The following is a 57671-nucleotide window of genomic DNA, read 5'->3' on the forward strand; positions in this document are numbered from 1 at the left end:
TCTGCGCTATAAAAATCCGGCGCTCAGCCCGGCGGATCAGGATCGCTATTATGCGCAGGCGGCGCGGGTGGCGGAGGCGCTGGGGGCGGAGCGGGTGCCGAAAAGCCGCGCGGAGACGGAGGCGTGGATCGCCGCGATGCGTCCGCAGCTCTGTTACGACGCGCGCGCTCAGGAGGTGATGTCGCTGTTGATGCACGCGCCTGCGCCCAGCTGGCAGGCGAAACTGGCGATGGGAACCATTATGGAAGCGGGCATCGGGCTGCTGCCCGACTGGGCGCAGCAGATGACCGGCCACAGTCTCGACGCCCGTCGGCAGGCGGCGGTCGACAGGCGCGTGAGGATTATCGCAACGCTGCTGCGCTGGGCGGTGCGTAACGGCGCCTGGCCGCGCGCCATGCGCCGTATGGGGCGTCACTTTTGAGATTATTACCCTTGCCGCAGCGTGGCGAGAAGGGCGATCCTGCTCTATTCTCGGGGAAAATGGATTCCTCTACGTTGCGTTGAGGCACTATGACATATTCGCAGTTGATTGCTGAGGTGACTAATCAGCAACAGACGTTAACCGCCATCATCGAACAGACCGAGCGGGCCGCCTATTTCTATATCTGGCCGACCGAACCTTTCCGCTCACGCTTTGCGGTGCGCGGCTGCTGGCTGCGTAATCTGCTGCCCGCGCCGTTTCAGGAGGATCGCGAAGCGATAGAACAGGGCATTGCGCCTCTGCTCAGCGCCGACTGCTGCCGTACGCTGGAGGCGGAGCCGCCGCTCGATCCCGCCGGTCTGCAAATCATTTGGGAGCCGACCGACGACGGCGCGGCGGTATGGTATCAGGGACAGCTGCTGGCGGTGATCCCCGGCTGGAGCCTCTACCAGAATAAGCAGGTCAGCTTCTCTGCCGGCTGCATCCGCGAAAATCGCCTGACGGCGCCGCTGGGATCGGCCTCCACCAATCACTACTACGCGCAGGCGCTGGCGCATCGCCAGTTCTGGCGCGACTGGCATGATGGGCATCTCTGGCAGCCGGTACAGCACGATTTGCTGCGCGTTTATGAAGCGCACTACGGCCCGTCGCTGAAATATTATGCTATCGACCAGGGCCAGTGGCCGCCGATGGCGCTGTCGCAGCACTATCATCAGGGCGTCTGGTACTTCTTTACCGTCGGCATGTGCATTCGTCCGATGCCCTGGGTCGATTTCCTTTATGAAGATTTAGCGCCGCAGTACCGCCGCACCGAACTGGCAATGGCTATCGACGCCGAGGTGATGACCGAAGACAACGCCATTCAGATGGCGAGCGCGCTGGCAAACTATGCGCACTATCCCTGGAGCAGCCTCAACTGGCTGGGGGAAGGGCATACGCTCCCTTCGTCAGTGGCGCCGGTCGGTTTTGAAGGCTTTCTGCTTTCCGCCGAATTAGGCGGAGAGACGGGCCAGCTTCCTCTGCCGCGTCGTGAAGGCGAGCGGGTCAATCTGCTGTGGACCACGCCGGTGACTGCGGCGGAACAGGCGTTCGCCATGGCGGAAGAAGGGGGCGGAATGCAGCTGGTGACGCTTTTGCAACAGGAAGGCGCCAGCCACATTTTCCGGCCGCGTCAGCAGGTCGTGGAGCAGGAGGCGTAGCCCGCGTCTATATTTGTAAATTGTGATGGCGATCATCTCAAGTAAGATCGTTACATGCCGTTAACAGGAAAAGGGCAATTGGGCCCTTTCCGTTAAGTGGTGTGGACATGTTAAAAACAACGCAGGCCCGCTTTACGGTAACCCTGGTGGCATTCTTTCTGCTGCTGATGGCGGTTACCATCGTGGTTATCAATCTCTTTGTGGCCCCGCAGCTAAAAAATAATGAAGAACGTCTGGTGCGCTATGAAGTGAATGCGCTGGCGGCGCGAATTGTCGAGCAGATGAATCGCGTACAGGCGCAACAGCGCACCATTACCGAAGCGGTAAGCGTGATGGATAGCCCGGCGATCGATACGCTGCTGCCTGCGCTGGTGAACCAGTATCAGGACAGTAATGTGTTCGGCGGCGGCATCTGGCCTTTGCCCAATATGCGCGAAGCCGGACGGGAAAAGTTCAGTACCTTTTTTGCCCGCGACGCCAGCAATCAGCTACAGGTAAACACTTTCTGGAACTCGCCGGAAGCGGATAAATATTATGAGCAGTCATGGTATAAAGCGGGCCTTGCCGCGCCGAAAGGCGTCTGCGCCTGGGCCAACGCCTACCAGGACGCCGCCAGCCCGCAGCCGCGCACCAACTGCGCCATGGCGATCTACCGCAACGGCGCTGAGTGGGGCGTCGCCACCATCGATGTCACCCTCGGCTTCTTTAACCATCTGGCGAAAGAGATGGGCGAGGCCATTCATGGCCGCGTGCTGATCGTCGAAGCGAATGGCAAGGTGGTGGGTAACGCGGCGCTGGTCAACGGCACGCCGAAGCTGCAAAATCTGAGCGATCTGACGCTGCCGATGGCCGCGCCGCTGAAGGCATTGCTGGCCAGCGCTGGCAGCCAGCCGGTGCAGAGCCAGTACCAGGACGAGGAAGGCGATCGCACGCTGTTTGTGCAGCAGATCGCCGGCAGCCCCTGGTTCCTGGCGAGCGATGTGCCGACCAGCCTGCTGACGCAGCAGACGCACTCGATGCTTTCTCGTCTCGGCGTGGTGCAGATTCCGTTAGCCATCGCCTTGCTGCTGGTGTTGCTCGGCTTTATCCGCAGCATGATGAAGCGTCTGGGCCAGCTGAATGACAACATTCTGGCGCTTTCGACCGGCGGTGCCGATCTGACGCAGCGCCTGCCCGCCAGCAACAGCCCGGAATTTAACGCCGTGGCGCAAAGCTTTAACCAGTTTATTTCCTATCTGCAGGGGCTGATGCGTCAGGTGGGCGACAGCGCGTTGGCGATCACGTCCGCCTCGCGCGAAATCGCCAGCGGCAACCTCGATCTCTCCTCCCGTACCGAGGAGCAGTCCAGCTCGATAGTGGAAACGGCGGCGTCGATGGAGCAGCTCACCGGCACGGTGCGTCAGAATGCCGACAACGCTACCCACGCCAACCAGCTGGCGGATAACGCTTCGCAGGTGGCGGCGCGCGGCACCGAGGTGGTGCGTCAGGTGGTAGCGACGATGGGCGAAATCGACGCCTCCTCGCGTAAGGTGGTGGATATTATCAGCGTTATCGACAGTATCGCTTTCCAGACCAATATTCTCGCCCTGAACGCGGCGGTCGAAGCGGCGCGCGCCGGCGAACAGGGGCGCGGTTTCGCCGTGGTCGCCAGCGAAGTGCGCAACCTGGCGCAGCGTTCCGCCAACTCGGCGCGTGAAATCAAAAAGCTGATCGAAACCTCAGTGGCGAATATCGACGCTGGCAGCCAGCTGGTAGGCGAAGCGGGCCGCACCATGGATGAACTGATGCAGGGCGTATCAAGCGTCACGACGCTGATGGGCGAAATCATGTCCGCCAGCCGTGAACAGAGTATGGGGATTGAACAGGTGAACGTTGCCATCAACCAACTCGATAGCACCACGCAGCAGAACGCCGCGCTGGTGGAGCAGGTTTCCGCCGCCGCACAGGCGATGGAGGAGCAGAGCGTTCAGCTGGAAGAAGTGGTTAAGGCGTTTAAACTCTAGTCCCTCTTATCAGGCGCCCCCGCAGACGGCGGGGCGCCTTTCTCCCGACATCTTTTCGCACATAATGTGATAAATGCAGACGCTTTTTTCCGCCAGGCGGCCCGACGGTTATGCCACAATAGTTGGGATTATTCTGAAGGAGCCTGCATGTCCGCTATTGACGTTATCCTTGTCGATCGTTTCGATCGTCCTACCGGTAAAATGGAAAAGCTGGAAGCCCATCAAAAAGGATTACTGCATCGCGCGGTAACGGTTTACGTCTTCAACAGCCGTAATGAGCTGCTGTTGCAGCGTCGCGCCAGCGACAAATATCACTGCGGCGGCCTGTGGAGCAATACCTGCTGCGGGCATCCTTTACCCGATGAAACGTCGCAGACGGCGGCGGAGCGGCGGCTGGAAGAAGAGATGGGGCTGCGCCTGACGCTGACGCCGATGTTTGAGCTGAGCTATAACCTGCCGCTGAGCAACGGGCTGATCGAACATGAGTATGGGCACGTGTTTTTCGCCATCAGCGATCAGACGCCGCACCTCAACCCGCAGGAGGCCGACGACAGCCGCTGGCTCTCGCTGACGGCGATTCAACAGGAGATAGCGCGCGATCCGGCGCGCTTCACGCCCTGGTTTTTACATACCTTCGCCCGTATTCCCGATCAGCTGGCGCGCTTTATTCAGCGCGGCGCCGCGCTGAAATCCTCCGCATCCACATCGTAGCCTGACGGCTCCCAGCGCACCAGCATCAGCGCCAGCAGGCCCGCCAGCGGCGCGATGGCGATCGCCCAGAAGACGTTGGTGTCCAGCATCGCGCTCAGCAGTGGAAAGAGAAACAGCGACACCGTAGAGCTGGCGCGCATCAGCGTCTGGTTAAGGCCGACGCCGACGCCGCGCAGCGAAACCGGATAGCTGAGCGAAGCGTAGGTCATGGTGTGCGAACCGGGACCGAAACCCTGGCCGAAAAGGAACAGCGCCAGCATAGCGATCGCCAGCATCGCCTCCGACATGCCCTGCGGCCGTCCGATCAGCGCCAGCCCTAGCAGCGCCGCCAGCTGGCAGGCGTAGCCCGCTACCGTCATCCGCCATGCGCCCAGGCGCGGCACCAGCCGCACCGCCAGCAGGCCGCCGACAAAGGCAAACAGCAGGTTGAGCGCCAGCGATACCAATATCGTGGTCAGCATCGTCTGCGCCAGGAAGCTGGAGATAATCACCGGCAGGCCGAACGCCACCGCATTATAGGCAAAGGAGGAGGCGATGGAGATGACCGTCGCCAGCAACGTGCGTCGCAAATAGACGCCGCGCAGTAGCGCGCCGTAGTTACGCCAGCCGGGGCGACGAGTGCGCGTCGCGGCGCTGAGATCGGCGTCGCTCGCCACCTGCGCGTTAATGCCCCAGGCGCGGCGCAGGATCGCGGCCGCGCCGTGCAGATCGCCCTGATTGGCCGCCCAGACCGGGGATTCGCTCATATAGCGGCTGCGAATGGCGATGATCGCCAGCGCCGGCACCGCGCCGAAGCCCAGAATCAGGCGCCACAGCCAGTCGGCGTGGCTCGACGGCAGTATGCTGTAAAGCACCAGCACCAGCAGATAAGAGACGCTGATGGCGGCATACCAGGTAGGGCACCACATGGCGATGCTCGCCGCCTTGTTGCCCCGTCCTTTCAGCCGCGAAAACTCGGCGAGGAAGGCCATCGCCACCGGCAGATCGATGCCGACGCCCAGCCCCATCACAAAGCGCGCGCCTGCCAGAACATATTCGTTGGGCGCCAGCGCGCAGGCCAATGCGGCGACCACAAAGAAAAACATATCCGCCATAAAGACGCGATAACGGCCGATTTTATCGGTCAGCCAGCCGCCGATCAGCGCGCCGACGATCGCCCCAAAGGTGATGGCGGAAGCGACCATGCCGCTGCCGGCGGGAGTAAGATTAAACTCCCGCGCCACATCTTTCATGCCGAACGCCAGCGCGCCAAGATCGTAGGCGTCCAGGAAAACGCCGCCGAGAGCGATAGCGACGACGATCCGCCCGTTGCCGAGCGCTTGTGTACCGGTGTTGACCAGCCGCGACACGTCGGCGGGTTGGCGTATCCAGACCGTTTCACCGGTCGTGATGTCCTTAAGCGACGCATCCGGCGTCGAAGAGGCGGTAATGTCAGTCATGATGTTATGTTGTCAGACGTGTTTGGGTCTTCTGAGCATAACGTCCTGATGCCGCTGGCTAAATTCCTTCTGGTTATATCTTACTTCCGAACGCGATGAGGCCTGCGCGCTGCTTCGCAGAAAAGAATCTGTTTTCCCGACAGGCACAGGGATTTGCGCTACGCTTTGACAGAACCTGACCTGGAAGGAAAACGCTATGACTTTCGCTGTTGCGCGTCGCGGATTATTCACCCTGGCCGCCCTGATGGCGCTGGCCGCCCACGCCCAGGCCGCCGATCCGGTGCGTGTGGGATCTAAAATCGATACCGAAGGCTCGCTGCTGGGCAATGTGATCCTGCAGGTGCTGAATAAGCACGGCGTGCCGACGGTGAATAAAATTCAGCTTGGCAATACGCAGGTGGTGCGTGGGGCGATTACCGCCGGCGAGTTGGATATTTACCCGGAATATACCGGCAACGGCGCGTTCTTCTTTAATCAGGCGGGCGACGCGGCGTGGAAGAACGCCAAAGCGGGCTATGAGAAGGTGAAAAAGCAGGACGCGGAGAAAAACCAGCTGGTCTGGCTGACGCCCGCGCCTGCCAATAACACCTGGACCATTGCGGTGCGCGGCGATGTGGCGCAGAAAAATAAGCTGGCTTCGCTGGCCGATCTCAGCCGCTATCTGAAGCAGGGCGGCGTCTTTAAGCTGGCCGCCTCGGCTGAATTTATCGAGCGCGCCGACGCGTTGCCGGCGTTTGAAAAAGCCTACGGCTTTAAGCTGGGCCAGGATCAGCTACTGTCGCTGGCGGGCGGCGATACGGCGGTAACCATCAAGGCGGCGGCGCAGCAAACCTCCGGGGTGAATGCGGCGATGGCCTACGGCACCGATGGGCCGGTAGCGGCGCTCGGCCTGCAAACCCTGAGCGATCCGCAGGGCGTGCAGCCGATTTACGCGCCCGCGCCGGTGATCCGCGCCGCGGTATTAAAGCAGTATCCCGATATCGCTACCTGGCTACAGCCGGTGTTCGCCGCGCTGGATGAAAAAACGTTGCAGTCGCTGAACGCCAAAATCGCCGTAGAGGGTCAGGATGCGAAAAAAGTGGCCGCCGACTGGTTGCAGCAGAAAAAGCTGCTGTAAGCGGACGGCGTAATCAGGCATCTTGTCGACGGAGTGATTTTGCGATTCACCCTCTATAACCGCGTACTGCTGCTGCTGACGGCGCTGCTGGCGACGGCGCTGTATGCGTTGCCTTTCGCCAGCTTCGCGCCTAATCGCCTGGTGTCGGGGCAGCCGGTGATGCTCTCCCAGTTACTTCAGGGCGCAGGCTGGCTGATCCTGCTGATCGTGCCGCTGCTGCTGTTACTGGCCTGGCAAAAGCCGCGCCAGCCTGTGTTGGTTCTGACGCTGTTGCTGAGCGAAACGCTGCTGACGCTGCTGGTGGCGTTAGGCGGGCACGCCGCGCAGACGCTGGCGGGACAGGGCAGCGCGCTGGCGCGCACCGGTTTCGGCAGCGGACTGTGGGCGGCAATCGCGCTCTGCCTGCTGATCGCCGCGGACAGCATAATGCGCCTGACGCGCAATCCGATCTGGCGTCTGCTGCTGAACGCGCAGCTTTGGCTGCCGCTGGCGCTGCTGCTGCTCGGCGGACAACTCGATCAGCTGGCGCTGCTGAAAGAGTACGCCAATCGTCAGGATGTGTTCGATCAGGCGCTGACGCGTCACCTGTTGCTGCTGGCGGCCACGCTGATCCCGGCGCTGGCGCTGGGCGTGCCGCTGGGGCTGATCTGTTATCGCCGCCCCCGCTGGCAGGCGTCGGTTTTTTCCGTGTTGAACATTATTCAGACCGTGCCGTCAGTGGCGCTGTTTGGCCTGCTGATCGCGCCGCTGGCCGGGCTGGCGGCCCATTTTCCCTGGCTGGCGCGGCTGGGCGTCAGCGGCATCGGCCTGGCGCCCGCGCTGATCGCGCTGGTGCTTTATGCGCTGCTGCCGCTGGTGCGCAGCATCGTGGCGGGTTTGCAGCAGGTGCCTGACGGCGTCAGGGAGACCGCCTGCGGCATGGGTATGTCGCCCACGCAGATTTTCTGGCACGTCGAGGCGCCGCTGGCGCTGCCGGTATTGCTCAGCGGCCTGCGGGTGGTGACGATCCAGACGGTGGGCATGGCGGTGATCGCCGCGCTCATCGGCGCCGGCGGCTTCGGCGCCATTATCTTTCAGGGATTGCTGAGCAGCGCGCTGGAGCTGGTGCTGCTGGGCGTAATCCCGGTGATCGCGCTGGCGGTGCTGATGGACGCCCTGTTTAACATCCTTATCTCCCTGCTGGAGAAGCGCAACCTATGATCCAGTTTAATCAGGTCAGTAAATATTTCGCCGGCAAGGCGGCGGTGGATGAGATTAACCTGCATATCGCCGCTGGCGAGTTTACTGTGCTGATCGGCACGTCCGGCTCCGGCAAATCGACCACGCTGAAGATGATTAACCGGCTGGTTGAGCATGATGCGGGCACCATTCAGTTTGCTGGCGAGGAGATCCGCAGCTTCAATCCGCAGGCGCTGCGGCGGCGGATGGGCTACGCCATTCAGTCGATCGGGCTGTTTCCGCACTGGACGGTGGAGAAGAACATCGCCACCGTGCCGGGGCTGCTGAAGTGGCCGCGAGCGCAGCGGCAGGAACGCGTCGCTGAGCTGCTGGCGCTGCTGGGTCTGGAGGAGGAGCTGCGCCATCGCTATCCGCATCAGCTCTCCGGCGGGCAGCAGCAACGCGTCGGGGTGGCGCGCGCGCTGGCCGCCGACCCGGAAGTGCTGCTGATGGATGAGCCGTTCGGCGCGCTCGATCCGGTGACGCGCGGCGCGTTGCAGCAGGAGATGGTGCGCATTCATCGGTTGCTGGGACGCACTATCGTACTGGTGACGCATGACATTGACGAGGCGCTGACGCTGGCGGATAAAATCGTGCTGATGGACAGCGGGCGCATTATACAGCAGGGCAAGCCGCTGGAGCTGCTAACCCGTCCGGCCAACGATTTCGTGCGTGATTTTTTTGGCCGCAGCGAGCTGGGCGTGCGCCTGCTGTCGCTGGGCTATGCGGGCGCGGCCGCGCGGCGCGGCGAATGGCTGGACGCGGCGCCGGTGCCGGAAGATATGTCGCTGCGCGAGGCGCTGTCGCTGTTTATCGCCCGTCAGACAGATAAGCTGCCGGTGGCCGATGCGCAGGGCGCGCCGCTGGGCGTGCTGCACTTCAGCGATCTGCTGCGGCAACGGGAGGGGACATGAACAAATGGCTGCGCGATCCGCTGCTGTGGCTGATCGCGCTGTTTCTGCTGCTGCTGCTGTTAATGCCCTACAGCGGTCCGCTGTTCGCCCGCTGGTTTCCTCAGCTCGATCGACCGGTTTATCAGCAGGAGAGCTTTTTTCAGCTGGCGCTGGCGCATATTCGGCTGGTGGCGTTCTCCAGCCTGGGCGCGGCGCTGATCGGCATCGGCGCAGGCGTCGCCGTGACGCGCCATGCCGGACGTGAGTTTCGGCCGCTGGTGGAGACGCTGGCCGCCGCCGGGCAAACTTTTCCGCCGGTAGCGGTGCTGGCGGTGGCGGTGCCGGTCATCGGCTTCGGCGAGCAGCCCGCGCTGATCGCGCTGCTGCTGTATGGCATCCTGCCGATTTTGCAGGGCACGCTGGCGGGGCTGGAATCGGTGCCGGAAAGCGCGCGCGAAGTGGCGCAGGGCGTTGGCATGAGCGGCTGGCAGCGGCTGACGCGCGTCGAACTGCCGTTAGCCGCGCCGGTGATTCTGGCGGGCGTGCGCACCTCGATCATCATCAATATCGGCACCGCGGCGATCGCCTCGACGGTAGGCGCGAAAAGCCTGGGATCGCCGGTGATTATCGGCCTGAGCGGGTTTAATACGGCGTATGTGATTCAGGGGGCGGTGCTGGTGGCGCTACTGGCGCTGGTGGTGGACCGGCTTTTCGAGCGCCTGCAACGCTGGGTTAGCGGGCATGTAAAATAATGGCGTAGCCTACCAGCATCAGGCCGCCGGTACCGCCAATCGCCATGATAAAGAAAAGGGTGCCGACCAGAAATTTTTGCCAGTTCATCGTATTGCCTGTGAAGATAAAACAAGAGGGCAGATCATAGCGCGAACCGCCCTTTGCGACCAGGCAAATTGCGTCATTTTTCGCGCGATCTTCGCCCGTTTAGCTCTGACCATGCAACGTGATGGAAAAACCCTGTTCATGCCAGTGGGCGAACTGTTCTGTCTGACGGCGCGTCAGCTTCTTGCCGGTCCAGACGAAAATCTGCTGGCCAGGAAACAGTTCGGGGCGCGGGTTATCGAGCGGCTCCGCCAGTACATCCATCCGCCAGCCCGCCTGGGAAAGGCGCCAGGCCTCCAGCCAGATGCGGGTGCGATCCTCGACGCCCCAGCCGATCATCAGCGCATCCTTGCCCGCCTTTTTACGCGTGCCGCACAGGCAGAAGGCGACATAGTCGATAAGCGCGCCGTCGAGCAGGCTGCACATCGCTTTCGCGGTGTTTTGATCGAGCCCCAGACGCTGACGCACCGGCACGAAGACGTGATCGATCAGCGCATCGACCGGATGCTCGCGGCCAATGGCGGCGATTTTACTGCGCAGTCGGGAAGGGCGAACCTGGCGCAGTACGCTCATCACCTCTTCCTGCAATGTCATCCAGCCGTCGTGTACGTTAACATTATCGCCTTCGAGCAGGGCTTTTACTTTGCCTACCGGGACGCCGCTCTCTATCCAGCGCTTAATCTCTTCGATACGCTGAATATCTTCATCATCAAACTGTCGGTGACCGCCTTCGGTACGCTGTGGCTTCAACAGCCCATAGCGACGCTGCCATGCGCGTAACGTTACCGGGTTGATACCACAGCGTTCGGCGACGTCGCCGATGCTGTATAGGGGCATGCACATCCTCTGCTTGTTCGTGAGACTCGGGTGTCTGCTTTAACCTTAGCGGAGGCGTTTCAACTTGTACATTATTTTTTATATTGTACAAGTTGATCGCCGCCACAAAAGCGCGCATTCTCATAATGGAGAAATTATCTCTCATATGGGAAAAGCGATGAACGAGACTGACCAACGCCTTGCTCAGCGGTTGATAACCCTACGCCAGGAGCGGGGCTGGACGCTGGAGCAGCTGGCTAAGTGTACCAGCATCAGCCGCGCGACGCTGTCGCGCATCGAGCGCGCAGAGATCAGCCCGACCGCCACGCTGCTGAATAAGCTTTGCGTCGCCTATGGGCTAACTATGTCGCGCCTGCTGAGCGAAGTGGAAGAGAACGTTGCGCAGCACCTGACGCCACCGCAGCAGCCGGTCTGGCAGGATCGCGAACAGGGATTTATCCGACGCGGGCTGTCGCCGCCTGCCAGCGGCTACCGTGCGGAGATGATAGAAGGCGTGCTGCGGCCCGGAGCGCTCATTGCGTACGACGCGCCGCCGGTGCCGGGCATCGAGCAGCATATCTGGCTGCTGGCGGGCGTGTTGATAATTGAAGCGAGCGGAGCGCGCTGGCGGCTGGAGGCGGGCGATACGCTGCGTTTCCATCTGTACGGCGCCTCGGCATTTCATGCGCCGGAAGCGGAGGGCGCGCGTTACTTACTGGTGGTGTGTCGATGATTGAATATCAGGTAATGGATGGTGGTCAGGCGCGTAGCGAGCTGGAAGCCCTGACTGACGTATTGCAGGGCTGCGTATCAGAGGGCGCCAGCGTGGGATTTATCGATCCTGAAGATCGGCAGATCATGCGAAATTTCTGGCAGGACACATTCGTCGGCCTCGATCGCGGCGATCGGCTGCTGCTGGTGGCGCGCGACGGCGGGAGGCTGGTGGCGACGGTAATGATCTTCTGGAATAACATGCCTAATGGCCGCCATCGTGCGGAAATCGGCAAGCTGCTGGTGCATCCGCGCGCGCGGCGTCAGGGCATCGCGCGCCAGCTGATGCAGCTGGCAGAGCAGCGGGTGAAGGAGGCGGGGCGCAGCCTGATGGTGCTGGATACCCGCAGCGGCGACGTCGCCAGTCTGCTTTATTTGTCGTTGGGCTGGGAGATAGCCGGAGCCATTCCTTTCTATGCGCAGTCGACAGAAGGCGCGATGGACGCCACGACCGTAATGTATAAGCGGCTGACCGTGTAACGGGTTGTCGCACCTTTCGCCGGTTGCGGAAGCCATCTTCCAGATTCGCCGATAAGCGGCTGACGTCAGCGCCATACTGTGTAAAAATACAGGTCATTAAGGCAGGAAGAGAGCAAGATGGCACTAACCGCAGCGTTAAAAGCGCAGATCGGCGAATGGTATAAAGCGCTGCAGCAGCAGGTTCCCGATTTCATTCCGCGCGCGCCGCAACGGCAGATGATCGCCGAAGTAGCGAAAACTTTAGCTGGCGACGACGGCCGTCACCTGGCGATTGAAGCGCCCACCGGCGTGGGCAAAACCCTTTCCTATCTGATCCCCGGCATCGCCGTCGGGCGCGCCGAAGAGAAGCCGCTGGTGATCAGCACCGCGAACGTGGCGTTGCAGGATCAGATCTTCAGCAAGGATCTGCCGCTGCTGCAGAAAATCATTCCCGAACTGAAATTTACCGCCGCCTTTGGGCGGGGGCGCTATGTCTGTCCGCGTAACCTCAATGCGTTGGCGACCGATAGCGAAAAGCAGGGCGACCTGCTGCTGTTTCTCGATGACGAGATGGTGGCAAGCAAAGAAGAACGCAAAATCTGCGAAAAGCTCGAAAAATCGCTGAATCGCCATCAGTGGGACGGCCTGCGCGACCACAGCGAAGAGAATATCGGCGACGCGCTCTGGCAGCGACTCAGCACCGATAAGGCCAACTGCCTGGCGCGCAACTGTCACTGGTATCGCGAATGCCCCTTTTTCGTCGCCCGCCGTGAGATCGAGCAGGCGGACGTGGTGGTGGCGAACCATGCGCTGGTGATGGCGGCGCTGGAAAGCGAATCGGTGCTGCCGCCGGCGAAAAACCTGCTGCTGGTTTTGGATGAAGGACATCATCTGCCGGAGGTGGCGCGCGATGCGCTGGAGACCAGCGCCGATATTTCGCCCGGCTTCACCAGCCTGCAGCTCGATCTCTTTGTCCGTCTGGTGGAAACCTGCATGGCGCAGTTTCGGCCCAAAACGCCGCCGCCGTTGGCGAACCCGGAGCGGCTGAAAACCCATTGTGACGAATGGCGCGAGCATCTCGCCAGACTGACGCGCATGCTGGCGCTCTTTCTGCCGCCGGAGCCGCAGGAGGGCGAACATCGCTTCGAGATGGGGCAGTTGCCGGAGGAGATGCAGACGCTGTGCGCCCGACTCTTTAAGCTGAGCGACGGGCTGCGTGGCCTGGCGGAAGGGCTGCTGAACGATCTCAGCGAGAAAACCGGCCAGTATGACGTGGTACGCCTGCAGCGCACGCTGCTGCAAATGAACCGCGCCTTTGGCTGGTTTGAAGGCATCAACAAACTGTGGCGGCTCGCGTCGATGGAGCAGGCGTCCGGCGCGCCGGTCTCTAAGTGGGTAAGCCGCGAACTGCGCGAAGGCCAGCCGCACCTCTTTTTTCACTGCGCCGGCATCCGCGTCAGCGAACAGCTGGAGAAGCTGCTGTGGCGCAAGGTGCCGCATGTGGTGCTCACCTCCGCCACGCTACAGTCGCTGAACAGCTTTAACCGGCTGCAGGAGCTTTCCGGCCTGAATGAAAAGGTGGGCGACCGCTTTGTGGCGCTCGGCTCGCCGTTCAACCATGTCGAACAGGGCAAGCTGGTGATCCCGCAGATGCGCTACGAGCCGCTGATGGCTAACGAAGCGCAGCACATTGCTGAAATGGCGCATTTCTTTCGCCATCAGGTCAAAGCGGGACTGCATAAAGGGATGCTGGTGCTGTTCGCCAGCAACCGCGCCATGCAGCAGTTTCTTACCCATCTGACCGATCTGCGGCTGATGTTGCTGGTGCAGGGCGATCAGCCGCGCTACCGGCTGGTGGAGCTGCACCGCAAACGAGTGCAGCAGGGCGAGGCGAGCGTGCTGGTCGGGTTGCAATCCTTTGCCGAGGGGCTCGATCTCAAAGGCGAACTGCTGACGCAGGTGCATATTCATAAAATCGCTTTTCCGCCGGTGGACAGTCCGGTAATTTTGACCGAAGGTGAGTGGCTGAAAAGCCTGAAGCGCTACCCGTTTGAGGTGCAAAGCCTGCCCAGCGCCTCCTTTACTCTGATTCAGCAGGTGGGGCGGCTGATCCGCAGTCATCACTGCACCGGCGAAATTGTGATTTACGATCGCCGACTGCTCACCAAAGCGTACGGCGCGCGGCTGTTGAACGCGCTGCCGGTGTTTCCCATCGCGCAGCCGCCGATGCCTGAAGGGGCGAAAGCGCTGCCGCCCAGCGCTAAAACGGCCCCGGCGGGTCGGCGTCGAAAAAAGGAAAAGCGTTAAATGTTGCAGTACAGCAAACTGATTAAAGAAGTGGGACGCGGCAAAAACCACGCGCGCGATCTTGATGAGGAGAGCGCTTACCAGCTCTACCGCGCCATGCTGAATGACGACGTGCCGGAGCTGGAGCTGGGCGCGTTGCTGATCGCAATGCGCATCAAGGGCGAAGGCGAAACGGAGATGGCGGGCTTTTACCGCGCGCTACAGGAGCGTGTGCTTACCTTAACGCCGCCCGCTGACCAGCCGTTGCCGATTGTGATCCCCAGCTACAACGGCGCGCGTCGCCAGGGCAACCTGACGCCGCTGCTGGCGCTGCTGCTCTCTCGTCTTGGTTTTCCGGTGGTGGTGCATGGCGTCAGCGAAGATGAAACGCGCGTGACCAGCGAGGCGGTCTTTCAGGCGCTGGGCGTTGCGCCCGTCGCTGACGCGCAGAGCGCGCAGGCGAAGCTGGCGCAGGGCGAGCCGGTATTTATCACCGTCGATACGCTCTGCCCGCCGCTGGCGAAGCAGCTGGCGCTGCGCTGGCGGCTGGGCGTGCGTAACAGCGCGCATACGCTGGCCAAGTTGATGACGCCGTTCGGCGAGGCGGCGGCGCTGCGTCTCGCCAGCGTTTCACATCCTGAATATATTCCGCGCGTCGGCAAGTTTTTCAGCGCGCACGGCGGCCTGGCATTGCTGCTGAACGGTACCGAAGGCGAGGTTTACGCCAATCCGCTGCGCTGCCCGGCCATCAGTCTGATCGATGGCGCAGGCGCGGAGCCGCAGGAGCTGCTGGCGCGTCAGCCAGAGCAGAGCTGCGACCTGCCGCAGAGCAAAGAGGCCGCTGTCACCGCTGCCTGGATCCAGCAGGTGCTGGACAAAGCGCGCCCTGTGCCGCAGTCGCTGCGTTTGCAGATCGCCTGTTGTTACGTCGCCAGCGGTCGCAGCCCATCGCTGGAAGCGGGGCTGGCGCAGCTGGAGGCCGCCGGTTATCCGGCACCCTGAGCATCAGCCTGCGCGCGTTGACGCCTGCGTGAACGTTAATATCGGCGCGCGCCGATAGCCTGTGCGCGCTTTACTCCGAACGTACGACGACAGGCCAGTTATCTTACGCTGAGTTTGCGACAGCAGAAGCTGAGCCTGCCGCGCGCGGCAGGCGGGTTTCTACCAGCCGTTGCCAAAAGGCGACGCCATGCTCAATCAGCGCATCGTTGAAGTCGTAGCTGGCGTTGTGCAGCGGGCGAGAGGGCGTTTCGCCATCAGCGCCCAGCCAGAAGTAGGCGCCGGGACATACTTCCAGCATGCAGGCGAAATCTTCTGAGGCCATCGACGGATTCACCTGCCAGCGTACTTTCTCAGCGCCGCACTGCGCTGTCGCCACCTTGCGGATTAGCGCGGCAGCCTCGGCGTCGTTCTGCGTCACCGGGTAGCCGGGATACCAGCGGATCTGCCCCTCGACGCCCATGGGCTGCGGCAGCGTATGAACGAACGACGCCACCAGCGCCAGCACCTTTTCCCGCACTTCGCTTTGCAGACAGCGCACCGTGCCGCGCAGCGTGACTGTTTCGGGGATAACGTTAATCGCTTCGCCGCCCTGAATCTGAGTGACGCTGACCACCGACGAGGCGAGCGGCGACAACCGACGCGCCGGAATGGTTTGCAGCGCCAGGATCAGCTGCGCCGCCGCCACCAGCGGATCGGCGCCGCTTTCCGGCATCGCGGCGTGGCAGCTTTTCCCGGTGAGGGTAATGTCAAACGAATCCAGCGAGGCCATCATCGCGCCGCTGTTGACTGCAATCTCGCCTACCGGCAGCCCCGGCCAGTTATGCAGCGCATAGACCGCATCCATTGGAAAACGCTGAAATAATCCTTCCTCCACCATCTTGCGCGCGCCGCCGAGGTTCTCCTCCGCCGGCTGGAAAATAAAGTGGACGGTGCCGCTGAAGCGGCGCGTCTGCGCCAGCCATTTGGCGCTGGCCAGCAGCATGGCGGTGTGGCCGTCGTGACCGCAGGCGTGCATGACGCCGGGTTGCTGCGAGCGCCAGGCGGCCTCTCCCAGCTCGGTTACCGGCAGCGCGTCCATATCCGCCCGCAGGCCGATGGTTTCGCCCGGCCCGGTCTCCAGCGTGCCGATGACGCCGGTGCCCGCCAGTCCGGTCGCTACCTGTAACCCGAAACTGCGCAATTTTTCCGCCACGAAACGGGCGGTATTCTGTTCCTGATAGCCCAGCTCCGGCCGGGCGTGCAGCTGACGGCGCCACTGCACCGCCTCTTCAATCAACGCTGCGGGTAAGCTCATAGCGGTCCTCTCTTCTGGCCATGCCTCGTTGCATGGCGGCTTATCCTCACTCTAGAAGAGAGAATTGGGGGCGTCTATCGGTCCGTGCGGAAAACGCGGACGCGCGGGCTATTTGATCTTTAGATCGCGACGGTTTTCCAGCGTGTCGAAATATTCGCGCAGGAACACCTCTTCGGCCGGATCGAGACGATCCATCCCGGCGGTATAGCGATGCCAGTAAGGATAGCGCGGCGCCGGACGGGTCGCTTTTTCAATGCGCGTGCGCTGTTCGTCGCTCAGTTGCAGCTCGGCCGCCGCCAGGTTGTCGCGCAGGTGCGCTTCGGTGCGCGAGCCGACAATCAGCGAGGTAATACCCGGACGGGTCAGCAGCCAGGCGAGACAAACGCGCGCCGGCGAAACGCCCAGCTCTTCCCCCACCTGCGCCAGCGTCTCGATCACGTCGTAGGCGTGATCCATATTGTGCACATAAGGTTCGGTCCAGCCGTTGCCCTGACGGGAGTCGGCAGAGGTTTTCTCGCCGCGTCGCACCGTGCCGGTCAGCAGCCCTTCGCCCATCGGCCCCCAGATCAGCGTGCCGACATTCTGGTCAAGCGCCAGCGGCAGCAGTTCGAACTCCGCCTCGCGTGATTCCGGCGTGTAGTAGATCTGCTGGCTGGTGGGTTTGCTGAGCCCCAGCTGCTCCGCCTTACCCAGCGTTTTCATCATCTGCCAGCCGCTATAGTTGGAGGTGCCCCAGTAGCGGATTTTGCCGCTTTGCACCAGCGACTCCAGCGCGTAGAGCGTCTCTTCAACCGGCGTCACGCCGTCCCAGTTATGGATTTGCAGAATATCGATATGGTCGGTTTTCAGGCGGCGCAGGCTGTTTTCGCACGATTTGATCAGATGATGGCGGGTAGCGCCGCTGTCGTTGGGATCGTCGCTCATCGGGCTGCGCGCCTTGGTCATCAAAATCACCTTCTGACGCAGGTCGCCTAACGCTTCGCCCAGCACGCTTTCCGCTTCGCCTTTAGAGTAGAGATCGGCGGTATCGACGCAGTTGACGCCCGCCTCCAGCGCAATCTCCAGAAAGCGGCGCGCCGTGCGCGCATCCACGTTGCCGACCTTCTCGAAGCCGTTGCTGCCGCCAAAGGTAAGGGTGCCCATCGTCAGGGTTGAAAGATAAAGGCCGGACTGACCGAGCTGTCGATATTGCATCACTTCCTCCGCATCGTCGTTAAGTTAAGCCGTTAACGTTTTAGCGTAGTTAAGTGACGACGATCACGCAAAAGCCGGGCTACGCCCGGCTGCGGCGCTACGTTTTACGGGCATCGGGGCGCACCAGATCGAAGCGCTGATCCTCGCTGATGCCGTACCAGGCGCTGGGGCCGCCTGCGCGCAGCACCGGCTGCGCTTTGCTGGTCTGGTAGATCCCTTCTTCCAGCAGCGCGGGGTCGATATGCACCGCCACCACTTCGCCCAGGATCAGCCAGCCCTCCAGCGGCTCGCCGTCAGCGTTGTGCAGCTGCAAATGCTGCGTCAGGCGACACTCAAAGTTGACCGGGCTTTCCGCCACCATCGGCGCGTTGACATGGCTGCCCGTCAGCGGCGTCAGGCCGGTCAGGGCGAACTCATCCACCTCATGCGCCACCGACGCAGAGCTTTCATTGGCCGCCTCCGCCAGCGGACGCGTCACCAGATTCCAGACGAATTCGCCGGTTTCCAGAATATTGCGCACGCTGTCTTTTTTACCCTGGCTGGAGAAGCCGATAATCGGCGGATGGTAGTTAAAGCAGTTAAAGAAGCTGTAGGGCGCCAGGTTGCGCACGCCAGCTGCGCTCTGCGAGCTGATCCAGCCGATAGGGCGCGGCGCGATGATGGCGTTCAGCGGATCGTGCGGCAGGCCGTGGCCGACGCGCGGTTGGTAGGAGTAGCGTTGACGAGACATAGTTATCCTTATCGGGAATGAATCTTCACATCTTAGCCTGTTCAGCGCGAAAAAAAGCGCGGCAATTGTTTACGCTTTTTTCCGCAGCGGGTATCTTACGCGCCGTTACCAGAGAGAGAGCCTGATGAAACAGCCCGCCACTAAAAACCAACTGCATCCCCGTAACCGTCATCGCGAACGCTATGACATTCCCGCGCTGATCGCCGCGCATCCGCCGTTGCAGCCCTTTATTGTTATCACGCCGCGCGGCGACCAGTCGGTCGATTTCGCCGATCCGCAGGCGGTGAAAGCCCTGAACCAGGCGCTGCTGAAACATTTTTATCAGGTTGAACGCTGGGATATCCCGGAAGGTTTCCTCTGCCCGCCGGTGCCGGGACGGGCGGACTATCTGCACTATCTGGCCGACCTGCTGGCGACGGACAACGGCGGCCAGCCGCCGCGCGATATTAACGTGCTGGATATCGGTTGCGGCGCCAACTGCATCTATCCGCTGATTGGCTATCGTGAATATGGCTGGCGTTTTACCGGCTCCGAGGTGAACGCGCAGGCGATGAAGGCGGCGGGCGCAATCCTGGACGCCAATCCGACGCTGCGCCGCGGCATCCGCCTGCGTCGCCAGGCGCAGAGCAACAAGATTTTCCACGGCATCATCCATAAGAACGAGTTCTATCAGGCGACGCTGTGTAACCCGCCGTTCCACGCCTCAAGCGAGCAGGCGGCGGAAGGCAGCGCGCGTAAGGCGCGCAACCTGGGGCTGGCGAAAGGTGCGCCGCTGAACTTTGGCGGCCAGCAGGCGGAGCTGTGGTGCGAAGGGGGCGAGAAAGCCTTTATCGGCCAGATGATCGCCGAAAGTATCGATTACGCGCGGCAGGTAGTCTGGTTTACCTCACTGGTTTCACGCCGCGAACACCTTCCGACGCTGCGCCAGGCGCTGACCAACGTTGGCGCGCGCGAGGTGCGTATTATCGATATGGCGCAGGGGCAGAAGCAGAGCCGCTTTATCGCCTGGAGTTTTCAGGACGACGCCGCGCGGGCGCGGCTGATGAAACCGCGCCCCTGACGCTTATTCCGGCGCCGGCAGACTTTTCACCGCCGCCGCGCCGGTGGTCTCTTCGCTCTCCTGAATCACCTGCACCGTCTGACGCGGCGCCTTAATGCCCGCTGCGTCGAAATGTTTTTTCACCATCTCATCCAGCGCAAAGCGCACCGTCCACTGCTTCAGCGGCTGAGTGGTGATCGAAACGCGTACGGTAAAGGCGCGCTCGGTCAGCCCCACCAGGCCGGCGAAGTTCGGCTCGCCGATCACCAGCGGGCGAATATCTTCGCGCGCCATCAATGCCTCCACGGCGGAACGCAGCGCCGCATTCGCCAGATCGCTGTTCTCGCTGCGATCGACGTCGTAGTTGGCGACAAACGATCCGATGCCGCGCACAAAATTGGCGAAGGTGGTGATCGATGACCAGGGAATGATGTGATAGGCGCCGGTATCCTGGCGCACCCCGACGGAACGGATCGACATGCGCTCGACGGTGCCGGTCAGCGGGCCGATAGTCACCAGATCGCCGGTGTTCATGCCGTTTTCAAATTGGATAAAGATACCGGTGATAATATCCTTCACCAGCGTTTGCGAACCGAAAGAGACCGCCAGGCCGAGCGCGCCCGCGCCCGCCAGCAGCGGCGCGATGTTCACCCCAATCTCCGACAGTACGATCATGATGGTGATGGTGCTGATCACCACCGCCAGCGCGTTACGGAACAGCGTCAGCAGCGTGCGCGTGCGCGCGCTCGGCATCGGACGGCCATGAATATCGGAGGCGAGCCGGTTTTCGATCAGGCTCGCCAGCAGCGTCCAGCCCACCGCGGAGAAAAACAGGATCATAAAGACGCGGATCAGCACATCCACCAGCCGCTCCCCGGCGCCTGCGGTAAGCCAGTACCAGAGATCGAACAGGTTCCACGCGTTCAGCAACAGCAGCACCACGGCGAACACCGTCAGAATGCGCGCCGCCTTCAGCATAAAAGAGATCCAGCCGTTTACCCGCCTTTGCAGCTCAGGGTAGGTGCGGCGCAGCTCCGGCGACAGGGTGATGGTTTTGCTGATCCAGCGCGTCAGCATGCCGGAAATCAGCGCGCCGACGCCAATAATCGCCAGGCTGCGCACCGTCGCCGACATCATAAATTTCAGGCTGCCGCCGGGGTTAAAGATGGAGAAGAAAAAGAGCACGATAAAATAGGCGCTGGCGATCCAGTGCCAGATAAAGGCGAAGGCGCGGATAAACAGCGAGAAAAAAGAGAGCGAACGCTCGGAAAGGGCGATCAGCTCGCGCTGGATGCGGCGTCGGTTATGGAAAATCAGCCACAGCGCCCAGCCGGTCATCAGGCCCATAATTACCACGTTAACCAGCGCGCCAACCTGCACGTTAATTTGGTTCGAGACGATAGGCACCACCACCAGCAGACCGTAGCCGATGACGCCGCTCAGCCAGCTCAGACGGGTATGCCAGTAGCGCGCCCGTACGTCGCTGACAGGAAAGGGGCGCAGATCGGGATAACGCGGGCAGAAGATCAGCCGCAGCACCGCCTTAAAGAATTCGATTAGCGCAAAGGCGTTCAGGAACAATCCCTGCTGATAAGCGATAGTGCGGCTGCCGCCGTTCAGGTTATTGCTCAGGATCTGGCCCACAAACAGCGCCAGCGCCAGCAGCAGCAGATCGATGACGAACGCGCCGACAAGGGTCAGCGGCAGATGCAGCCAGCTGCCGGGCTGGTTGCTTTTCTTACGCCCCCAGCGTCCCATGCGCCGATAGAGCGGCGATATCATCATACGGATCGCCCAGTAGAAGGCGAACAGCGCCATCGCCAGCATCAGAAAGTGGTTAAGCGCGTTGAAAAAGGTTTTTTGGTTAAAGGATTTATGCGGCGCGGAGACGATATTGTGATAAAGACGGATAAAGCTGCCCGCGAACTGGCCGCCATACTCGCGCGTCACGTCGGTCACGCTTTGCAGGACGGTTTTTTCCTCTTCCTCTTCGACGCCGGGCGGCGTCAACTCCGGCGCAGCGGTATCCGAAGGGCTGGCGGCGGCGTTGCGCAGCTGTTCAATCAGCTCCTGCCGCGACTGCTCATTTTCCAGAATGGTGGCCAGCGCGCTGTAGGCCGCCTTTTTCTCCTCCACCGTGGGTTCATGCGGGGCCGCCTCGGCGGCTGGCTGCGTTTTCTGACTGGCGACGGCGGCGGCGGGCATGGAAACCGCGTGGGCCGCTGGCAGCAACATGAAAAACAGTAAACAGAGCATCCCTTTGCGCAGGCGTAACCACGCGGCGTTCATTCCCAACATCTTTCTCCCCAACGGCAACAAATACGGCGGCATTGCCTGCAAAGCATAGACTCGTCTTATGTCGGGCTGCATGGACGTCGGCGCTTATCGCGCAATCCGGCCGAGGTAAGCTTCTGAGATTCGGCCTTCATGCAGCCTGAATGGTGTAGAGTATAGACGCTGCTTTTTGCACGAATGTGCTGAATTCTAAAGTAAAGCGGAAAAGCGAGGCGGCAGGGCGACGCAGAGAGACGACGCGGGCGCTCAGCAGAGGGGAAACAGGGAAGCGGAATGAGCAGAGAGATAAAGCGGCGGCAGTAAAAACAGGCGGGGCGAACCCCGCCTGCGGCGCATCAGGAGACGTGCTGTAAAAATTCGCGCAGGCGCTCGCTGGGCGGGTTAGTGATCAGCGTATGCGGATCGCCATCTTCAGCGATGCGGCCTTTATCGATAAAGATCAGGCGCGACGCCACCTGCTGGGCGAAACCCACTTCATGAGTGACGATAACCATGGTCATTCCTTCTTCCGCCAGGTCCTGCATCACCTTCAGCACTTCATGGCGCAGCTCCGGGTCGAGCGCGGAGGTCGGCTCGTCAAACAGCATCATTTTCGGTTTTACCGCCAGCGCGCGCGCAATGGCGACGCGCTGCTGCTGGCCGCCCGACAGCTCTGACGGATAGTGATGGGCGCGATCGGCCAGCCCAACTTTGCCCAGCAGCTGTTTCGCCAGTTCATGCGCCGCCTCTTTTTTGGCGCCGCGCACGCGGATCGGACCGAACGCGACGTTGTCCAGCGCGCTCATCTGCGGAAACAGGTGGAACTGCTGGAAAACCATGCCCGCTTCCTGGCGGATCAGGCGCTCATCCACTTTCGGATCGTTGACCTTCAGTCCATCGACGATCAGGTCGCCGCTGGTGATCTCCTCCAGCTTATTGATGCAGCGCAGCAGGGTCGATTTGCCGGAGCCGGAGGGCCCGATAATCACCACCACTTCGCCCTGGTTGATCTTCAGATCGATATTGTGCAGCACCTGGGTTTGACCAAAATGCTTGGAGACGTTTTTAAATTCAATCACAGGATTTTCATCCTTTTTTCAAGGCGACGCAGCACGAAGCTTAACACCAGCGTAATAACCAAATAGATAACCGCAACCGCGCTCCAGATCTCCAGCGCGCGAAAGTTACCGGCGATAATTTCCTGGCCCTGACGGGTCAGTTCGGCCACGCCGATCACGATAAACAGGGAGGTATCTTTAATGCTGACGATCCACTGGTTGCCCAGAGGCGGCAACATACGGCGCAGCGCCAGCGGCATAATCACGTAACGCAGCGTTTCCCGACGCGACAGGCCCAGCGCCAGGCCCGCCTCACGGAAGCCTTTGTTGATTGACAGCACGGCGCCGCGGGTGATTTCCGCAATATAGGCGCCGGAGTTAATCACGATGGTGACGACGGCAGCGGTGAAAGGATCGATGCGCAGGTCGGGGAAGGCCATCGGCAGGGCGAAATAGATAAACATCACCTGCACCACGATCGGCGTGCCGCGGATCAGCTCAATAAAAACCAGCGCGATGTTGTTGGTCAGCCAGCCGCCGTAGGCGCGGGCGAAACCGGCGATCACGCCGATAATCACCCCGCCCAGCAGGCCGAGTACTGAGATCAGTAGGGTCATTTTGGCCCCTTCCAGCAGGAGGGGAAGGGCTGGCCAGATGACGCTCCAGTCGAATTCCATGGTGTTTTCTCCGGAAAATATCCGTCATTGTTGCAATAGATAAACGCAGGGATGCCGCAGCATCCCTGACGTGTTAAGCGCCTTCAGGCCTGAAATTATTTAGGTTCGCTGCCAAACCATTTTTTATAGATTGCGTTGTAGGTGCCGTTGTCGCGCAGGGTTTTCAGCGCGCCGTTGATCTTCTCGCGCAGGTCGTCGCTGCCTTTCGGCAGCGCAATGCCATACTGCTGCGCTTCAAGCGAGTCGCCGACCGCTTTGAACTGGCCACGGCCTGCGGTATTGATGAAGTAAAGGATATTCGGCGTATCGTGCACCACCGCATCCGCGCGATTGGTACCCAATTCCATATAGGCGTTGTCGATGTTCGGGAACTGACGCAGATCTTTGGTTTTAATATGTGTTTTCACATAATCGACCGAGCCGGTGCCGCTTTTCACCGCCACCACTTTGCCGTTCAGATCGTTGATGCCCTTCACGTCATTGTTGTTCGCTTTGACCATGACCAGCAGGCCGCTTTTGTAGTAGCCGTCAGAGAAGTCGATCGCTTTTTTACGTTCGTCGGTAATGGTAATGCCCGCCAGCGCCAGATCGACGTTACGGGTTTGCAGCGCCGGAATGATGCCGCTGAAATCCATCGGCTTCAGGCTGTATGAGAGGTTCAGCTGTTTTGCGATGGCATCCCATAAATCAATATCGAAACCGACATATTTGTCGCCCTTTTTGAATTCAAACGGGACAAACGCGGTGTCGGTGGCGACGACCAGTTGTTTCTCCGCCGCCGTGGAGGAGACGGCGAAGGCCAGCGCTAAAGCGGCAAGGGAAAGCTTAAAAACAGACTTCATCATTTTATCCTTATTACCGATGCGACGCGCGACGCGCCGCTATTGCCTGTGGTCATATGAAAAATCTATGCCAACTTTTCTTTATCAGCGAAAACAAGTGTCTAACAGGCTAAAACAGCCTGAGGTTTCAGATTATTCTGCTGTTGCACCAAATTGGTGATATTTTTTGGTGCAGTGCGACATAGTGGTGCGTATGCGTAAAAGATTGAGCCTGAAAATGGGGCAGAGGGGAATGGAAAAGTAGAGGAAGTGTTAAATAAATCATAAAACGATAACAAAAGCACAAAAAAGCGGATGGCATGCCATCCGCTTGTAAGCGCTAAATGAGGTTCAGCGTCAGTTATTCAATATTGGATTCGATAAACCACAGGAATTTGTCGAGGTCGCGCGAAGCGGCGGTAAGGATATCCGCAGTGTCTTCGTCTTTGACTTCGCTGATGGCTTTACGCACATCGTTAGCTACCAGGCCGTAGCGATCCGCCAGCGCTTTCAGATGATCCTGTACGCTGTGAATATTCAGCGGATAGCTTTGCAGCGGCGTTTTATCCGCGACAACCTGCGCCGTGCCCAGCGCAACGCCGCCCAGCTGTACAACGCGTTCTGCCATGGTGTCCTGATGATCGGTAATCGTGGTACGGAAGCCGTCCAGCATTTCATGTACACCGATAAAGTTAGCGCCACGCATATTCCAGTGCGCCTGTTTAGTGATCAGCGACAGGTCGATAAATTCGACAACCAGACGATTAAGTACCTCGATAGTGGCTTTTTTCTCACTCTCTGCCACGTCGTTACGGGTGTAGATCAGATCGGAAGATGTCGTTTTAACCAGTTTTGCGGTACTCATCATTAATATCCTCTAATGTCGTATGTCCTAATTAAGCACGGAATTAAGTATAGCACCGGTTTTTCGACCTGCAGGGAAGTTGCCGCCTATCGAACGAATAGTAGTTATCGAATTGCCTGTAAACAGGTTTTTTTATTGCTGACGCGCTTAAACAAAGAGGAGTAAATAGGCTGTGCGGCAGGAAAATTACTTAACTATTTGAGTTTTAATGGATTAGTTCGGGGTTCTGTTCTGTGTAATGTCATTAATAATTAATGCTATAAAGTTTAACAAAATATAATTGCGCCGTCGGCCGCACGCTTAGTCAAAATAAACGGGTATAAACGAATGCTTATTCAGTCTGTTAACCCAGACTGAATAAGAATAGTCGCAGCCAATTAATCGGCTGGCTTACCTGACGGGGCGACGGACGCGCCGCGTGGACGGCTGGTTAGCGTGGAACCGGCGGAGGCGGCGATAATCGCCAGCAGGCCCAGCCACTGCATCAGATTTAGCGACTCGCCTAAAAAGAGCATGCCGGAAAGAGCGGCCATGGCCGGTTCCAGACTCATCAGCGTGCCGAAGGTGCGCGCAGGTAAACGCGTCAGCGCCACCATCTCCAGCGAATAGGGCAGTGCGGTGGAGAGAATGGCGACCGCCAGCGCAATTGGCAGCAGAGAGAGCTGCCAGATGCCGTCTGCGGCAAAAGTGACCCCCAGCGGCACAAAAATCACCGCGGCGATAATCGATCCCATCGCCACGGTCGCCGGTCCGTGATCGGCCCCGGCGCGCTGTCCCGCCAGAATATAGATAGCCCAGCAGGCGCCTGCGCCGACCGCCAGCGCCGCGCCCAGCGGATCGACATGGCTGAGGCTGTGACCCAGCGGCAGCAGCCACCACAGCCCCAACACCGCCAGCAGCACCCAGATAAAATCGATGGCGCGACGCGATCCGAACAGCGCCAGCGACAGCGGGCCGGTGAATTCCAGCGCCACCGCTACGCCCAGCGGCACGGTGCGGATAGAGAGATAGAAGAGATAGTTCATCGCCCCTAACGCCAGACCGTACACTATCAGCGCCTTACGCTGCCGTGCGTTGAAGCGCAGTCGCCATGGCTTGAAAATCAGACAGAGGATCAGCGTGCCGAGACTGAGACGCAGCGCGGTGATGCCGGTAGCGCCTGCGCTGGGAAACAGCGACTTCGCCAGCGCCGCGCCGCCCTGAATAGAGATCATAGCTATCAGCAAGACAATAACCGGCAACAAGGTTTGCGATGATGTGAGCGTGGTCTGAAAAGAGCGGAAGGACATCCTGTAACCTGCCTCAATAATCCATAGAAAGATAATGAATCGACAGTGTACCGTTGAGCGTCAAAAAGGTCAGCGGCGCGAGAAAATTTTGCCGTTTGGGTAAAAAAATTTTCTGCTGAGAGCGGTGATTTTTTCGTCAGCAAGGCCGTTTTTGCGTAAAGAAATGTCAGATTTATTTAAGAACTATCTTAATGAACCTTTTTTTGATCGTCTGAATTCGGCGGAGTGAAACAGGAAAAACATAAGAAAAAAGAATGACCTGCGACACTTCATTAACTTTCTGTTACACCAAACACGTTGTTAGACAATGATTTCAAGGCAGAGTTTCCCGCTGAGTTTTGTTATATTTTCAGCGTTGTCAGGAGAGAAGTACTATCACATTTGAGGTGGTTATGAAAAAAATTGCATGTCTTTCAGCACTGGCTTGTGTACTGGCAGTTACTGCCGGTTCCGCAATGGCGCAAAGCACCGTTACTGGCGGTTACGCTCAGAGCGATATGCAGGGCGTTGCGAACAAAGCTAACGGCTTCAACCTGAAATATCGTTACGAAGACGGTTCTAACCCGCTGGGTTGGATCGGTTCTTTCACCTACACCGAGAAAGATCGTAGCGAAGACGGCTTTTACAACAAAGGCCAGTACTACAGCATCACCGGTGGTCCGGCTTACCGTTTCAACGACTGGGCGAGCATCTACGGCGTAGTAGGTATCGGCTACGGTAAATTCCAGCAGAACGAGCAGGCTGCCTATAACAAAACCGACTCCAGCGATGTTGGTTTCTCTTACGGCGCTGGTCTGCAGTTCAACCCGTATGAAAACTTCGCTATCGACGTAGGCTACGAGCAGAGCCGTATCCGCAGCGTTGACGTTGGCACCTGGATCGCAGGCGTCGGCTACAGCTTCTAATCTTGCCGCAGGCAGGATAACAAAAACGGCCCTTCAGGGGGCCGTTTTTTTATGGGCGCTATCCGCAACACTTGCGTTTTCAGATAATGCCGGTATCAGCAGCGTGGGCTGGCGTCTGCCGAACCGCGCCAAATCAGGCGCGGGCAGCGCTCGGTTTCGGCGCAGCCGCTGGTCAGCATGTCCAGCAGCGCTAAGCGCAGGCGAAAAGGCGAGCGCGTCAGCAGACAGAGCATTCCCTTCCAGCCCGCATCCGCCTGGCGTGTGCGTTGAACACATTTGCCACAGTCCAGGCAGCGTTTCATTGTGTTCATGGAGACCTCCGGTTTATCGTCTGACGATTAACATGCACAGCCCTGCGATAAAGAGCAGAAACATTAACAACAGCAGGTAAGGTTCGTTCATTTCAGACGCCTTAGCTGTTACGCAGGCTGATTACTTTATCAACAAATATAGCACTGGCTATATCCTTTAGCTAATGCTAATTAGCGAAAATTTGTGCTTCGTTGCTGATGGTTTACAATGAGCCACCTGTACGCCGGCAGTGTCTGATCATGACCGGTTGAAGAATAAGAGGAAGCTGAATGAGTCGTCGCGCAAAGCCGGCCCCCGCCAGGGTTAACGGGCCGTTAAAAGAAATAGAAGAGCATGTCGAAGGGTTCCGACAGGTCCGCGAAGCGCATCGCCGTGAGTTAATTGATGACTATGTTGAGCTGATATCAGATCTGATTCGCGAGTTTGGCGAGGCGCGCCAGGTCGATATGGCCGCGCGGCTTGGCGTCTCGCAGCCGACGGTGGCAAAAATGCTGAAGCGGCTCGGCAGCGCCGGGCTGGTAGAGCAGGTGCCTTACCGCGGCGTGTTTCTGACCCATGAGGGCGAGAAGCTGGCGGAGGAGAGCCGCGCGCGCCACCATGTAGTTGAGATGTTTTTGCTGGCGCTGGGCATCAGCCCGGATACCGCGCGCCGCGACGCGGAGGGGATCGAACATCACGTCAGCGATGAAACTCTGAGCGTTTTCCGTCAATTCTACGAAAGTCGTCAATAACTTTTCTTCTGGAACGTAAGCCATGATGGCAACCTTGATTAAGCCGTTCCTGCACGATCGTTTCCTGCATTTGCTGCTGCTGTTGGGGCTGCTGCTGGCCTGCATAGCGCCGTTCCACTGGCGCGATCTGCCCGCCGCCATCGACTGGCACACTATCGTGACGCTGTGCGGCCTGCTGATGCTAACGCGCGGCATCGAAGCCAGCGGCTATTTCGACGTGCTGGGACGCAAGCTGATCCGTCGTTTTCGCCATGAGCGCGCGCTGGCGCTGTTTATGGTGGCCGGCGCCGCGCTGCTTTCCACCTTCCTGACCAACGACGTGGCGCTGTTTATTCTGGTGCCGCTGACCCTGACGCTGCGCCAGGCGACCACGCTGCCGGTAACGCGCCTGATTATTTTCGAGGCGCTGGCGGTGAATGCCGGCTCGATGCTGACGCCCATCGGCAATCCGCAAAATATCCTGCTGTGGGGGAAGGGCGGCGCAAGCTTCGGCGCTTTTATGTGGCAGATGTTGCCGCCTGCGGCCTTTATTATGCTGAGCCTGCTGCTGCTGACCGCCTTTTCTTTTCGTCCGCGCGTGATTCAGCAGCAGACGCAGCAGCCGGTCAGCTGGCAGCGTTCGCTGCTGTGGCTTAGCGTGGCGCTTTATCTGCTGTTTATCGCGGCGCTGGAGCTGAAGCTGGCGGCGTGGGCGCTGCTGGCGATCGCCGTCGCGTATCTGCTGCTGGCGCGACGGGTGCTATTGCAGATTGACTGGAGCCTGCTGGTGGTGTTTATGGCGATGTTTGTCGATGTGCATCTGCTCACAAAGCTGCCTGCGCTGCAACAGGCGATGCAGTCGCTGACGCAAGCGGGCGAAGGGGTACATTACCTGCTGGCGCTGGGGCTGTCGCAGGCGATCAGCAACGTGCCGGCCACCATCCTGCTACTGCAGTTTTTGCCCGCCAACGCGCTGTTGGCCTGGGCGGTCAATATCGGCGGCTTTGGCCTGCTGCCCGGTTCGCTGGCCAATTTGATTGCGCTGCGCATGGCGCAGGACAGGCGCATCTGGTGGCAGTTCCATCTCTTCTCCGTGCCAATGCTGGCCTGGGCCGCGCTCTCCGGCTGGCTGCTCTGGCTGCTGCTGGGCTAAAGGCCGTTTTAGCTCCGCATGCGGTTGCCGCAGCGGAGCGTCGCTAATTGTCAATGAACCCTGGTATTTGTCATTTTTCTTTCTATGGTTAAGCTTGATTGTAATTTCAGGATTGACTGTTATTTCCCAGGAAGATAAATGCCTATGACGCAAGCAAACGATACGCCTTCAGATGATGAAAAATCGCAGCAGGACGCCAGTGCGCATCAGAATCAGGAGCGGCAGGATGAGGATAAACCGCGTAAGCGGCCCGGAAAAAAACCGCTAATCATCCTTGGCATTGTGGTGATAGTGATGCTGATCGTAGCGTTTTTCTTCTGGTTCACCACGCGTAATGAAGAGACCACCGACGACGCCTTTACCGAAGGCAACGCGGTCACGATTGCGGCGAAAATGTCCGGCTACGTGGTAAAGCTGCTGGTAAACGATAACCAGCGGGTGAAAAAAGGCGATCTGCTGCTGGTGATTGACCCGCGCGATACCGAAGCGCAGCGCGATCAGGCCAAAGCGCAGCTGGCGCTGGCCGAGGCGCAGCTGCATCAGGCGGAGGTGCAGCTGGCGCTGGCGCGCGTGCAGTATCCGGCGCAGCGCGATCAGGCGCTGGCGCAGCAGGCGCAGGCGGAAGCCAATCTGCTTAACGCCGAGTCGGACTACCGCCGTCTGCGCGGCGTCGATCCGCGTGCGACGTCACAACGCAATATCGATACCGCCAGCGCACAGCTGCGTTCCGCCCAGGCGCAGTTGCAGAGCGCTAAAGCGCAGGTGGAAGTGGCATCGCAGGTGTCGTTGCAGATCCGGCAGCAGGAAACCAACGTCGAAGCGCGCCGTCAGCAGGTCGAACAGGCGAAAGCGCAGCTGAATACCGCCGAGCTGAATCTCTCTTATACCGAGGTGCGCGCCCCTTACGACGGCTTCGTCACCAAACGCAACGTACAGACCGGCACCCTGGTTCAGGCAGGCAGCTCGCTCTTTTCGCTGGTGTCGCCCGATATCTGGGTAACCGCCAACTTTAAAGAGTCACAGCTGGAGCGTATGAACCCTGGTGACAGGGTCACTATTAGCGTCGACGCCTGGCCTGATATGGCGCTGGAAGGTCATGTCGACAGCATTCAGATGGGTTCCGGCTCGCGCTTCTCAACCTTCCCGGCGGAAAACGCCACCGGCAACTTTGTAAAAATCGTCCAGCGCGTACCGGTAAAAATCGTTATCGACAAAGGCCTGGACCCGAATAAACCTCTGCCGCTGGGACTCTCCGTGGTGCCTAAGGTTACGGTGGAATGAGTCCGAGCCAAAGCTGGCAGCCGGCCAGCAACCCCTGGCTGGTGGCGATAACGGTGACGCTGGCGGTATTCATGGAGATCCTGGATACCACCATCGTCAACGTGGCGCTGCCGCATATCGCCGGCACGCTCTCTTCCAGCTATGACGAATCCACCTGGGTATTGACCTCCTATCTGGTGGCGAACGGCATCGTGCTGCCGATATCCGCCTTTTTCAGCCGCCTGTTCGGGCGTAAGCAGTACTTTCTGATCTGTATTGTGATGTTTACCGCTTGCTCCTTCCTGTGTGGCATCGCCACCGAGCTGTGGCAGATTATTCTGTTCCGCATCCTGCAGGGCTTTTTCGGCGGCGGGCTGCAACCGGTGCAGCAGTCGGTGCTGCTCGATTACTTTAAGCCGGAAGATCGCGGCAAGGCGTTCGGCCTGTCGTCGATTGCGATTATCGTCGCGCCGGTCGTGGGGCCAACGCTCGGCGGCTGGATAACGGATAACTACAGCTGGCGCTGGATCTTCTTTATTAATGTGCCGGTGGGTATCCTTTCCGCGTTGGCGATCTATCAGCTGCTGGAAGATCCGCCGTGGGAACGGCGCTGGGCAAAAAGCAAAATCAACATCGACTATATCGGCATCAGCCTGATTACGCTCGGTCTCGGCTGTTTGCAGGTGATGCTCGATCGCGGCGAAGATGAAGACTGGTTCTCCTCGCACTTTATTCAGTTCTTCGGCGTCATGACCTTTATCGGTCTGGTCGGCGCGGTCTACTGGCTGCTCTACGCCCGTCGCCCGGTCGTGGAGATCGGCGTGATGCGCGATCGCAACTTCTGGGTCTCCGGGCTGCTGATGGCGGGCATGGCGATGATCCTCTATGGCAGCTCGGTCGTGCTGCCGCAGCTGGCGCAGCAGGATTTAGGCTATACCGCCACCTGGTCAGGGCTGGTGCTGTCGCCGGGGGCGATACTGATCGTGCTGACGATTCCGCTAGTGCTGAAGCTGATGCCGAAGGTGCAGACGCGCTGGATTATCGCCTTCGGCTTTACCTGCCTGATGCTGTCGATGTTCTACTCCGCAACGCTGACGCCGCAGGTAGATTTCACTACGCTGGTGCTGATGCGCAGCGCGCAGTCTGTCGGCCTCGGCTTCCTGTTCGTGCCGCTGACCACTATCGCGTTCGCCACCATTCCACAGCATCTGAACGCCGACGCCTCGGCGCTGTTCACTATGTTCCGCAACGTGGCGGGATCGATCGGCATTTCGCTCTCTACCGCCGCGATCACTGAGCGTGAGCAGGTACGTAGCGCGCATCTGGTGCATAACATGACGCCGCTGAACGAGCAGTTCAACATTACCCTTGAGCGCTGGGCGCAGGCGATCCGCGATTACACTTCGGCGGCGGGCGATCCGCTGACATTGGCCGCCGGTCAGCTCTATCAGCAGATGATCGTTCAGGCGCGTATTCTCGCCTATGTGGATGTGTTTATTGGACTGGGCATCGTCGCCTTTATTTTGATTCCCTTATGTTTACTGCTTTCGCCGGTTAAAAGCGAAGGCAGTGCAGGAGCGCACTGACATGAACGTTACCAGGCAGTTAACCCGTCCCCGCCCCGGCCTGCTGGCGCTGTCGCTGCTGCTGGCGGGCTGCGCGGTCGGCCCCGATTACCAGCCGCCGCAGGCGCAAACCCCGACCAGCTGGCGCGACCTGCCTTCGCAGACGGCGTCACGTCCGCAGCCCGGCGCGCCCAGCGCCAGCTGGTGGAAAAGCTTTAACGACCCGCAGCTTAATAGCCTGATCGATCGTGCTATCGCCGGCAACCTGTCGTTACAACAGGCGGTATTGCGCATCGCCGGCGCGCGCGAGCAGCTGGCGCAGGCGCGCGGCGGGCTGTTTCCCGCAGTGAACGGCAACGTCTCGGCGCGGCGTCAGCAGCTGGGAGCGAAAGGGATGCTGGAGGCGAACGGCGCCTATAATCAGCTCGATCAAAACGCACCGGAGCTGCGTTCGTCGCTCGACAGCCTGACGCAGCCGATCAGCCTCTATCAGGGCAGCTTTGACGCCTCGTGGGAGCTGGATCTGTGGGGAAAGTGCGTCGTCAGGTGGAAGCGGCGGGGGCGCAGCAGCAGGAATCGATCGAGAGCCGCAACGATGCGCTGGTTTCGCTGGAGGCGGAGGTAGCGCGCGCTTATTTACAGCTGCGCGGCGCGCAGTCGGTGACGCAAACGCTGCAAACGCAAATCGAGGTGGCGCAACAGACGCTGGAGCTGACGCAGAGCCAGCAGCGCAACGGCCTGGCGCCGCAGCTGGATGTGGAAAATGCTCGCGCCCAGCTTAGTTCGCTGCGCGCGCAGCTGCCGCAGTATCAGGCGCAGGCGCGTCAGGCGATGAACGGCCTGGCGGTTCTGATCGGCAAGCCGCCGGGCGCGCTGGACGCCGAGCTGATGCGCCCCAGGCCGCTGCCCGCGCTGCCTGCGGCGGTGCCGGTCGGCATTCCCTCTACGCTGGCGCGCCGCCGTCCCGACATTCGCCAGGCGGAGGCGAACCTGCACGCCGCCACCGCCAATATCGGCGTCTCGGTGGCGCAGCTGTTCCCCAGCCTGTCGCTTACCGGCCAGCAGGGCGTGCGTAACACCGATGCTTCATATCTTGATAACTGGAGCAGCCACTTCTACAGTTATGGCCCGGCGCTGTCGATTCCGATTTTCCAGGGCGGCAGGCTGGTTTCCAGCGTCAGGCTGTCGCGCGCGCAGCAGGCCAGCTCGGCGCTTAACTATCGCCAGACGGTGCTGACCGCATTGCAGGATGTGGAAAACGCGCTGGTCAGCTACCGCACCGATCAGGAGCGGGTAACGCAGCTGGATGAGACGGTCAGCGCGCTGCAAAGCAGCTTCGACCTCGCCAGCGACAGCTACAAGAAAGGGCTGTCCACCTTCCTCGACGTGCTGGATGCGCAGCGTCAGCTGTCGCAGGCGAAACAGCAGGCGGAGCAGGCACGGGTGCAGAGCAGTCTTGACCTGGTCGCGCTGTATAAAGCGCTCGGCGGCGGCTGGGAGAATTATCAGAACGTGCAGCTGCCCGACTATTCGGTGTTCGGCCCGGCGACGCCCGCCAGCTAGCCTCAGCCACGCAGTTATCACGCCGCCGGGACAGGCCCGGCGGCAACGCGCTTTCCTCAGCCGCGTCCCTTTCTCTGTTTTTTCTCTGTCTCTTTAAGCCAGCGCCCGATCGCGCTGCAACTTTTCCGCTGCGAGGTTTTCCCGTCTGCTTTACCTGTTTCCTGTTATGCCTCTTTCTTTCTGGCGGATGTCAGGCCGACTTTCTGCAACAGGCTAAACTGTCGTTTCTTTTTGTGGTTATTTAAAATAAATATTTCTTTTTTGCGCCATCAGCCTTTGTACGTCAGTCCGGTAAAGAAACCTTTTTTTCACTCTCTAACAACCTTATAAGCTGAATAGTGTGACCTGAATCGGACTTTAAAAAGAACGTCATGACGCCTGCCACAAAATCCACATTCCACTATTAATTAAATTGAAAAAAATAATCTATGTTGTGATGTGAAAGGTTTGCGTTGCTTTTGCAGGCGCAGACCGGTTTTCTCTTCAAACAGGTTGCTGGAGTTATCATGCCAAAAGAACAATATCTTACGCTAAGCAACGCTTCCGGCCCCAACAGCAACACGCGCACCGAGCCTTTCGTGAAGGTAATTGCGGTGATTGCAACGCTGGGCGGATTGCTGTTTGGTTACGACACCGGCGTTATATCCGGTGCGCTGCTGTTTATGGGCGATGAGCTGCACCTGACGCCGTTTACCACCGGTCTGGTCACCAGCTCGCTGCTGTTCGGCGCCGCCTTTGGCGCGCTGTTGGCCGGTCATTTCGCCTCTGCGGCCGGGCGGAAGAAAATCATCATGGTGCTGGCGGTGATATTCGCTCTCGGCGCGGTCGGCACCGCGCTGGCGCCTGATGTTCACTGGATGGTTTTCTTCCGCGTGGTGCTGGGCGTGGCGGTCGGCGGCGCGGCGGCGACGGTACCGGTCTATATCGCCGAAATCGCGCCGGCCAATAAGCGCGGTCAGCTGGTGACGCTACAGGAACTTATGATTGTTTCCGGGCAGATGCTTGCCTATATCTCCAACGCCACCTTTAACGCGGCGTGGGGCGGGGCGGAGACCTGGCGCTGGATGCTGGCGATCGCCACCGTCCCGGCGGTGCTGCTTTGGTTCGGCATGATGTTTATGCCCGATACGCCGCGCTGGTACGCAATGAAAGGTCGCCTGGCGGAGGCGCGTCGCGTGCTGGAGCGCACCCGCGCCAAAGAAGATGTCGAATGGGAGCTGACCGAAATCGAAGAGACATTGCAGGAGCAGGAGAACCAGGGCAAGCCGCGCCTGCGCGAGCTGAAAAAGCCGTGGCTGTTCCGTCTGTTCCTGATCGGCATCGGCGTGGCGGTGATCCAGCAGCTCACCGGCGTCAACACTATTATGTACTACGCGCCGACGGTGTTGACCAACGTCGGCATGAGCAACAGCGCCGCGCTGTTCGCCACCATCGCTAACGGCGCCATCTCGGTGCTGATGACCTTCTTCGGCATCTGGCTGCTGGGTAAAATCGGCCGTCGCACCATGACCATGCTGGGGCAGTTCGGCTGTACCGCCTGTCTGTTTTTTATCGGCCTGGTCAGCTGGCTGATGCCGGAGACGATTAACGGCCAGCCCGATATGCTGCGTAGCTATATGGTGCTGCTGGGCATGTTGATGTTCCTCTGCTTCCAGCAGGGCGCGCTGTCGCCGGTGACCTGGCTGCTGCTGTCGGAAATCTTCCCGACGCGCCTGCGCGGCATCTTTATGGGCGGCGCAGTGTTCGCCATGTGGATCGCCAACTTCGCCATTTCCCTGATGTTCCCGATGATGCTGGCAACGGTTGGTCTGGCGGGCGCCTTCTTTATCTTCGGGGCGATCGGCATCGGCGGCGCGATTTTCGTCCTCAACTGTATCCCGGAAACGCGCAACCGCAGCCTGGAACAGATAGAACACTATCTGCGCGACTGGCTGTCGCCGGATCGTGAAACGCCGCCGCATCCGGCTCCGATCGGGCAGAAAGCGGGAGAGCACGGCGGTTAACATTTCCGCACCGGGCTGGCGGTATTCGCCAGCCCTTTTTTATGGCACAATGCCCGCCAAATTACGTTTATTTCCCCCGCATAAGTAAGGCAATCCCTGTGCTAGTTTCCAGCAACGTTACCATGCAGTTTGGCAGCAAACCGCTGTTTGAAAATATCTCCGTCAAGTTCGGCGGCGGCAATCGCTACGGCCTGATCGGCGCGAACGGCAGCGGTAAATCCACCTTTATGAAAATCCTCGGCGGCGATTTAATGCCAACCGCCGGCAACGTCTCCTGCGATCCGAACGAACGTATCGGTAAGCTGCGTCAGGATCAGTTCGCGTTTGAAAAATTCAGCGTGCTGGACACCGTCATTATGGGACATGACGAACTGTGGCAGGTGAAGCAGGAGCGCGACCGCATCTATGCGCTGCCGGAAATGAGCGAAGAGGATGGCTACAAGGTCGCCGACCTGGAAGTGCAGTATGGCGAAATGGATGGCTACACCGCCGAAGCGCGCGCCGGCGAACTGCTGCTGGGCGTAGGCATTCCTATGGAGCAGCACTACGGCCCGATGAGCGAAATCGCGCCGGGCTGGAAGCTGCGCGTGCTGCTGGCGCAGGCGCTGTTCTCCAACCCCGATATTCTGCTGCTCGATGAACCGACCAACAACCTGGATATCGACACTATCCGCTGGCTGGAGCAGGTGCTGAACGAGCGCGACAGCACCATGATCATCATTTCGCACGACCGTCACTTCCTGAATATGGTCTGCACCCATATGGCGGATCTCGACTACGGCGAGCTGCGCATCTATCCGGGCAACTACGACGAATATATGACCGCCGCCACTCAGGCGCGCGAGCGTCTGCTGGCCGACAACGCCAAGAAAAAGGCGCAGATCGCCGAGCTGCAATCCTTCGTCAGCCGCTTCAGCGCCAACGCCTCCAAGTCCCGTCAGGCGACGTCGCGCGCTAAACAGATTGATAAGATCAAGCTGGACGAGGTAAAAGCCTCCAGCCGTCAGAACCCGTTTATCCGCTTCGAGCAGGATAAGAAACTGTTCCGCAATGCGCTGGAAGTGGAAGCGTTGACCAAAGGCTTCGATAACGGCCCGCTGTTCCGCGACCTGAATCTGATGCTGGAAGTGGGCGAAAAGCTGGCGGTGCTGGGCACCAACGGCGTCGGTAAAACCACGCTGCTGAAAACGCTGGTGGGCGATCTGACGCCGGAAAGCGGCACCGTGAAGTGGTCCGAGAATACGCGCATCGGCTATTACGCGCAGGATCACGCGGAAGATTTCGATAACGATCTGAGCGTCTTCGACTGGATGAGCCAGTGGAAACAGGAAGGCGACGACGAGCAGGCGGTGCGCAGTATTCTGGGCCGTCTGCTGTTCAGCCAGGATGAGATCAAAAAGCCGGCGAAGGTACTGTCGGGCGGTGAAAAAGGGCGCATGCTGTTCGGCAAGCTGATGATGCAGCGTCCCAATATTCTGATTATGGATGAGCCGACCAACCACCTGGATATGGAATCGATCGAATCGCTGAATATGGCGCTGGAAGCCTATCAGGGCACGTTGATCTTCGTCTCCCACGACCGTGAATTCGTTAGCTCTCTGGCGACGCGCGTGTTGGAGATCACCCCGGAGAAAACGATCGACTTCAGCGGCAGCTACGAAGATTACCTGCGCAGCAAAGGCGTGCAGTAAGCGCCTGACGCCTCAGCACCATTCTCTGGCGCTGAAACCGCTCTCCCCAGGGCCGCCTTTTCGGGCGGCCTTATTTTTCCCGCACGATCGATGGCATATTGCTGACCCACACCTGATTTTTTCCACGCCGTTTGGCCTGATAGAGCGCCGCATCCGCCTGAGCGATCAGCGCGGCAGGCGTGGTGACGGGCAGCACGCGCGGCTGCCAGTGCATGCCAATACTGATGGTCACCACCTTTTCCGGCACGCTGCTTTTCTCATGGGGCAGCGCCAGCGACGCTACCGCGCGTACCGTCTGCAACGCTAACAGATGCGCCTCCGGCTGCGTCTTATCGGCGACGACGATAATAAATTCTTCGCCGCCGTAGCGGGCGACAAAGTCTTCGCTGTGCTGCAACTGTTGCTTCAGACAGGCGCCCACCTGACGCAAACATTCGTCGCCTGCCAGGTGACCGTAGTTATCGTTGTAGGCTTTAAAGGCGTCGATATCGATCAGCATGATGGTCAACGGCGTACGCAGCTTCAGCGCGCGCTCCATCGCGCGCGGCAGAAACCAGTCCAGCTGACGGCGGTTGGCCAGTCCGGTCAGGCCGTCAAGCATCGCCAGACCCTGCAACGTGCGATTCATGCAGGTAAGCTGATCGCGCACGCGCGTGAGCTCCAGCTGGTTGCGCAGATTCAGCCGGATATGATGCAGAATAATAAAGCCCAGCACGAACAGCAGCGCCAGCAGCACCAGGTTCAACAGCACAAAGCTGATAGAATCGGCGATCCAGTCCTGCCTGATCTGTTGGCGGTCGTAGCCCGCCGTTACTACCAGCGGATAGCTTTTCAGACTGGCGTAGCCAAAAATACGCGCGCGCCCGTCCACCGCCGCCCGATAGACCGCCGCGCCGCTGGCGGTGTTTTTCAACAGGTCGGTAAACAGCGGGCTTAAAGAGATGTTTTGGTTGATCAACGCATCGCTGTAAGGACGAATATAGAGCAGATGTCCATCCGCCTTCATTAACGCCATCAGATCGCGATCGCCCAGATTGTAGTAATCGTATACCTGGCGAAAATAGTCGAGGCGGATACCGGCCATCACCACGCCGCGAAAACGGCCATCGGGATAGTTGAGACGGGCGGAGACGGGGATAATCATATGGCCGTTGATGCGGCTGCGGATCACATCGCCGATATGCAGCTGGCTTTCGGCAGAGTCGCGGTGAAAGCGGAAATATTCCCGGTCGGCGTTATTGCTATTGAGCGGCAGCGCGCTATCGGAGGCGACCATTGGCTGGCCCTCCTCATTGTAAATCACGATGTTATCCAGCGGCGGCAGCGCCGCCTTGCGCGTATGCAGCAGCTGGCGCAGATAGTCGAGCTGCGACGCAATGCCGTTGTCATCGATGCGGTCGCGGATGTCGCGTAGCGTCAGATCGATCTGGAGAAAGGTATCTTCCGCCTGACGTGAAAGGGAAACCGATAAGTTGCGCGCGTTTTCTTCCGTAATGTGCAACGTGCGCTGCCAGCTGTTCCACAGCGTCCAGCTGTCAATAGCGATGACCGCGCTGCTGATGACGAACAGAAACACCAGCATCATCTGGCGCAGCACGGGTTTTGACGCGCTGTCGCTCTCTGCGTTCATTACGTGCGCTTGCTTCTTTTTTCCATTATCCATGCTTCAAATATAACCAGGGAAAGGAAAAGCTGCTGAGTAACAAGCGCAACAGAGGCGGGCGGCGTCGTTTCAGGGCTGGCCGTGGCCGCATACTTCGCAGGCGGGATCTTTCGCCACCTTCATTTCACGAAACTGCAACGTCATCGCATCGTACATCAGCAGTTTGCCAGCGACCGGCGCCCCGTAGCGCGTCAGCAGACGGATCGCCTCCATTGCCTGCAATGCGCCGATCACGCCCACCAGCGGCGCCATCACGCCCGCTTCCACGCAGCTAAGAGCTTCGCCGCCGAACAGTCGGCTGAGGCAGCGGTAGCAGGGCTGATTTTCATCCTGCCAGCTGAAGACGCTGATCTGGCCTTCCATGCGGATCGCCGCGCCGGAGACCAGCGGCACGCGGTGCTGATGGCAGAGTCGGTTCAGCTGTTCGCGCGTCGCCACGTTGTCGCTGCAATCCAGCACCACCTGATGCTGCGCGATCAGCGCCGCCAGATCGTCATCCTCCAGCCGGGCGTTAACCGCGCGCAGCTGAATCAGCGGATTGATTTGCGTCAGCCGTCGGCGCGCCGATTCCACCTTCGGCGCGCCGATCTCCGCGTCGCTGTGCAGCACCTGACGTTGCAGGTTGGAGCGCGACACCACGTCAAAATCGAGCAGGGTCAGCGTGCCGACGCCGGCCGATGCCAGATAAGGGCTGGCGGCGCAGCCCAGCCCGCCCAGGCCCACCACCAGCGCGCTGGCGGCTTTCAGCTGTTCCTGGCCCTCAAAATCGAAACCGCGCAGCACGATCTGGCGGTTATAGCGCAGGGTCTCTTCGTCAGTCAGCTCAGGCAGCATCTCAGCCTCCCAGCAGAGCATTGAAAGGTTCGATCTCCACCCATTCGCCCGGCTCCACGCTGCCGCGATCGCGCTCCAGCACGATAAAACAGTTGGCCTGGCTGAAAGAGCTGAAAACATGGGAGCCCTGATGCCCGGTGCTGGCGACCTGCAGTTCGCCATCTTCGCCGCGACTCACCACGCCGCGCTGGAAATCGAGGCGCCCCGGCGACTTTTTCAGACGGGTGACGGCGCGCGCGCGCTGACGCGGCGGCAGCGCAGAGCCTTGCAGTCCGCTCAGCTTCGCCAGCAGCGGTTGCACCAGCTGATAGAAGGTGACGGCGGCGGAAACCGGATTGCCCGGCAGCCCGCAGAACCAGCTTTTGCTCAGGCGGCCGAAGGCGAACGGCTTGCCGGGTTTGATTGCCAGCTTCCAGAAGGTGATTTCTCCCAGCTCGTCCAGCATCGCTTTGGTATAGTCCGCCTCGCCAACCGAGACGCCGCCGCTGCTGATCACCAGGTCCGCCTCTTTGTCGGCGCGCACAAAGGCGGCGCGCAGCGCGTCGGGATCGTCGCGGATAATGCCGAGGTCGATCACCTCGCAGCCGAGCGCGTCAAGCATCAGGCGCACGGTAAAGCGGTTAGTGTCGTAAATCTGACCCGCCGCCAGCGGTTCGCCGACCGGCTGTAGTTCATCGCCGGTGGAGAAAATCGCCACGCGCAGCCGACGCAGCACCTCGACCTCGCCGATGCCCAGCGAGGCGATCAGCGGCAGTTCCGCCGCGCCCAGCCGCACGCCCGCCGCCAGCACGCTATCGCCCTGACGAATATCTTCACCGGCGCGACGAATGTTCTGTCCCGCCTTCACCCCGGCGGTAAAGCGAACGCGGTCGCCTTCCGGCACGGTCTCTTCCTGCATCACCACCGCTTCAGCGCCCGCGGGCACCGGCGCGCCGGTCATAATGCGAATGCAGCTGCCTGCGGGCCAGTCGCCGTTAAAGGGCGCGCCGGCGAAAGCTTTCCCGGCGACCGGCAGCGCGTCGCCGTTGAGATCGCTCAGGCGCACGGCATAACCATCCATCGCCGAGTTATCGAACGGCGGCACGTTGAGCGGCGACACTACCGGCGCGGCGGTGATGCGGCCTGCGGCGGTATAAATTGAAAGACGTTCGCTGTCGGTCAGCGGCGTCAGCTGCGCCAGCATTTTTTGCCGGGCGTCTTCAAGGGAGATAAGTCCCGCAGTAAAACTTTCCATTTGGCCTCCGGCCAGAAATGACGGATGGCGCCTATTATGGCGCGAAACGGCCCAACGATCATCCTGTCCGCGTGTGGGTTAAGTTTGGTTATGAGATATAACGCTTTGTTATTAAAGCGTGCCGGGCTTTCTGCTTTACATCGTCTTCATGGCTACCTATAGTCAAAATTTGCCGAAAAATCATAACATCACATCATCTCAGCCGTTTCCGGCGGATTCAGAACACAGGGTAAACGCATGATGGGCAGAGCAGCTATTGCCATTCACGGCGGCGCGGGAGCGATTGCACGCGCAGCGCTGAGCGCCGGGCAGGAACAACGCTATTTGGAGGCGTTAAGCAACATTGTCGCCAGCGGACAGGCGATCCTCGCGGCGGGCGGCAGCGCGCTGGATGCCGTGACGGAGGCGGTGCGTCTGCTGGAAGAGTGCCCGCTGTTCAACGCCGGGAAAGGCAGCGTCTTTACCCACAACGGCACGCACGAACTCGACGCCTGCATTATGGATGGCCGCACGCAGAACGCGGGCGCAGTCGCAGGCGTGGCGCGCATTCGCAACCCGGTGCTGGCGGCGCGCGCGGTGCTGGAAAACAGCCCGCACGTTTTACTGAGCGGCGCGGGCGCGGAACAGTTCGCCCTTGAACAGGGGCTGGAGCAGGTGGCGCCCGATTTCTTCTCGACCGACGAGCGCTGGCAGCAGCTACAGCGCGCGCTGGCGTCGCAGCAGACGCTGCTGGATCACGACGGCGCGGCGCAAGCGGCCCCGCTCGACGCCGACCGCAAGCTGGGCACCGTCGGCGCCGTAGCGTGCGACGGCGAAGGCAACCTTGCCGCCGCCACCTCGACCGGCGGCATGACCAATAAGCGGCCAGGGCGCGTAGGCGATTCGCCCCTGCCGGGCGCCGGCTGCTTTAGCAACAGGCGGGTGGCGGTCTCCTGCACCGGCACTGGCGAAGTCTTTATTCGCACCCTGGCCGCCTATGACGTCGCCGCGCTGATGGAATACAGCGGCTACAGTCTGCGCCAGGCATGCGCGCACGTGATTCACGATAAAATCCCCACGCTGGAGGGCAGCGGCGGCCTGATCGCCATCGACGCCGACGGCAATATCGCCATGCCGTTCAACACCGAAGGCATGTATCGCGGCTACGGCTATGCGGGCGAAAGTCCGGTAGTGGATATCTGGCGGACACGCTAAGGAGCCGCCATGACAGAACCTTCTTCCCCCTTCATGCTGGCGGACGACAGCGTACTGGCGGTGCGCGATCTCAGCGTCAGCTTCACGCAGCAGGGCCAGGTGACCCAGGCGGTGCGCCAGCTCTCGCTGGAGGTGCGGCGCGGCGAAACCCTGGCGCTGGTTGGCGAATCGGGCTCCGGGAAATCAGTGACTTCGCTGGCGCTGATGCGCCTGATCGAACAGAGCGGCGGGCGCCTGGAGAGCGGCGAGCTGTGGCTACGGCGGCGCGATAATTCCGTCGTCGATCTGGCGCGGCTGCGGCAGTCGCAGATGCGCGCCATTCGCGGCGCTGATATGGCAATGATTTTTCAGGAGCCGATGACTTCGCTGAATCCGGTGTTTCCGGTCGGCGAACAGATCGCCGAGTCGGTGCGGCTGCATCAGGGCAAAAGCCACCAGCAGGCGCTGGCGGAGGCGCGGCGGATGCTCGATCTGGTGCGCATCCCCGAAGCGCAAAACGTCATGACCCGCTTTCCCCATCAGCTTTCCGGCGGCATGCGCCAGCGCGTGATGATCGCCATGGCGCTCTCATGCCGCCCGGCGCTGCTGATCGCCGACGAGCCGACCACGGCGCTGGACGTCACCATTCAGGCGCAGATCCTTCAACTGATCCGCGTGCTGCAAAAAGAGATGGAAATGGGGGTGATTTTTATCACTCACGATATGGGCGTGGTGGCGGAGATGGCGGATCGCGTTCAGGTGATGTACCGCGGCGAGGTGGTGGAAAGCAACGACACCGCCGCGCTGTTCAGCGCGCCGCAGCAGCCTTATACGCGCGCGCTGTTGGCGGCGGTGCCGCGCCTCGGCGCGATGCATGGTCAGCCGCTGCCGCGCAAGTTTCCGCTGCCGGGCGAACAGGAGAGCCGGGAAATGCTGCCCGATACGGTGCGGCGCGAGGAACAGCCCATTTTGCAGGTGCGCGACCTGGTAACCCGTTTCGATATTCGCGCCGGCCTGCTGAACCGCGTGAAGTGGCGGGTGCATGCGGTGGAGAAGGTCAGCTTCGATCTGCATGCGGGCGAGACCCTGGCGCTGGTGGGAGAGTCGGGCTGCGGCAAGTCGACCACCGGCCGCTCGCTGTTGCGTCTGGTGGAAAGCCAGGGCGGCAGCATTACCTTTAACGGCCAGCGCATTGATCGCCTGCGGCCGCATCAGCTGTCGCACCTGCGCCGCGATATCCAGTTTATCTTTCAGGACCCGTACGCCTCGCTCGATCCGCGTCTTACCGTCGGCTTTTCGATTATGGAGCCGCTGCTGATTCATAAGGTGATGTCGCGCGCCGAAGCGGAAAAGCGCGTCGCCTGGCTGCTGGAAAAGGTGGGCTTGCTGCCGGAACACGCCCGTCGCTATCCGCACGAGTTTTCCGGCGGACAGCGGCAGCGTATCTGCATTGCCCGCGCGCTGGCGCTCAACCCGAAAGTGGTGATCGCCGATGAATCGGTGTCGGCGCTGGATGTCTCGATACAGGCGCAGATCGTTAATCTGATGCTCGATTTACAGCGTGAATTCGGCATCGCGTTTCTGTTTATTTCGCACGATATGGCGGTAGTGGAGCGCATCAGCCATCGCGTGGCGGTGATGTATCTCGGACAGATTGTGGAGATCGGCCCGCGGCAGGCGGTGTTTGAAAATCCGCAGCATCCCTATACCCGCAAGCTGATGGCGGCGGTGCCGGTAGCCGATCCGGGACACCGACGCCGCGAACGCGCGCTGCTGGTGGATGAGCTGCCCAGCCCGCTGCGCGCGCCAGGTGACGAGCCTGCCGTCGCGCCGTTAATCAAAGTAGGCGATGGGCACTACGTCGCCCGTCACACCATCAGCGGCGCCTGAGCGGGCCCGGCTTTTGCATAACTCAGACAGGGACTACAGGAGAATAAGCATTATGACAATTCAGACCTCACGCAAATGGCTGTTGACGGCCGGCCTGCTCGGCGCCGTCGCCGCCGCGCCCGCCTGGGCGGCGAAGGATGCGGTTATCGCCGTCGGCTCCAACTTCACCACCCTCGATCCGTACGACGCCAACGACACGCTGTCGCAGGCGGTGGCGAAATCTTTTTATCAGGGGCTGTTCGGCTTCGATAAAGATATGAAGCTGGTGAACGTGCTGGCGGAAAGCTATCAGGCCAGCCCGGACGGCCTGACCTGGACTATCAAGCTGCGCTCCGGCATTAAGTTCCAGGACGGCACCGACTTCAACGCCGAAGCGGTGAAGGTCAACCTCGACCGCGCCAGCGACGAGGATAACCACCTTAAGCGCTACAACCTGTTTAAGCATATCGCCACCACCGAGGTGATTGATCCCACCACGGTGAAAATCACTCTGAAGCAGCCGTTCTCCGCCTTTATCAATATTCTGGCGCACCCGGCGGCGGCGATGATCTCGCCGACGGCGCTGAAAAAATATGGCAAAGAGATCGGCTTCCATCCGGTCGGCACCGGGCCGTATGAGTTTGTCACCTGGAATCAGACCGATTTTGTGAAGGTGAAGAAGTGGGATGGCTACTGGAAAAAAGGCTATCCGAAGCTGGATTCCATCACCTGGCGTCCGATTGTCGACAACAACACCCGCGCGGCGATGCTGCAAACCGGCGAGGCTAACTTCGCCTTCCCGGTTCCCTACGAGCAGGCGAAGCGGCTGGAGCAAAACGGCAAGCTGGATCTGGTCAGTTCGCCCTCGATCATGCAACGTTATATCAGCCTGAACGTGACGCAGAAGCCGTTTGATAATCCGAAAGTACGTGAGGCGATCAACTACGCCATTAACCGTCAGGCGCTGACTAAGGTCGCTTTTGCCGGTTACGCCACTCCAGCGACCGGCATTGTGCCGCCGTCGATTGAGTATGCGCAGAGCTATCCGCCGTTTGAATACAACCCGGCAAAGGCGCGCGAGCTGCTGAAAGAGGCGGGCTACCCCAACGGCTTCAGCACGACGCTCTGGTCTTCTCATAACCACAGCACCGCGCAGAAAGTGTTGCAGTTTACCCAGCAGCAACTGGCGCAGGTCGGCATCAAGGTGAAAGTCACCGCGATGGACGCCGGACAACGCGCGGCGGAAGTCGAAGGCAAAGGGCAGAAAGAGAGCGGCGTGCGCATGTTCTACACCGGCTGGTCCGCCTCCACCGGCGAAGCGGACTGGGCGCTGACGCCGCTGTTCGCCACCTCATCCTGGCCGCCGACCATCTTTAACACCGCGTTCTACAGCAATGAGCAGGTGGATAAAGATCTCAGCGACGCGCTGAAAACCACCGATAAGGCGAAAAAGGCGCAGCTGTATAAAGATGCGCAGGATCGCATCTGGAACGATCGCCCGTGGGTGCCGCTGGTGGTAGAGAAGTTGGTCTCAGCGAACACCAAATCGCTTACCGGGTTCTACGTGATGCCGGATACCTCATTTAACTTTGATGAAGCCGATCTGAAGTAATGTTCGCAGACGCCGGTTATACCGGCCGGCGTCTGCGGCGCAGGGAAACGCATGCTGAACTATTTCCTTAAACGCCTGCTGGGCCTGATTCCAACGCTGCTGATTGTGGCGGTACTGGTCTTTCTGTTTGTGCATCTGCTGCCGGGCGATCCGGCGCGGCTGGTGGCCGGGCCGGAAGCGGATGCGACGGTAGTCAATCTGGTGCGCCAGGAGCTGGGGCTGGATCAACCGCTGCCGCAGCAGTTCTGGCACTTTATGATTAACGCGCTGCAGGGCGATTTCGGCACTTCGATGGTCTCGAAACGGCCGGTATCGCAGGAGATCGCCTCGCGCTTTATGCCAACCTTTTGGCTGACGCTGACCAGCATGATCTGGTCAGTGATTTTCGGTATGGCGATCGGCATCGTCTCCGCCGTCTGGCGCAACCGCTGGCCGGATCGCATCGGCATGACGCTGGCGGTCTCCGGCATCTCTTTTCCCGCCTTCGCGCTGGGCATGCTGCTGATGCAGGTCTTCTCCGTCGAGCTGGGCTGGCTGCCGACCGTCGGCGCCGACAGCTGGCGGCACTATATCCTGCCGTCGGTGACGCTGGGCGCGGCGGTGGCGTCGATTATGGCGCGCTTCACCCGCGCCTCTTTCGTCGAGGTGATGCAGGAGGACTACATGCGCACCGCGCGCGCGAAGGGCGTGCGCGAATCGCGGGTGTTAGTGAAACATGGCTTGCGCAACGCCATGATTCCGGTGGTCACCATGATGGGGTTGCAGTTTGGCTTTCTGCTGGGCGGCTCGATTGTGGTGGAAGTGGTGTTTAACTGGCCAGGGCTGGGACGCCTGCTGGTGGATTCGGTGGAGATGCGCGACTATCCGGTGATTCAGGCGGAGGTGCTGCTGTTTTCGCTGGAGTTTATTTTGATCAACCTGATTGTGGACATGCTGTATGCCGCTATCAATCCCGCCATACGCTACAAATAAGGAGCTGCGATGAACAACTGGCGACGTGAAGCGGCTTTGAAGGCAATGCCTCTGCAACGCAACGACGGAGTGCGCACGCCGTGGCGCGAGTTCTGGCGGCGCTTTCGTCGTCAGCATGTGGCGCTAGTGGCTGGCGTATTCGTGCTGGCGCTGATTGTGCTGGCGATTATCGCCCCGTGGGTGGCGCCGTTCGATGCAGAGAACTATTTCGACTACGACCGGCTCACCGAAGGGCCGTCCGCCATGCACTGGTTCGGCGTCGATTCGCTGGGGCGCGATATCTTCAGCCGCGTGCTGGTCGGCACGCGCATTTCGCTGCTGGCGGGCTTCTTTTCCGTGGCGATCGGCACGGTGATCGGTACCGCGCTCGGCCTGCTGGCGGGCTACTACGAAGGCTGGTGGGATCGCATCATTATGCGCATCTGCGACGTATTGTTCGCTTTTCCCGGCATTCTGCTGGCGATTGCGGTGGTGGCGATCATGGGCAGCGGCATGTCCAACGTGATTGTCGCGGTGGCGATTTTCAGCGTGCCCGCTTTCGCCCGTCTGGTGCGCGGCAATACGCTGGTGTTAAAGCATCAGACTTTTATCGAATCGGCGCGCAGCATCGGCGCTTCGGACTGGACGATTATTGTGCGCCATATTTTGCCCGGTACGGTATCGTCGATCGTGGTCTATTTCACTATGCGCATCGGCACGTCGATCATTACCGCCGCCAGCCTCTCTTTCCTTGGACTTGGCGCGCAGCCGCCGACGCCGGAGTGGGGCGCGATGCTGAACGAGGCGCGGGCGGATATGGTGATGGCGCCGCACGTGGCGATCTTCCCCAGCCTGGCGATTTTCCTGACGGTGCTAGCGTTCAACCTGCTGGGCGACGGCCTGCGCGACGCGCTCGATCCGAAGCTGAAGAGTTGATATCTGTAAAGACAGAGCCCCGTATATCGGGGCTGTTTTTCGCTGGTGGGACAAGTGTGCTTCCGCATGCGGTCGACTGGAAACTGTTCAGGTAAGGTGTTTTAATCATTTGGGATGTTTAAGGAAAGGATCCGATGACAGGGCTTTGCAGGGAAAGCACAGGCTGATTTGTTTGGGGCAGGTGATGGTTAATTAGGGATGAAAGAATGACAACAAGTGAAGAATTGCTTTTAAAGTCGGGCTTCAGTCAAAAAGAAGTACAAAAGCTCAAGAACAATATTGAAAATCACGGCGGCTCACTCGATTCAGTCATTCATGATCTGTCTAACCGCTTCATAGCCTCAAGATGGATTTCTGTCGTTTCGTTAATCGTTTTTGTTCTTACGCTGATAATGGCGGCCAAAGACACCGTCGTCACGCTGACTATTACTCTGGCTATTGTGCTGTCTTTTGTCTGGTTTTTGGCCCCTGCCAGGCTTGCATATAAATCCTGGCGGTATCGTAAAATGATGGCGGTTAATTCTGGGCGGCATCAGTAACAGACATTAGATCAAATATCACTTTCGCTTTAACGCCGTAGCCCACAATTTTCATCGTTAATTTTGGCTGACTCATTGTGCTGACTTTTCGATAATAATCGGTGGGTAAGTATCGAAATAAGCGCCACGTTCCTGGGCGTCGCAACAGTCCAAAAATGCTGTATGCATTGGCCGCGAGGGAGATTGTCTTGTATGCCGCCAGACCGCTTTTGGGGCTAAAGCCCATGAATTCAGCGGTGGACATAGCCGCGTCTGCCACCAGTCCTTCCGATGCTTTATTGCCCTGCACGTAATGCGCCACTTCTTTGCTTATGCCGTTCGTTCCGTCAGTAACAAGCACAGCACCCGCCAAAACACCCAGCGGTGTCATGGTGCTGATAAGCGTCATGCCTACCGCGATTTCCATACCAGCAAGCACCACATTTACAGCGGAAATCACATACCCAACAATTTTATTATTTTTCCTGACGAACTCGACTTTTGCGTAAAGCTTTACGGCTTTCATACGTAACAGCCGGTCTTGTTCCTGAAGATTTTCAATTTCTGTTCTCAGGTTTTTTACGCAAGTCAGACACTCTTCGTCTGATTTTGCTCGTCGAGCGGAGGTAAACTGTTGTTCAATAAATCCTTTAATTTCCTCGATGAACTTTATCCTGGTGATACTATCTGTGAGATGGAACGCTGATAATGAGGGAACGGCATAGAAGCGATCGCCTTAATTGTTGGCACAATCAGGAGATCATATTTTTCTATGCCCGTCCTTTATTACCCGCCCATTACTGGCGATCCCTCAGCGCCGGGACGCGCTTTTTTACTGTCGGGCTAATCGGTCAGACCTTGCTGCCCCACAGATCGTATTCGTCGGCATGTTCGACTTTTACTCGCACCACATCGCCTGCTTTCAGCTGCGTTTCGCCGTTAAGGTAGACTGCGCCGTCGATTTCCGGCGCGTCAGCCATACTGCGGCCGATGGCGCCTTCTTCATCCACCTCGTCGATCATCACCAGAATCTCGCGGCCCACTTTTTCCTGCAGGCGTTCGCTGGAAATGCGCTGCTGCAATTGCATAAAGCGATCGTAACGCTCCTGCTTCACCGACTCCGGCACCTGATCCGGCAGCTGGTTGGCGGTCGCGCCTTCCACCGGGCTGTACTGGAAGCAACCGACGCGATCCAGACGCGCCTCTTGCAGGAAGTCGAGCAGCATCTGGAAATCTTCTTCCGTTTCGCCGGGAAAGCCGACGATAAAGGTCGAGCGCAGGGTGATTTCCGGGCAGATTTCACGCCAGCGCTTGATGCGCTCCAGCGTGCGCTCAACCGCCCCAGGACGCTTCATCAGCTTCAGGATGCGAGGGCTGGCGTGCTGTAACGGAATATCGAGGTAGGGCAGGATTTTGCCTTCCGCCATCAGCGGAATAACCTCGTCCACGTGCGGATAAGGGTAGACGTAGTGCAAACGCACCCAGACGCCCAGTTTCGCCAGCTGTTCGCAGAGGCTGACCATGCTGGTTTTCACCGGCGAGCCGTTCCAGAAGCCGGTGCGGTGTTTCACATCTACGCCGTAGGCGGAGGTATCCTGCGAGATCACCAGCAGCTCTTTTACTCCGGCGGAAACCAAACGCTTCGCCTCATCCAGCACCTCGCCGATCGGACGGCTGTCGAGATCGCCGCGCATCGACGGAATGATGCAGAAGGTACAGCGGTGGTTGCAGCCTTCGGAAATTTTCAGGTAAGCGTAGTGGCGCGGCGTCAGCTTCACGCCTTGTTCCGGCACCAGGCTCAGGAACGGATTGTGCTGCGGCTTCGGCGCGTAGCGATGAACGTGTGACAGCACCTGCTCATAGCTGTGTGGGCCGGTAATCTCCAGCACTTTCGGATGCACTTCGCGGATCTGATCCTCTTTGGCGCCGAGGCAGCCGGTGACGATCACTTTACCGTTGCTGTTCAGCGCTTCGCCGATCGCTTCCAGCGACTCCTGCACCGCGCTGTCGATAAAGCCGCAGGTGTTGACGATGACCACGTCTGCATCATCGTAGCGCGGCACGACTTCATAACCTTCAGTGCGCAGTTCAGTCAAAATGCGTTCGGAATCCACCAGGTTTTTCGGGCAGCCGAGCGAAACAAAGCCAACGCGCGGCGCGGCGGACGTTTTAGTATGGGACATGCGACATCACTCAATTGTTTTAATGCGCGCGATTTTAATGAGATCGAAACGAAATTTACACCGTTATGTTTGCTGGTCGGAGGGGAAAAATAGCCCATCGCGCACGCACAGCCATGCGGCATAAACTGCCCACCGATAATCCTTTACGGCGCGCCGGACTTTTTAGCTGTCTACACTTAGCGTTCGGACAGTAGAAAAGGAAAAGAGAATGAAACCATTAACATGGGCGATTATCGGGCCGGGGGCGATTGCCCATCAGTTTGCTGCCGCTATGGAAGCGCTCGGGAGAAAAGTGTACGCGGTGGGCGCGCGCAACCGGGAAAGGGGAGAGGCGTTTGCGCAACGCTACGGTATTGAGCGAGTGGATGATAACTTCGAACGACTGCTGGCCGATCCGCATATTGACGCAGTCTATATTTCCACGCCGCACGCCAGCCATTTCACGTGGATGAAGCTGGCGCTGGAGCATGGCAAGCATCTGCTGGTGGAGAAGGCGATTACGGTCAGCAGCATGGAGCTGGATGAAATCGATCGGCTGGCGGCAGAGAAAAAACTGATCGTGGCCGAAGCGATGACGCTGTTCCATATGCCGCTGTTTCATCAGCTTAAGGAAACGCTGGAGAGTGGACGGCTGGGTAAGGTGAAGACGATCCAGGTTTCCTTCGGCACGGTGAAAGAACCCGATCCTGAAAACCGTTTTTTCAATCCAGCGCTGGCCGGCGGCGCGCTGCTCGATATCGGCACCTACGCGCTGTCGTTCGCGCGTTACTTCCTGTCGGCGCAGCCGGACAATCTGTTCACTACCGTTACGCCATTCAGTACCGGCGTGGATGAGCAGTGCGGCATTCTGCTGCAAAACTCGCAGCAGGAATTGGTCGCTATCTCGCTGGCGTTTCGCGCCAAAATGCCGAAGCGCGGCATTATCGCCTGTGAAAAGGGCTTTATCACCGTAGAGGATTTCCCGCGCGCGCAGCGGGCGACAATTAGCTTCGCGGATGGCGCAACGGAAACCGTCGAGGCGGGTGAAACCGCACGCGCCCTGCAATATGAAATCCTGAACGTTGAACGCTATATCGCTGAAGGCGGTAATCCGCTGCATTACCTGACCCAGGATGTAGTGGCGCTGATGACCGATATACGTCAGCGCTGGGGCATCCGTTTCCCGTTTGAGCAGCAGGATACGGCGGCGAAATAGCGACGGCCTCAACCGCGCGGCAACGGCCCGCATGACGCCTGAATAAAGGGCGCTAACTCAACATAAGGTGAACCGATGAAACGATTGCCGTTACTGCTGCTTCCGCTGCTGCTGCCGATGTTGGCGCAGGCGCAGCAGCCGGGAGAGAGCATCGATAAGCAGCTGCAACAGTGCAAGATGCAGGCGAATACCACGCTTGATAACGCGCAGTGCTATCAAACCGCAACCCAGCAGTGGGACAGCGAATTGAATACTCAGTATCGCTTGCTGATAAAAGATCAGCCGGAGCGCTTTCGCCAGCAGATAAAAGCGGCGCAGCGCAGCTGGCTCCAGTATCGGGATGGCTATAACGCGGCGATCGCCACGTATTATCAGCAGCAGCAGGGCACCATCTGGCCGCTGGTGGCGGCGGAATCGAAAATGAATATCATCCGTGATAAAGCCATCGATCTTTACAGGCTGCGCGTCAGCACCAATCTTGCGGGAGAAGAGGGATAATCCGCCGCGCCTGTCAGTGGGTATGTCGCCGCAATGCAGAGACAGAAACGGACAGGATGATTACTGACGGAAATATTAATAAGCTTTCTTATATGCATATCTATAGAGTTGTTCTTGCTAAACAAAATACCGGAGAGGAATCCGGGAACAGCTTTCAGGATACATTAATTATCAAAGCAGAATCGCGGAGATAGCGAAGCGGAAAAAAATAGCCCGCCAGCGAGACGGGCCAAACACCAGGGAAATGTAAATATTAACGCCTTATAAAATATTAGTTTGCTTTCACTTTCAGACAAGTTTCTGGCGTCTTTAAAGTGAAAAGCGTGAAAAAACTCACAAAAGAAGTCTGAAAGGCTGGATGCAGCTGGGAGTGAAAAGTCAGAGCAAAGCTGGAGAGCCTTCTTCCTGGCACTATGGAAAAGGATGCAGCGCCAGCTTCGGCTGCTGCGCTGGAGGGAAGCGGCGAGCCTGCGCATTGCTGCTACAGTTAACCTGGACTAATCCCACAAGGAGCGCGTTATGTCTCGTCGATTGATTTTACTGGCGTTAAGCGGAGCCTTACTGTTTTCAACGCCGTTGCTGGCTGCGCAGGTTACGGTGCAGCAGTTACAGGACAAACTCGATCACCCCTGGTCGCTGGCCTTTCTGCCGGACAATCGCAGTTTATTGATCGCTGAACGCGCAGGCGCGCTGCGGTTGTGGCAGCCGGAAAAAGGATTGTCGCCGCCCATCAGCGGCGTGCCGGAGGTCTGGAGCCAGCGGCAGGGCGGCCTGCTGGATGTGGCGCTGGCGCCCGATTTCGCCCAAAGCCGTCGCGTCTGGATCAGCTATACCGAAGCGGATGATAACGGACGCGTCGGCGCGGTGGTCGGCTACGGCAAACTGAGCGAAGACAATCGCCAGCTGACGAATTTCAATGTGGCGCTGCGCCAGCAGCCGAAGCTTTCCAGCGGCGCGAATCTCGGCACCCGTCTCGCCTTTGACCGCGAAGGGTATCTCTGGATCGCCTTTGGCGATAATTTCCAGAGCGAGACTGCGCAGGATCTCGATAAGCTGCAAGGCAAGCTGGTGCGCCTGAAAGCGGATGGCTCGGTGCCGGAAGATAATCCTTTTGTCGGCCGCAACAATGCGCGCCCGGAAATTTGGGCGTATGGCCTGCGCAATCCGCAGGGGCTGGCGCTGAATCCCTGGACGCAGCAAATGTGGGAAAGCGAGCATGGTCCGCGCGGCGGCGATGAGGTGAATATTCCCGAAAAGGGCAAAAACTATGGCTGGCCGATCGCCACCTGGGGCATCGACTACAGCGGCGAGAAAGTGCCGCAGTCCAAAGGCGGCGAAGCGCCGGGCACCGAGCAGCCCATCTACTGGTGGAAAAACTCACCGGCGATCAGCGGCATGACGTTTTACAACAGCGCCCGCTTCCAGCCGTGGAAAAATTCGCTGTTTATCGGCGCGCTGAAGGAAAAAAATCTGATTCGCCTTAGCCTGAACGGCGACAAGGTCATAGAGGAGGAGCGACTGTTGCAGGATCGCGGCGAGCGCATTCGCGACGTGCGTCAGGGGCCGGATGGCTATCTCTACGTGCTGACCGACGAACGCGACGGCAAACTGCTGAAAGTGGGCCTGCAACCGTAAAACGCGCCTGAACCCCGGCGCCGGGTTCAGGCGCGCGCGCTATTTTTCCCAGTGGGCGACCTGCCAGCCGCGCTGTCGCGCCTCATCCAGCAGCTGCGCGTCGGGATTGACGGCGCAGGCGTGATCCGCCAACGCCAACAGCGGCAGATCGGTGATGGAATCGCTGTAGGCCCACGTCTGCTGGAAGCGGTTTTCCTGTTGCAGCGCGCGCCAGTCGGCGAGACGCGTCGCCTTGCCTGCCCGCCACGCCATCACCGCGCACGGCGCGCCGCTGTAGCGATCGTCGACAATCTCTACGCCCACCGCCAGCGCGCCGTGCGCGCCGAGACGTTGCGCAATCGGCGCCATCAGATGTTCGCCGCTGGCGGAGATCAGCATAATGGTGTCGCCGCGCTGCTGATGCCAGGCGAGACGCTCGCGTGCGGCGGGGTAGACGCGCGGCATAATATCGCGGTGAATAAAGCGGCGTACCCAGCCGTTGACCGTCAGGGTGCCCATCCCGCTCAGCGGCGCCAGCGTCCGGCTCATATAGGCTTCCAGCGACAGCGCGCCCTGACAATATTGCGCCATCAGCGCCTCTTCTTCAGCGATCAGCGTTTCGGGCGCATAGCCCTGCGATACCAGCCAGCGCATCCACAGGCTGTTGCTGTCTGCACAAATCAGCGTTTTATCCAGATCGAAAAGCGCTAAATCCACGATGATTCTCCTCAGACCCATTTTCTTCAGGTTAGCGGAGTTTTGTGATCGTCTTAGCTATTTCAGGCAAAATCAGAATCAGGCGCATTTAAGAGATAGCGAATCGGACGCCAGAATAAGATTTTTCTACCAAACTCTAAATAACTTTACGCAGCAGCGGTTTTAATCGCTGCTCCGACAGGTTAGCGTAGGATGCTGCGTTTCATATCTTTATGAAACTTATGATATTTCTACAGGTTATTCGATTCCATCATGAAAAAAATGCGCCTTCACGCTGGCCTTTGTACGCTGGCGATAAGCGGCACGCTGATGCTGCTTCCTGTTGTTGTTAACGCCGAGCAGGCGCCCGCCGCGCCGCAGATTGAGGCGAAATCCTGGATTTTGATGGATTACGCCAGCGGGGATGTGCTGGCGGAAGCTAACGCTGACGATCGGCTCGATCCCGCCAGTCTGACGAAAATGATGTCGAGCTACGTTATCGGCCAGGCGCTAAAAAGCGGCAAAATCACCCGCGACGATATGGTAACCGTCGGGCAGGACGCCTGGGCCACCGGCAATCCAATTCTGAAAGGCTCATCGCTGATGTTCCTCAAGCCCGGCGACCGCATTCCGGTATCGGAGCTGAATAAAGGCATAGTGATTCAGTCGGGTAACGACGCCAGCATCGCGCTGGCCGATTACGTGGCGGGCAGTCAGGATGCCTTTGTCGGGCTGATGAACAATTATGTCCGCGCGCTGGGCCTGAAAAACACCCACTTCAAAACTGTGCACGGCCTGGATGCGGAAGGGCAGTACAGCACCGCGCGCGATATGGCGCTGATCGGCCAGGCGCTGATCCGCGACGTGCCGGAAGAATACGCGCTGAATAAAGAGAAGTCGTTCACCTTCAATAATATTACCCAGCGCAACCGCAACCGCCTGCTGTGGAGCAGCAATCTTAACGTCGACGGCATTAAGACCGGCCATACGGCGGGCGCCGGCAATAACCTGGTGGCTTCCGCCACCGAAGGCGATATGCGCCTGATTTCCGTGGTGATGGGCGCAAAAACGGATGCGATTCGCTTCCGCGAGAGCGAAAAGCTGCTGACCTGGGGCTTTCGCTTTTTTGAAACGGTGATACCCATCAAGGCTAATGCGCCCTTTACGCAGCAGCGCGTCTGGTTTGGCGACAGCAAAGAAGTGAATCTGGGCGTGGAGAAAGATGTCGCGCTGACGATCCCGAAAGGGCAGATGAAAAACCTGAAGGCGAGCTTCACCCTGAGCGCGCCGCAGCTGCAGGCGCCGCTGAAAAAGTATCAGCCGGTGGGCACCATCGATTTTCAGTTGAATGGCAAAACCGTTGCGCAACGGCCGCTGGTGGTGCTGGAGCCGGTGCAGGAAGGCGGCTTCTTTAGCCGCATCGTCGATTTCGTGATGATGAAGTTCAACGGCTGGTTCGGGAAGTGGTTCTCGTAACAACAGCCAGGCAAAAAAGGTCGGCGCTGCCGACCTTTTTTATCGCGCCTGACACAAACGCAGTTTGCCGTTCAGCCCGGCCGAGGTTTTAACTTTTCAGGGTTATAGCCAGCGGCCATTTGCCGTTCAGCCCGACCAGAGTTTTACCCTTTCAGAACTTATAACCAGCGATCATTTACCGTTCAGCCCGATCAGAGCTTTACCTTCTCCGGCATTATCACCAGTTGTTATTTGCCATTCTTACCGCAGGCTTCATTGAAATTTATCAGCAACAAGCCTGACCGGGCATTCTGACAAACGACGCCGAACGCAAGGCGCGGGGAGGAGAGGTCGGGGAGTAAAGCGTCCCGCGCCAGGGAAGGCGCGGGACGAGCTGTCAGGGATGACGGATTGCGTCTTTACGATCGGCCTCTCCTCCCTGCGCAGGCGCCAGCTCCCTCGGCCACCTGATCACGCAGGCGCCTGTTCCCTCAGCCGCTTGATCACGCAGGCGCCTTCTCCCTCACACACCCAATCCCGCAACCCCAACGGCCAAAAAGCAAAAAGGCCGGCAATGCCGACCTTTTTACTTCTGACGCCGCAGCTTATCCCACCAGCGACCAGATGATAGCGGAGATAGAAATCGTTCCGATAACCACCACGAAAATGTTGCTCAGGGCGCCGCTGTAGCGACGCATCGCCGGCACTTTATTGATGGCGTACATCGGCATCAGGAACAGCAGCACCGCGATAATCGGACCGCCCAGCGTCTCGATCATACCAAGAATGCTTGGGTTCCAGGTCGCCACCAGCCAGGTGGTCACCAGCATAAACAGCGCGGTCAGACGGTTCAGCTTATTCTCGCTGATGCTTTTGCCACGGCTGCGCAACGACTTGATGATCAACCCGTTAAAGCCTTCACGCGCGCCCAGATAGTGACCAAGGAACGATTTGGTGATCGCTACCATCGCCACAATCGGCGCCAGCCACGCCATCATCGGCGTATTAAAGTGGTTGGCGAGATAGGAGAGGATGGAGATATTCTGCGCTTTCGCTTCCGCCAGATGCGCCGGCGAAAGAGACAGCACGCAGCTGAAGACGAAAAACATTACCGTCAGCACCATCATCACATGGCTCAGCGCCAGAATGCGTGAACATTTGCGTTCAGCCTCTTCGCCATACTCCTCGCGCTTCGCTAAGGCAAAGGCGGAAATAATCGGCGAGTGGTTAAAAGAGAACACCATCACCGGCAGCGCCAGCCACAGCGTCATCGGCAGGTTGCCGCCGTTGCCGCTAAAAGAAGCCTCCTGGAAAATCGCCGTGCTCCAGTTCGGGATCAGCCAGAACGCCAGCAGCATCAGCACGCCGACAAACGGAAAAACCAGCAGGCTCATGGTTTTTACAATCACCTCTTTCCCGAAGCGGATAATCATCATCAAACCGACGATCAACAGCAGCGACAGCAGCGCGCGCGGCGGCGCCTGAATGTGCAGCTGGTGGGTCAGAAAGCTCTCTACCGTATTGGTAATCGCTACGCTGTAAACCAGCAGAATAGGGTAAATGGCGAAAAAGTAGAGCAGCGTAATCACCTTGCCGGCGCCGATGCCGAAATGCTCTTCTACCACTTCAGTGATATCTTCGCCTGGCTTGCTGCCCGACAGCACG

At 59.3% G+C, this 57671-nt stretch carries 48 protein-coding genes and 2 pseudogenes (2 of these 50 only partly in view); 31 read left to right on the forward strand and 19 right to left on the reverse strand.

Features of this window, described 5'->3' with window-relative positions; translation table 11 throughout:
- From C2E16_RS07045 to idi, 4 genes are all read left to right on the forward strand, one after another.
- A protein-coding gene (locus C2E16_RS07045; protein WP_038627214.1) for an oxygenase MpaB family protein crosses the window boundary here: on the forward strand, positions 1–421 show its 3' portion. It extends 452 nt beyond the left edge of the window; the window shows 421 of its 873 coding nt (coding positions 453–873); its start codon lies off the left edge, out of view; it ends in the stop codon at positions 419–421.
- Between the two features lie 89 nt (positions 422–510).
- Entirely contained in the window at positions 511–1620 is a 1110-nt protein-coding gene (locus C2E16_RS07050) for a suppressor of fused domain protein (RefSeq protein WP_038627212.1), read from the forward strand.
- 107 nt (positions 1621–1727) lie between these two features.
- Positions 1728–3623, forward strand: coding sequence for a methyl-accepting chemotaxis protein (locus C2E16_RS07055; RefSeq protein ID WP_038630077.1), 1896 nt, complete (start codon positions 1728–1730; stop codon positions 3621–3623).
- A 147-nt stretch (positions 3624–3770) separates the two neighbouring features.
- The gene (gene idi, locus C2E16_RS07060; RefSeq protein ID WP_052133924.1) at positions 3771–4334 is read left to right on the forward strand and encodes an isopentenyl-diphosphate Delta-isomerase; all 564 of its coding nucleotides are present in this window, start codon (positions 3771–3773) and stop codon (positions 4332–4334) included.
- Here the strand turns inward: idi and C2E16_RS07065 are convergent.
- The gene (locus tag C2E16_RS07065; RefSeq protein WP_038627210.1) at positions 4292–5773 is read right to left on the reverse strand and encodes an MFS transporter; all 1482 of its coding nucleotides are present in this window, start codon (positions 5771–5773) and stop codon (positions 4292–4294) included. The genes idi and C2E16_RS07065 overlap by 43 nt on opposite strands.
- 244 nt (positions 5774–6017) lie before the next feature.
- Between C2E16_RS07065 and osmF the strand changes: the two genes are divergently transcribed.
- The 4 genes from osmF to C2E16_RS07085 are packed head-to-tail and all read left to right on the forward strand — an operon-like array spanning position 6018 to position 9753.
- A complete protein-coding gene (osmF, locus tag C2E16_RS07070) occupies positions 6018–6890 on the forward strand; it encodes a glycine betaine ABC transporter substrate-binding protein OsmF (protein ID WP_103790904.1) in 873 nt (290 codons plus the stop codon).
- Positions 6891–6929: 39 nt separating this feature from the next.
- The gene (locus C2E16_RS07075) at positions 6930–8090 is read left to right on the forward strand and encodes an ABC transporter permease (RefSeq protein WP_081981819.1); all 1161 of its coding nucleotides are present in this window, start codon (positions 6930–6932) and stop codon (positions 8088–8090) included.
- Entirely contained in the window at positions 8087–9022 is a 936-nt protein-coding gene (locus C2E16_RS07080; protein WP_038627204.1) for an ABC transporter ATP-binding protein, read from the forward strand. Before C2E16_RS07075 ends, C2E16_RS07080 begins: the two co-directional genes overlap by 4 nt.
- The gene (locus C2E16_RS07085) at positions 9019–9753 is read left to right on the forward strand and encodes an ABC transporter permease (RefSeq protein ID WP_038627202.1); all 735 of its coding nucleotides are present in this window, start codon (positions 9019–9021) and stop codon (positions 9751–9753) included. The genes C2E16_RS07080 and C2E16_RS07085 overlap by 4 nt, the downstream gene beginning before the upstream one ends.
- Positions 9754–9940: 187 nt before the next feature.
- Here the strand turns inward: C2E16_RS07085 and C2E16_RS07090 are convergent, their stop codons facing one another.
- Positions 9941–10675: a MerR family transcriptional regulator gene (locus C2E16_RS07090; RefSeq protein ID WP_084970780.1), complete on the reverse strand. Its 735-nt coding sequence runs from the start codon at positions 10673–10675 to the stop codon at positions 9941–9943.
- Between the two features lie 157 nt (positions 10676–10832).
- Here C2E16_RS07090 and C2E16_RS07095 point away from each other — a divergent pair, with 157 nt between their 5' ends.
- The 4 genes from C2E16_RS07095 to ybiB all read left to right on the forward strand — a co-directional run bounded on the left by C2E16_RS07095 (position 10833) and on the right by ybiB (position 15172).
- Entirely contained in the window at positions 10833–11387 is a 555-nt protein-coding gene (locus tag C2E16_RS07095) for an XRE family transcriptional regulator (protein ID WP_038630075.1), read from the forward strand.
- Complete coding sequence (locus C2E16_RS07100; RefSeq protein ID WP_038627198.1) at positions 11384–11905, forward strand: GNAT family N-acetyltransferase; 522 nt, start codon at positions 11384–11386, stop codon at positions 11903–11905. Before C2E16_RS07095 ends, C2E16_RS07100 begins: the two co-directional genes overlap by 4 nt.
- Before the next feature lie 117 nt (positions 11906–12022).
- The gene (gene dinG / locus C2E16_RS07105; RefSeq protein WP_084970778.1) at positions 12023–14191 is read left to right on the forward strand and encodes an ATP-dependent DNA helicase DinG; all 2169 of its coding nucleotides are present in this window, start codon (positions 12023–12025) and stop codon (positions 14189–14191) included.
- A 3-nt stretch (positions 14192–14194) separates the two neighbouring features.
- Positions 14195–15172 (forward strand): DNA-binding protein YbiB, encoded by a 978-nt coding sequence (ybiB, locus tag C2E16_RS07110; RefSeq protein ID WP_038630074.1) that lies wholly within the window; start codon positions 14195–14197, stop codon positions 15170–15172.
- A 103-nt stretch (positions 15173–15275) separates the two neighbouring features.
- Here ybiB and C2E16_RS07115 read toward each other — a convergent pair whose 3' ends face one another.
- The 3 genes from C2E16_RS07115 to C2E16_RS07125 all read right to left on the reverse strand — a co-directional run bounded on the left by C2E16_RS07115 (position 15276) and on the right by C2E16_RS07125 (position 18390).
- Positions 15276–16466 carry a M20 aminoacylase family protein gene (locus C2E16_RS07115; protein WP_052133923.1) on the reverse strand — a complete coding sequence of 397 codons (1191 nt, stop codon included), beginning with the start codon at positions 16464–16466 and terminating at the stop codon, positions 15276–15278.
- Between the two features lie 108 nt (positions 16467–16574).
- The gene (locus C2E16_RS07120; RefSeq protein ID WP_038627195.1) at positions 16575–17660 is read right to left on the reverse strand and encodes an aldo/keto reductase; all 1086 of its coding nucleotides are present in this window, start codon (positions 17658–17660) and stop codon (positions 16575–16577) included.
- Positions 17661–17757: 97 nt separating this feature from the next.
- On the reverse strand, positions 17758–18390 hold the full coding sequence (locus tag C2E16_RS07125) for a flavin reductase family protein (RefSeq protein WP_038627193.1): 633 nt from the start codon (positions 18388–18390) through the stop codon (positions 17758–17760).
- Between the two features lie 124 nt (positions 18391–18514).
- On the opposite strand from C2E16_RS07125, the gene rlmF reads away from it, so the two are divergent.
- The gene (gene rlmF, locus C2E16_RS07130; RefSeq protein ID WP_038627192.1) at positions 18515–19450 is read left to right on the forward strand and encodes a 23S rRNA (adenine(1618)-N(6))-methyltransferase RlmF; all 936 of its coding nucleotides are present in this window, start codon (positions 18515–18517) and stop codon (positions 19448–19450) included.
- Positions 19451–19453: 3 nt separating this feature from the next.
- Here rlmF and ybiO read toward each other — a convergent pair whose 3' ends face one another.
- The 6 genes from ybiO to rhtA all read right to left on the reverse strand — a co-directional run bounded on the left by ybiO (position 19454) and on the right by rhtA (position 26413).
- Positions 19454–21727, reverse strand: coding sequence for a mechanosensitive channel protein (gene ybiO, locus C2E16_RS07135; RefSeq protein WP_038627190.1), 2274 nt, complete (start codon positions 21725–21727; stop codon positions 19454–19456).
- Between the two features lie 332 nt (positions 21728–22059).
- The gene (gene glnQ / locus C2E16_RS07140) at positions 22060–22782 is read right to left on the reverse strand and encodes a glutamine ABC transporter ATP-binding protein GlnQ (protein ID WP_038627188.1); all 723 of its coding nucleotides are present in this window, start codon (positions 22780–22782) and stop codon (positions 22060–22062) included.
- A complete protein-coding gene (glnP, locus tag C2E16_RS07145; protein WP_084970776.1) occupies positions 22779–23438 on the reverse strand; it encodes a glutamine ABC transporter permease GlnP in 660 nt (219 codons plus the stop codon). Before glnP ends, glnQ begins: the two co-directional genes overlap by 4 nt.
- Positions 23439–23533: 95 nt before the next feature.
- Positions 23534–24280: a glutamine ABC transporter substrate-binding protein GlnH gene (gene glnH, locus C2E16_RS07150; RefSeq protein WP_038627184.1), complete on the reverse strand. Its 747-nt coding sequence runs from the start codon at positions 24278–24280 to the stop codon at positions 23534–23536.
- A 340-nt stretch (positions 24281–24620) separates the two neighbouring features.
- Positions 24621–25124, reverse strand: coding sequence for a DNA starvation/stationary phase protection protein Dps (gene dps, locus C2E16_RS07155; RefSeq protein ID WP_038627182.1), 504 nt, complete (start codon positions 25122–25124; stop codon positions 24621–24623).
- Between the two features lie 377 nt (positions 25125–25501).
- On the reverse strand, positions 25502–26413 hold the full coding sequence (gene rhtA, locus C2E16_RS07160) for a threonine/homoserine exporter RhtA (protein ID WP_038627180.1): 912 nt from the start codon (positions 26411–26413) through the stop codon (positions 25502–25504).
- 392 nt (positions 26414–26805) lie between these two features.
- Here rhtA and ompX point away from each other — a divergent pair, with 392 nt between their 5' ends.
- On the forward strand, positions 26806–27318 hold the full coding sequence (ompX, locus tag C2E16_RS07165; protein WP_038627179.1) for an outer membrane protein OmpX: 513 nt from the start codon (positions 26806–26808) through the stop codon (positions 27316–27318).
- A 95-nt stretch (positions 27319–27413) separates the two neighbouring features.
- Here ompX and C2E16_RS07170 read toward each other — a convergent pair whose 3' ends face one another.
- Positions 27414–27629 (reverse strand): hypothetical protein, encoded by a 216-nt coding sequence (locus C2E16_RS07170; protein ID WP_038627177.1) that lies wholly within the window; start codon positions 27627–27629, stop codon positions 27414–27416.
- Between the two features lie 270 nt (positions 27630–27899).
- On the opposite strand from C2E16_RS07170, the gene mntR reads away from it, so the two are divergent.
- The 7 genes and pseudogenes from mntR to C2E16_RS07205 all read left to right on the forward strand — a co-directional run bounded on the left by mntR (position 27900) and on the right by C2E16_RS07205 (position 37575).
- Positions 27900–28361, forward strand: coding sequence for a manganese-binding transcriptional regulator MntR (gene mntR / locus C2E16_RS07175; RefSeq protein WP_038627175.1), 462 nt, complete (start codon positions 27900–27902; stop codon positions 28359–28361).
- 25 nt (positions 28362–28386) lie between these two features.
- Complete coding sequence (locus tag C2E16_RS07180) at positions 28387–29493, forward strand: SLC13 family permease (RefSeq protein WP_084970783.1); 1107 nt, start codon at positions 28387–28389, stop codon at positions 29491–29493.
- Between the two features lie 144 nt (positions 29494–29637).
- Positions 29638–30774, forward strand: a complete 1137-nt coding sequence (locus C2E16_RS07185; protein ID WP_084970782.1) for an HlyD family secretion protein — start codon at positions 29638–29640, stop codon at positions 30772–30774.
- Positions 30771–32339 (forward strand): DHA2 family efflux MFS transporter permease subunit, encoded by a 1569-nt coding sequence (locus C2E16_RS07190; RefSeq protein ID WP_038627173.1) that lies wholly within the window; start codon positions 30771–30773, stop codon positions 32337–32339. Before C2E16_RS07185 ends, C2E16_RS07190 begins: the two co-directional genes overlap by 4 nt.
- 1 nt (position 32340) lies before the next feature.
- Positions 32341–33881, forward strand: a pseudogene (locus tag C2E16_RS07195) (efflux transporter outer membrane subunit).
- A 506-nt stretch (positions 33882–34387) separates the two neighbouring features.
- Positions 34388–35884 (forward strand): sugar porter family MFS transporter, encoded by a 1497-nt coding sequence (locus C2E16_RS07200; protein WP_038627169.1) that lies wholly within the window; start codon positions 34388–34390, stop codon positions 35882–35884.
- Positions 35885–35982: 98 nt separating this feature from the next.
- Positions 35983–37575: an ABC-F family ATPase gene (locus C2E16_RS07205; RefSeq protein ID WP_084971472.1), complete on the forward strand. Its 1593-nt coding sequence runs from the start codon at positions 35983–35985 to the stop codon at positions 37573–37575.
- A 70-nt stretch (positions 37576–37645) separates the two neighbouring features.
- On the opposite strand, the gene C2E16_RS07210 is transcribed toward C2E16_RS07205, so the two are convergent.
- From C2E16_RS07210 to moeA, 3 genes are all read right to left on the reverse strand, one after another.
- Positions 37646–39238 carry a sensor domain-containing diguanylate cyclase gene (locus C2E16_RS07210; RefSeq protein WP_244947398.1) on the reverse strand — a complete coding sequence of 531 codons (1593 nt, stop codon included), beginning with the start codon at positions 39236–39238 and terminating at the stop codon, positions 37646–37648.
- A 69-nt stretch (positions 39239–39307) separates the two neighbouring features.
- The gene (gene moeB / locus C2E16_RS07215; RefSeq protein ID WP_104951456.1) at positions 39308–40072 is read right to left on the reverse strand and encodes a molybdopterin-synthase adenylyltransferase MoeB; all 765 of its coding nucleotides are present in this window, start codon (positions 40070–40072) and stop codon (positions 39308–39310) included.
- Between the two features lies 1 nt (position 40073).
- Complete coding sequence (gene moeA, locus C2E16_RS07220; RefSeq protein ID WP_084971470.1) at positions 40074–41306, reverse strand: molybdopterin molybdotransferase MoeA; 1233 nt, start codon at positions 41304–41306, stop codon at positions 40074–40076.
- A 240-nt stretch (positions 41307–41546) separates the two neighbouring features.
- On the opposite strand from moeA, the gene C2E16_RS07225 reads away from it, so the two are divergent.
- From C2E16_RS07225 to C2E16_RS07250, 6 genes are all read left to right on the forward strand, one after another.
- The gene (locus C2E16_RS07225) at positions 41547–42500 is read left to right on the forward strand and encodes an isoaspartyl peptidase/L-asparaginase family protein (RefSeq protein WP_038630069.1); all 954 of its coding nucleotides are present in this window, start codon (positions 41547–41549) and stop codon (positions 42498–42500) included.
- 9 nt (positions 42501–42509) lie between these two features.
- Complete coding sequence (gene gsiA, locus C2E16_RS07230) at positions 42510–44369, forward strand: glutathione ABC transporter ATP-binding protein GsiA (protein WP_038627161.1); 1860 nt, start codon at positions 42510–42512, stop codon at positions 44367–44369.
- Between the two features lie 52 nt (positions 44370–44421).
- Complete coding sequence (gene gsiB / locus C2E16_RS07235; RefSeq protein WP_084970295.1) at positions 44422–45960, forward strand: glutathione ABC transporter substrate-binding protein GsiB; 1539 nt, start codon at positions 44422–44424, stop codon at positions 45958–45960.
- 51 nt (positions 45961–46011) lie between these two features.
- Positions 46012–46932: a glutathione ABC transporter permease GsiC gene (gene gsiC, locus C2E16_RS07240; protein WP_084970294.1), complete on the forward strand. Its 921-nt coding sequence runs from the start codon at positions 46012–46014 to the stop codon at positions 46930–46932.
- 9 nt (positions 46933–46941) lie between these two features.
- On the forward strand, positions 46942–47847 hold the full coding sequence (gene gsiD / locus C2E16_RS07245) for a glutathione ABC transporter permease GsiD (RefSeq protein ID WP_038627155.1): 906 nt from the start codon (positions 46942–46944) through the stop codon (positions 47845–47847).
- 206 nt (positions 47848–48053) lie between these two features.
- On the forward strand, positions 48054–48386 hold the full coding sequence (locus tag C2E16_RS07250; protein ID WP_084970293.1) for a hypothetical protein: 333 nt from the start codon (positions 48054–48056) through the stop codon (positions 48384–48386).
- On the opposite strand, the pseudogene C2E16_RS07255 reads toward C2E16_RS07250, so the two are convergent.
- Positions 48364–49074: pseudogene (locus C2E16_RS07255) on the reverse strand (DUF4225 domain-containing protein); the annotation flags it as partial. The gene C2E16_RS07250 and the pseudogene C2E16_RS07255 overlap by 23 nt on opposite strands.
- Positions 49075–49216: 142 nt before the next feature.
- Entirely contained in the window at positions 49217–50548 is a 1332-nt protein-coding gene (gene rimO, locus C2E16_RS07260; RefSeq protein WP_084970291.1) for a 30S ribosomal protein S12 methylthiotransferase RimO, read from the reverse strand.
- A gap of 208 nt (positions 50549–50756) precedes the next feature.
- Here rimO and C2E16_RS07265 point away from each other — a divergent pair, with 208 nt between their 5' ends.
- The 3 genes from C2E16_RS07265 to C2E16_RS07275 all read left to right on the forward strand — a co-directional run bounded on the left by C2E16_RS07265 (position 50757) and on the right by C2E16_RS07275 (position 53876).
- A complete protein-coding gene (locus C2E16_RS07265; RefSeq protein WP_084970290.1) occupies positions 50757–51743 on the forward strand; it encodes a Gfo/Idh/MocA family protein in 987 nt (328 codons plus the stop codon).
- Positions 51744–51818: 75 nt separating this feature from the next.
- Complete coding sequence (locus tag C2E16_RS07270) at positions 51819–52241, forward strand: lysozyme inhibitor LprI family protein (RefSeq protein ID WP_038627145.1); 423 nt, start codon at positions 51819–51821, stop codon at positions 52239–52241.
- Positions 52242–52760: 519 nt separating this feature from the next.
- Positions 52761–53876: a PQQ-dependent sugar dehydrogenase gene (locus C2E16_RS07275; RefSeq protein ID WP_038627144.1), complete on the forward strand. Its 1116-nt coding sequence runs from the start codon at positions 52761–52763 to the stop codon at positions 53874–53876.
- Between the two features lie 39 nt (positions 53877–53915).
- Here C2E16_RS07275 and C2E16_RS07280 read toward each other — a convergent pair whose 3' ends face one another.
- Positions 53916–54572 carry an HAD family hydrolase gene (locus C2E16_RS07280; RefSeq protein ID WP_038627142.1) on the reverse strand — a complete coding sequence of 219 codons (657 nt, stop codon included), beginning with the start codon at positions 54570–54572 and terminating at the stop codon, positions 53916–53918.
- Positions 54573–54824: 252 nt separating this feature from the next.
- Here C2E16_RS07280 and C2E16_RS07285 point away from each other — a divergent pair, with 252 nt between their 5' ends.
- On the forward strand, positions 54825–56027 hold the full coding sequence (locus C2E16_RS07285; RefSeq protein WP_081981817.1) for a serine hydrolase: 1203 nt from the start codon (positions 54825–54827) through the stop codon (positions 56025–56027).
- Positions 56028–56611: 584 nt separating this feature from the next.
- On the opposite strand, the gene C2E16_RS07290 is transcribed toward C2E16_RS07285, so the two are convergent.
- Positions 56612–57671, reverse strand: the 3' portion of a protein-coding gene (locus tag C2E16_RS07290) for an HAAAP family serine/threonine permease (protein WP_084970289.1). The gene runs 227 nt beyond the window's last position; only the last 1060 of its 1287 coding nucleotides appear in the window; its start codon lies beyond the right edge, outside the window; its stop codon occupies positions 56612–56614.

This window comes from Mixta calida, assembly GCF_002953215.1.
Taxonomy (GTDB): Bacteria; Pseudomonadota; Gammaproteobacteria; order Enterobacterales; family Enterobacteriaceae; genus Mixta; species Mixta calida.

Coding starts and splice junctions, on each gene's coding strand:
- C2E16_RS07050 (WP_038627212.1), top strand. CDS start 511: ATGACATATTCGCAGTTGATTGCTGAGGTGACTAATCAGCAACAGACG.
- C2E16_RS07055 (WP_038630077.1), top strand. CDS start 1,728: ATGTTAAAAACAACGCAGGCCCGCTTTACGGTAACCCTGGTGGCATTC.
- idi (WP_052133924.1), top strand. CDS start 3,771: ATGTCCGCTATTGACGTTATCCTTGTCGATCGTTTCGATCGTCCTACC.
- C2E16_RS07065 (WP_038627210.1), bottom strand. CDS start 5,773: ATGACTGACATTACCGCCTCTTCGACGCCGGATGCGTCGCTTAAGGAC.
- osmF (WP_103790904.1), top strand. CDS start 6,018: ATGGCGCTGGCCGCCCACGCCCAGGCCGCCGATCCGGTGCGTGTGGGA.
- C2E16_RS07080 (WP_038627204.1), top strand. CDS start 8,087: ATGATCCAGTTTAATCAGGTCAGTAAATATTTCGCCGGCAAGGCGGCG.
- C2E16_RS07085 (WP_038627202.1), top strand. CDS start 9,019: ATGAACAAATGGCTGCGCGATCCGCTGCTGTGGCTGATCGCGCTGTTT.
- C2E16_RS07090 (WP_084970780.1), bottom strand. CDS start 10,675: ATGCCCCTATACAGCATCGGCGACGTCGCCGAACGCTGTGGTATCAAC.
- C2E16_RS07095 (WP_038630075.1), top strand. CDS start 10,833: ATGAACGAGACTGACCAACGCCTTGCTCAGCGGTTGATAACCCTACGC.
- C2E16_RS07100 (WP_038627198.1), top strand. CDS start 11,384: ATGATTGAATATCAGGTAATGGATGGTGGTCAGGCGCGTAGCGAGCTG.
- dinG (WP_084970778.1), top strand. CDS start 12,023: ATGGCACTAACCGCAGCGTTAAAAGCGCAGATCGGCGAATGGTATAAA.
- C2E16_RS07115 (WP_052133923.1), bottom strand. CDS start 16,466: ATGAGCTTACCCGCAGCGTTGATTGAAGAGGCGGTGCAGTGGCGCCGT.
- C2E16_RS07120 (WP_038627195.1), bottom strand. CDS start 17,660: ATGCAATATCGACAGCTCGGTCAGTCCGGCCTTTATCTTTCAACCCTG.
- C2E16_RS07125 (WP_038627193.1), bottom strand. CDS start 18,390: ATGTCTCGTCAACGCTACTCCTACCAACCGCGCGTCGGCCACGGCCTG.
- rlmF (WP_038627192.1), top strand. CDS start 18,515: ATGAAACAGCCCGCCACTAAAAACCAACTGCATCCCCGTAACCGTCAT.
- ybiO (WP_038627190.1), bottom strand. CDS start 21,727: ATGTTGGGAATGAACGCCGCGTGGTTACGCCTGCGCAAAGGGATGCTC.
- glnP (WP_084970776.1), bottom strand. CDS start 23,438: ATGGAATTCGACTGGAGCGTCATCTGGCCAGCCCTTCCCCTCCTGCTG.
- glnH (WP_038627184.1), bottom strand. CDS start 24,280: ATGAAGTCTGTTTTTAAGCTTTCCCTTGCCGCTTTAGCGCTGGCCTTC.
- dps (WP_038627182.1), bottom strand. CDS start 25,124: ATGAGTACCGCAAAACTGGTTAAAACGACATCTTCCGATCTGATCTAC.
- rhtA (WP_038627180.1), bottom strand. CDS start 26,413: ATGTCCTTCCGCTCTTTTCAGACCACGCTCACATCATCGCAAACCTTG.
- ompX (WP_038627179.1), top strand. CDS start 26,806: ATGAAAAAAATTGCATGTCTTTCAGCACTGGCTTGTGTACTGGCAGTT.
- C2E16_RS07170 (WP_038627177.1), bottom strand. CDS start 27,629: ATGAACACAATGAAACGCTGCCTGGACTGTGGCAAATGTGTTCAACGC.
- mntR (WP_038627175.1), top strand. CDS start 27,900: ATGAGTCGTCGCGCAAAGCCGGCCCCCGCCAGGGTTAACGGGCCGTTA.
- C2E16_RS07180 (WP_084970783.1), top strand. CDS start 28,387: ATGGCAACCTTGATTAAGCCGTTCCTGCACGATCGTTTCCTGCATTTG.
- C2E16_RS07185 (WP_084970782.1), top strand. CDS start 29,638: ATGACGCAAGCAAACGATACGCCTTCAGATGATGAAAAATCGCAGCAG.
- C2E16_RS07190 (WP_038627173.1), top strand. CDS start 30,771: ATGAGTCCGAGCCAAAGCTGGCAGCCGGCCAGCAACCCCTGGCTGGTG.
- C2E16_RS07200 (WP_038627169.1), top strand. CDS start 34,388: ATGCCAAAAGAACAATATCTTACGCTAAGCAACGCTTCCGGCCCCAAC.
- C2E16_RS07210 (WP_244947398.1), bottom strand. CDS start 39,238: ATGGATAATGGAAAAAAGAAGCAAGCGCACGTAATGAACGCAGAGAGC.
- moeB (WP_104951456.1), bottom strand. CDS start 40,072: ATGCTGCCTGAGCTGACTGACGAAGAGACCCTGCGCTATAACCGCCAG.
- moeA (WP_084971470.1), bottom strand. CDS start 41,306: ATGGAAAGTTTTACTGCGGGACTTATCTCCCTTGAAGACGCCCGGCAA.
- C2E16_RS07225 (WP_038630069.1), top strand. CDS start 41,547: ATGGGCAGAGCAGCTATTGCCATTCACGGCGGCGCGGGAGCGATTGCA.
- gsiA (WP_038627161.1), top strand. CDS start 42,510: ATGACAGAACCTTCTTCCCCCTTCATGCTGGCGGACGACAGCGTACTG.
- gsiB (WP_084970295.1), top strand. CDS start 44,422: ATGACAATTCAGACCTCACGCAAATGGCTGTTGACGGCCGGCCTGCTC.
- gsiC (WP_084970294.1), top strand. CDS start 46,012: ATGCTGAACTATTTCCTTAAACGCCTGCTGGGCCTGATTCCAACGCTG.
- gsiD (WP_038627155.1), top strand. CDS start 46,942: ATGAACAACTGGCGACGTGAAGCGGCTTTGAAGGCAATGCCTCTGCAA.
- C2E16_RS07250 (WP_084970293.1), top strand. CDS start 48,054: ATGACAACAAGTGAAGAATTGCTTTTAAAGTCGGGCTTCAGTCAAAAA.
- rimO (WP_084970291.1), bottom strand. CDS start 50,548: ATGTCCCATACTAAAACGTCCGCCGCGCCGCGCGTTGGCTTTGTTTCG.
- C2E16_RS07265 (WP_084970290.1), top strand. CDS start 50,757: ATGAAACCATTAACATGGGCGATTATCGGGCCGGGGGCGATTGCCCAT.
- C2E16_RS07270 (WP_038627145.1), top strand. CDS start 51,819: ATGAAACGATTGCCGTTACTGCTGCTTCCGCTGCTGCTGCCGATGTTG.
- C2E16_RS07275 (WP_038627144.1), top strand. CDS start 52,761: ATGTCTCGTCGATTGATTTTACTGGCGTTAAGCGGAGCCTTACTGTTT.
- C2E16_RS07285 (WP_081981817.1), top strand. CDS start 54,825: ATGAAAAAAATGCGCCTTCACGCTGGCCTTTGTACGCTGGCGATAAGC.